This is a genomic window from Nonomuraea sp. NPDC049714, from assembly GCF_044465295.1.
Lineage (GTDB): Bacteria > Actinomycetota > Actinomycetes > Streptosporangiales > Streptosporangiaceae > Nonomuraea.
Genome location: NZ_JBITLM010000008.1, coordinates 339,803 through 394,571, shown reverse-complemented (window position 1 = coordinate 394,571; position 54,769 = coordinate 339,803). Strand labels below are relative to the sequence as shown.

Sequence of the window (54,769 nt, the reverse complement as noted above, 5' to 3'; positions counted from 1 at the left end):
CGCCGCGACCTGGCCGCCCTGGAGCGCGTCTGCGAGGAGAGCGCCCGGCTGTTCAGGGAGCTGGGCGACCGCTGGGGCCTGCTGCAGGCCACCGAGTGGCTGGCCGGACTGGCCGAGACGGTCGGCGACCTCGACCGCGCCAAGGAGCTGTTCGCGCAGGGCCTGCGCATGGCGCAGGAGCTCGGCCTCTGGGCGGACGCCGCCCGGCGCACGTTCTGGCTGGGCTGGGTCGCCATGCAGGCCGGCGACTACGACCAGGCCCTGGAGCTGTGCGGCAGCGCGCTGCGGCTGTCCGTCGACCAGGGCTACCGGGAAGATCAGATCATGTGCGAGATGGGCGTCGCCTTCTCGGCCCGCCGGGCGGGCGAGCTGGAGCTGGCGGACAAGCACCTGCGCCATCTGCTCGACGGGGTGCCGCGCGGCCCCGGCGTCGAGCCCGCCCTGCACGTGCCGAGCACCCTCGTCGAGCTGGGCCTGCTCACCGAGCGCCGCGGCGACCCGGCGGCGGCCCTGGAGCTGCACCGGGAGGCGCTCGACGCCTCGCAGCGGATCGGCGACCCACGGACCTCGGCGTTCGCCGTGGAAGGGGCGGCCAGCGCGTTCGCGGCCGAGGGATCGTACGACAGAGCCGCCCGTCTCCTCGGCCTCGCGGCGGCCGCCCGCGACCTCAACCAGACCCCCGCGGGCCCCTCGGAGCAGGAGGACCTGGACCGCATCACGAGCGCTGCCCGCGACGCCCTCGGCGAGAGGGCGTTCGCCGAGGCGTACGAGCAGGGCGGCACCGTGAAACTGGACGACGCCGCCGCGCTGTGAGGGTCGTCCGGATCACGCGGACGTGAGGTGGTCGTTCAGGCGGTCGAAGAACTCGAGCCAGCCCACCTTGGCCTCGTCGGCGTGCTCCTGGTCGGTGTTCACGCCCCACTGGTGGAAGCACATCGTGGTCCTGCCGCCGGTCTCGGTCAGCTCGACCGTCGCCACGGAGGCGGGGCCGTCGCCGGGGTTGTCGGGGTCGCCGGTGGTGAAGACGAGGCGACCCGGCGCCGCCACCTCGCGGTACGCGCCGTCCAGAGTGACCTCGAAGTCCTCCTCGCCGCAGAGCGTCGCCTGCCACCTGCCGCCGGGGCGCACGTCCATGGCGACCCGGTCCACGGGGGTGGTCAGGCCGTGCGGCCCGAACCAGGCGGAGAAGTGCTCGGGCTCGGTCCACGCCTGGAAGACCCGCTGGCGGGGGGCGTCGAAGACGCGGGTGATCTCGTACTCGGCGGTCTGGATCATGGTGTGGCCCTTCGGGAGAGGCGGTGCGGCTTGATGACCATCACGATGCCGGGCCGCGCTTACGATCCCCTTCATGCCGCCTTCAGGCTTCGGGGTAAGGGCGCGTCACTTGAAGGTCCTTTCCTGGTGGTGAGCGTGCCGCGAGGGTGGGGGCCGGTTCACCGATAGTCTGCGCGGGTGGACAGCGCAGAACTGAAGGACCGCGTACGCGAGCTGAGAGCCGAGGGCCGCTCGCCGAAGGAGATCGCCCGCACGCTCAAGGTGCCGCCGTCGGCCGTGGCGCCGCTGGTGCGCGCCATCGCGGCCGAGAGCGCCGACCCGGAGCGCGAGCCCGAGCTGGTCGGTTGCTGGGTCAACGTCGGCTGGAGTGTCGGCCTCGGCGTCGACCCCGCCCACGGCTGGACCGACGAGGCGCCCGACGCCGGCGAGGGCGGCATGGTGTCGGTGCTGGTCGCCAGGCGCCACGGCTGGGACAAGCTGTCGGTCGCCGGCTTCCTGGCCGACGTCTACTGCACCGGCGTCAAGAACTACATGGGCCCCGAGGTGTTCGACGAGCGGGAGCTGCGCCGGTTCAGGGAGTTCTTCTTCGGCGAGTACAAGGGCTATCAGGAGGCGTCGATCGAGCTCGCCCGACACCTCGTCCTCGGCTCCACCGACTATGCCCGCACGCTCGGCTTCAAGTCCGACGAGGAGTTCGCGGCACCCGCCGCTCTGCTCGGCGCGTGGGAAGGGCCGTCGGCCATCACCTTCGGCAGGCAGGGCAGGCCGTTCTACGTGCCGGGACCGCACGACGACCCGGGCAAGATCGTCCGGATCCTGCGCCGCACGCTGTCCTACGACGACTTCGACTACGTCACGGACCAGTCACCCGCCTAGCGCTCCCGGTGGATCAGGTTGCGGCCCAGCCGCCAGACGCCGCCGTCCTCGTCCGCCCCGCGCATGCCTTCGAGCGTTCCCGGCTGGACCAGGGCGACGGCGCGGGCGGTGGAGGCGAAGCCGAACGTGCGCTCCGGTGCCCAGTCCGTGCTCTGCCGCAGGCGGGTGCTCATCCGGGCCCAGCCCAGGGGCGCTCCGGCGACGACCCACGCGTCGGGCGGCCCGGCGGCGAACCGCCTGGCCTGCCGCAGCCAGGACGCCGCCTCCTCCGGCCAGTCCACCACGGCCAGCACGGTGCCTCCCCACGCCCGCACGAACGCCTCGACCTGCGCGAACACCTCTGCTTGGGCGAACGCCCCCGTCTGGGCGGACGCCTCCGCTTGGGCGGACGCCTCCGTCTGGGCGGACGCCTCCGCTTGCGCGGCGGCGTTCCGCCCATGAACGGCCGGAACGGGGACGCCACGGCTGTGGTTGCCTGGGGCCTGGACATCCTGGCTGGGACGGGTGTGGCCGGCCAGGAGCGGGACGTCACGGCTGGGACGGGTGAGGCCGACCACGACCGCCTCTACTCGTGGCCGCGTCGAGGAGAGCAGCTCCATGAGTGTCTCCAGCTCCGGTGTCAAGCGGCGTCGTGGAAGACGAGGCCGAGCGTGTGGCGCCGGCCTGAGCGTACGGTGCTGACGCCGTGCCTGACCGGCGCGGCCGACCAGCCGCGCGCGGATCTGACCGGACGGTCACGCGTGGTGAAGATCAGCCCGTGGCCCTGCGGCAGCATGGTCACCGTGCCGCGCGACTGAGCCCGAGGTCGCTGCTCGACCAGCAGGAACTCGCCGCCCGCGTAATCCTCGCCCGGCCGGTCCAGCCCGATGACGACCTGGAGCGGGAACACCAGATCCCCGTAGAGGTCGCGGTGCAGCGCGTTCCAGTCGCCGGGCCCGTACCGCAGCAGGATGGGCGTCGGTTTCGGTTGCCCGGCCCGGTGGCACAGGTCCAGCCACTCGTCGAAGCTGTCGGGCCACGGCGCTGGCTTGCCGAGCCTGGCCGCCCAGTCACGGGCGATCGGCAGCAGCCTCGGGTAGAAGGCCGCCCGCAGCCGCGCGACCAGCGGCGGCAACGGGTGGGCGAAGTAGCGATACTGGCCCCGCCCGAACCTGTACCTCTCCATGTCGATCGTGGATCGGAACCGGGTGGCCTCGTCGTACAGGCCGGAGACGCTCGCGCACTCGGCCGGCGTGAGCACCGGCGGCGTCAGCGCGCACCCGTGCGCGTCCAATTCCCCGGCCAGGGCCGTCCAGTCGGCTGTGTTGATGGTCATACCTCTTACAACACCGGCGGCACGCGGAAAGTCGGCGGTTTTCGGACCTCGGAGCGGGTGGCCGCCTGGACGGCGGGGAGGCCACGTCGTACGCTCACCACGAAATCCGGACAGGGGGCCGAAGGATGGCGGAATCTCGGGAGTACGGCTTCGCCGGCACGCGGGGGCGGATCGTGGCTCGCGTGTGGCCGAACGAGCACCCGCGCTACGTCGCCATCCTGGTCCACGGCTATGGCGAGCACATCGGCCGCTACGAGCATGTGGCCGACACCCTCGTACGCCATGGCGCGGCCGTCTACGGCGCGGACCATCTCGGGCACGGCAGGTCCGACGGCGAGCGGGTGCTCATCGAGGACTACGAGGACGTGGTGACCGACGTCCGCACGGTGGACGAGCGGGCCAGGGCCGACCATCCGGACCTGCCCGTCGTCGTCATCGGCCACTCGATGGGCGGCCTCATCGCCGCCCGCTACGCCCAGCGTTACGGCGACACCCTCGCCGCGTTGGTGCTGTCAGGCCCCGTCCTGGGCGAATGGGAGGTGGTCGGCACGCTGCTGGCGCTCGACGAACTCCCCGACACCCCGCTCGACACCGCCACGCTCTCCCGCGACCCGTCGGTGGGCGAGACCTACGCTCACGACCCGCTCGTCTGGCACGGCCCCTTCAAACGCCTCACCCTGCGGGCACTGGACGCCACCATCAAGGCCATCGCCAAGGCGGGCCCCCTGGGCGCGCTGCCGACCCTCTGGATCCACGGCGCCGACGACCGCCTCGTCCCCCTCACCGGCACCCGCATCGGCATCGACGAGATCCGGGGCTCCGACCTCACCGAGCTGATCTACCCGGAGGCCAGGCACGAGGTGTTCAACGAGACGAACAAGGCCGAGGTCCTGGCCGACGTGACGACCTTCATCGACCGCGTACTGACAACCTGACCTTCACCGGCACCGCAGCCCGAAACCGACCTTCACCGGCACCGCAGCCCGATACCTGACGGCTCAGCCGGCGGGGCGTGCTGGGAAGCCGACCGCTCAGCCGGGTATGCGGGCTGATTTGCCGACCTGTAGCCAGACGTGGCCCGAGCCGTGGGTTCTGGACAGCTTCACCTTCCAACAGCCTGCCTTGGGGAACACCCAGCCGGTGCCCCACTCGTAGCCGGGGCGCTGCCAGCTCGACCCGCCGTGCTCCTCCAGCCAGACCAGCTTGGCCCGCTCGCCGCTGGGCAGCGAGGCCGACGCCTTGAGCGGGCCCTCGCCCGTCATCCGCCAGACGATCTTGACCTCCTTGCCCCGCTCGAACGGCACCTCGGCGAACAGCAGCCCCCACAACTCCGCGCCCTGCGAAGTCCCGCGCACCTCCGTAAGCCCGGCAGAGGTAAGCAGCGCTGTGCCACCACACGTCTCCCTGGCCACGACCGACCCAGGCGAGGCCCCGCCACCGGTAACCCGCCCGCCAGGGCTCCCCACCGCAGTCGGCCCACCTGGCGGGGGACCGCTCGTTACGGTCGGTTGGCCTGGTGAGGGACGGCCTGGCGTGGTCGGCCCGTTCGGCGAGGCGGTGACCGCCGTCGTCTGGGCGCACGCCGTGCAGCCGGCCGTCAGGACGAGCGCCGCGACCACCATCGTCAACCGCATGAGAACTCCATGCCTCTTCTACAACCGGCCGCCCCGGAAGGTTCCCAGCAGTCCCCGTGGGTGTGGCCGAGTCAGGGCCAGTCGGTCGTGGCACGTGCCTGCCCGATGGCTGGTTGTACCGCCTTCGCCCCACAACGCGCTGCAAGTCCACTGCAAGATCGTCTAACTAGGTTGCCGGCATGAGACGACTGTTGTTGGCCGGCATGCTGACGGTGACCCTGGGCGGTTGCGTGATCACGACAGGGGGACCGGTTCCGGTCAGCACGCAGGTGAGCGCGGAGCAGGGCAAAGGCACCCAGGAGGTCGAGGCGGGTCAGGACAAAGGCACGCTGGAGGTCGAGGCCGGCGTGCTGAAGGGCCGGGTCGTGGGGGCGGACGGCAGGCCGATCCAGGGCGCCGAGATCGCCGCCGACAACCAGCTCCTCTACAACAGCAATCTCATCGTGTCGACCGACGCCGACGGCTTCTACCGGGTGGACACCGACGTCGCGGCCACGTTCCACGTGACGGCCAGCATGAAGATCGACTTCAACGGCAAGAAGTACGCGATCGACCTCGCCCCCGAGGACGACACCTCCTTCGCCGGCCCGACCGGCGCGGTCAGGAACTTCACCTGGAAACTCACCGGGGAAAGGCCCGACGGCCTCGGCCACTACGGCAGCTCGGTGCTGTTCTACCTGGACAACGTCGACCCGCAGAATCCAGAGGTCTATCTGGAGGACGAGAACGTCGAGGTCACGCTCACCCCCGAAGGCCCGCTGGCCGACGGGTCGGCCGGACAGACCATCACCCGGAGGGCGATTCGGACCCCGGACGGGTCGGGCCTGGTGGACGTCCCTCTCGGCCGCTACCGGATCAGCGCGAACTATCAGGGGCGCCCGCTCCAGGTCGGCCCGCGTAACAGCGGGCAGTACGCCGCCGAGGTCGTCGCGGACTTCGCCCAGCACATCAACGCCGTCTACTGGATCGAGCTGGAGATGAAACTCTGACCGAGCGGCCGGCGGTCACGGCGCGGCGTCACCCGCCAGGGTCTCCAGCACCTGCTCGCCGTATTTGGCCAGTTTGTTCTCGCCCACGCCGTTGACCGTGCCCAGCGCGGACAGTGACGTCGGCGCCAGCGTGGCGATCTCGCGCAGGGTGGCGTCGTGGAAGATGACGTAGGCGGGGACGCCCTGCTCCTTGGCGGTGGCGGCCCGCCAGGAGCGCAGCCGCTCGAACACCGGCGCGGCCTCCGCCGGCAGGTCGACGGCGGGGCGGGCCTTGCCCCCGGCGGGTCTGGCGGCACGGGCGGGCCGCTGGGCGTCGCGGCGGAGCGGCACCTCCTGCCGGCCGCGCAGGACCTCGGCGCTCGCGTCGGTGAGGACGAGAGCGCCGTAGTCGGGCTCGACCGCCAGCAGGCCCTGGGCCAGCAGCTGCCGGACCACCCCGTGCCACTCGGAGTTGCCCAGCTCGGCGCCGACCCCGAACACGCTGAGCGAGTCGTGGCCGTGCTGGAGCACCTTGGCGGTCGTCTTGCCGAGCAGGATGTCGACGATCTGGCCGACGCCGAACTTCTGCCGCCGCTCGCGGGCCAGCCGCAGCACGGTCGAGAGCACCTTCTGCGCGGGCACCGTGCCGTCCCAGGACTCCGGGGGCGTCTGGCAGGTGTCGCAGTTGCCGCACGGCTGGGTGCCGCTCTGGCCGAAGTAGTCGAGCAGCATGACGCGGCGGCACGCCACCGTCTCGCAGAGCGCCAGCATCGCGTCGAGGTGGTGCGCCTGGCGACGGCGGTGCTGGTCGTCGCCTTCGAGGCTCATGCGGCGGTGTTGCACGACGTCCTGAAGGCCGTAGGCCATCCAGGCGGTGGCGGGCAGCCCGTCGCGCCCGGCCCGCCCGGTCTCCTGGTAGTAGCCCTCAAGGGACTTGGGCAGGTCGAGATGGGCGACGAAGCGTACGTCGGGCTTGTCGATGCCCATCCCGAACGCGATCGTCGCCACCACGATCAGCCCCTCCTCGCGCAGGAAGCGGGCCTGGTGGGCGGCGCGGGTGCGGGCGTCGAGGCCCGCGTGGTAGGGGACGGCGGCGATGCCGTTGTCGACGAGGAACTCGGAGATCTTCTCGACGGAGGAGCGCGACAGGCAGTAGACGATGCCGGCCTCGTCGGGGTGCTCGGCGCGCAGGAAGTCGAGGAGCTGGCGCTTGGGCTCGCTCTTGGTGGTGATGCGGTAGTGGATGTTGGGGCGGTCGAAGCCGGCCACGAAGTGCCGCGCCTGCTCCAGGCCGAGCCGCTCGGAGATCTCGGCGTGGGTGGCGGGGGTGGCGGTGGCGGTCAGCGCGATGCGCGGCACCTCGGGCCAGAGTGTGGGCAGCTCCGACAGCGCGAGGTAGTCGGGGCGGAAGTCGTGGCCCCACTGCGAGACGCAGTGCGCCTCGTCGATCGCGAACAGCGAGATCTCGCCCTTGGCCAGCAGCCGCACGGTGGCCTCGACCCGCAGCCGCTCGGGCGCGAGGTAGAGCAGGTCGAGCTCGCCCGCCAGGAACGCCGCCTCCACCCGCTGCCGCTCGCCGAAGTCCTGCGTCGAGTTGAGGAACCCCGCGCGCACGCCCAGCGCGGTGAGCGCGTCGACCTGGTCCTGCATCAGCGCGATCAGCGGCGAGACGACCACCCCGACCCCCGGCCGCACCAGGGCGGGGATCTGGTAGCAGAGCGACTTGCCGCCGCCGGTGGGCATGAGCACGAGCGCGTCGCCGCCCGAGACGACGTGCTCGATGATCTCCTGCTGACCGGTCCGGAACGAGTCGTAGCCGAACACTCGGTGCAGGACCTCAAGGGAGGTATCCATATGGCTACCTTACGTGTTCGGCGGTCGACGTCCGGCGAGGTTCGCCCACGGCGATCGTAGTCACCGGCGAGAGCGCTCCGAGACCGCATGCCGTATCCGATCAGCTGAGTGATCGCCGGTACGCGACCATCACTTTCCCGGAATGCCCGGAAATGCGGTGATTGCGGTCACGTCAGGGGGAAGGGCTGACCGATATGAGCCTGTCTTATGTGGTGACCGGTGGAGGACGAGGTATCGGGCGAGCCGTCGTGCAGCGGCTTTTGGGGGAGAAGGACACCGTGGTCGCCGTCGAACGCGACCCGGGCGCACTCGACTGGGCCGGTCCCCGGGTCGTCCCGGTGATCGGGGACGCTGCCGACGAGGCCGTCGCCGGCCGGGCCGCCGACCTCGCGGAGGAGGCGGGCATGCTCTCGGGCTGGGTCAACAACGCCGCCGTCTTCGGGGATGCCTCCGTCCACTCCGCCCCGATCGCCGAGGTCCGCGCGCTGATCACGGCCAACCTCGACCTGGCCGTCGTCGGCTGCGCCACCGCGGTGCGCCGCTTCCTGGCCTCGGGTACGGCGGGCGCCATCGTGAACGTCACCTCGCACCAGGCGCGCAGGGCGGTCCCGGGCAGCCTGCCGTACTCGACGGCCAAGGCCGCCGTCGAGGCCCTGACCAGAGCGCTGGCGGTCGAGTACGGCAAGAGCGGCATCCGGGTGAACGCGGTGGCGCCGGGCTCGGTGGCGACGGAGCGCTACGAGCGGTTCCTGGCCGGGCGGGGGGCGGAGGCGGCCGGGATCGAGGGGGAGATGGCCCGGCTGCACCCACTGGGCCGGGTCGCCACCACGGCCGAGATCGCCGCCGCGGTGGCGTACCTGCTCTCGCCCGAGGCCTCCTTCGTGAGCGGCGTGACCCTGCCCGTGGACGGCGGCCGCTCGGTCCTCGGACTGGATCCCGAAGCACGGGAATGAAAACCGTTGCCATCGAGTTGGAGGGGGCATGAAGAAGAACCTGCACCCGTCCTACCGGCCGGTCGTCTTCCGTGACCCCAGCGTCGGCTTCGCCATGCTGACCCGGTCCACCGTGTCCACCGACAAGACCGTCGAGTGGGAGGACGGCCGCACCTACCCGGTCGTCGACGTCGACGTCTCCTCCGCGAGCCACCCGTTCTACACCGGCCGTGGCCGCGTGCTGGACACCGCCGGCAGGGTCGAGCGCTTCAAGCAGCGCTACGGCAAGATGTGACGCGAGAGCTCGTAGCCCCCGTTCCGCCCGGCTTGTCCAAGCCCGGTGGGCGGGGGCTTCGACGTTCACTCCCTTTCCTCACCGAAGAGGCCGCATGTCCTAGTTACCAGCGGGTACAAGGGCTTTACCGGCGTGGGAGCGATGGTGATCGCACAATGAGTCTCTCTGGGAAGGAGCGCCGCATCCTCGCTGAAATCGAGCAGGCTCTGGAGCAGGATGACCCGGAGCTCGCCAAGAGGGTCGCGGCGATCAACGAGATCGAGTCGGACGGCGTGCCGGCCCGGCGCAAGGACGACGAGGTGCCCCGGGCCGACGAGCTGCCCCGGGCCAGGGACGCGATCCCGATCCCCGGCGACGAGCCCGCCCCGCGAGCCGATCCCGAGCGGCCGCGCGGCCACTCGCGCGGCCGGCAGCCCGGCCGGCTGTCCGGTCGCCAGTCCGGTCGACAGCCCGGTCGCGTGTGGCTCATCGTGGTGGTCGTGGTGCTGACCTTCCTACTGCTGGTGCTGGCCGTCGCGACGGCGTGAGCGGCGGTGCCTGAGCACCAGCAGGTCGACGGCCGCGATGACGGCCACAGCGGCCGCGATCGCCGCCTCCCAGACCCAGACCTCCTCGCCGGTGCTCAGCGCCCGCGAGACGAAGAAGACGGCCGCCACGGTGGCGAGCACGAGCGCTGCCAGGGACAGGATCCTGCGGACGCACACGGGGCTGCGTGCGGTCGTGGGCTCGGTGCCCGCGCGGTTGCGTAGCCACATCATGAGTCAGGCCAGACAGCGCAGGGCCGAGACGAGCCGCGGATCCAGCGGGTGGCCTTCGGGCAGGCGGCCCACCGTCGCCTCGACGAACTCCGGCGGCGACAGCGACGCGCTCACCCCGCCGGCCGACACCCAGATCTGCTCGGCGGTCTGCTCCACCTGCGCCTTGGACTCGCTCTCGGCCAGCGCGAACCGCCCGATCGCGGTCCGCCAGCGCGTACGGTCCTCAGCCTCTTCGTCGGAGACGGGAGCGCCCACGTCGTCGGCGTGGGTGGCGTACTCGGAGTCGTAGTGAAAGGCCTGCCTGCCCACCGGGTAGGGGCCGGCCATGGTCTCCAGCGACGCGTCCGGGCCGAGCTCGCGCATGCGGCGGCGGGTGTCGCCGTTCTTGGCGCGCCACTCCCGCAGGACCTCCTCGACCGGCACGTCGCGACGCTGCCGTACGCACCACTCGTTGAAGTCGTTGTAGCCGCTGATGCCCTCCCGCTCCATCAGGGAGAACAGGTCCGGCAGGGTGCCGTCGAGGCAGGCCTGGTTGTAGAGCTCCTCGCCCGCCAGGTGGCCGAGCACGTCGCGGACCGACCAGCCGGCGGCCCGGGAAGGACGCTGCCAGCCGTCGGCGTCGAGGCCGGCGAAGAAGCGGTCGAGCCTGGCCGCCTCGGCGTCGAAGATGTCGAACGGGTCGAACCGGTCGAGTTCGTGCAGCACGTCGTCACCCATGGTGCGGACGCTACCCCCGGGACGCCGCCTCTCACGGAGAAGCCTCTGGAGAACCCTCCGGAGTTGCCTCCGGAGACGGCGAAGGCCCGGCCGACGGCCGGGCCCTCACTCAGGGTTGACTAGCGGCGCCAGCTGTAGACGCGCACGTAGTCGCTGCGGCTGGACGTGTCGTCCGTCCGCCAGCTGCCCTTGTACACGGCCTTGTAGCTGCCGCTCTTCCACGCGCGGGTCTGGGCGTAGAACTTGCCACGACGGTCGGTCCTGTCGGAGTCGACCCACTTCCAGCCACTGGAGCCGTTGGCCCGGTAGTAGATGGAGACGTTGGCGTGGCTCAGGGTGTCCCAGCGCCTGCCGTCCTCGACCAGGAGGCGGCCGGAGAAGCGGACCGTCCGGCCCTTGAAGGTCTTGGACGGCGACGCCTCGAAGCCGATGATCCGCGTGTCGTCCTTGGACCTGCGCTTCTGGACGTCCACGGAGAAGAACGACGAGTCCTCGGCGACCCGCTTGCCGTCCTTGTCGAAGGCGACGGCGGTGGCCCGCCACTTGCCCTCGTAGTCGCGGTAGTTGAACGGCACCGAGAAGCGCCAGTCCTCCAGCGGCTTGACTTCCTTGGCCGCCATGGTCCGCGCGTTGCGGGTGGCCGGTGAGACGGTGAGCTCGACCTTCTCGACGTCCGAGGTCGCGTTGACCTTGAAGTTGGCGGTCGTCTCACCGCGCCACTCGACCTCGACCGGGTTCGGCGAGATGTCGACGATCTCGACCTCAGGGTCGGCCGTGGTGGTGGTGCTGGCGGTGGCGACGCCACCGGACATCAACATTGTTCCGCCGGCCAGGGCGGAGATGATTCCTACAGCGAGCTTACGCATGAGGGTGCTGATTCCTCTCCCCGTATCGCTTTGGAGTCGGCCCGGGATGGCCGAACCCTTTACTGCTTAGAGCCACAGTATGGGGAAAAGGTTGTCTAAAGTTGTGGGAAAGATTGGATCACGGCCGTTACCTGCACTGTCGCCGCAAAAAAATTTTGATGTGACCTTGACCGACTACAGTCTGTGTCCATGATCGACGTCTACACCCTGGGCGAGGCGCTCGGGGTCGTGTCCAGCGGCCGTGTCCGGCACGAACATGAGGCCAGACTCGACGTCTGCGGCCCCGAATTCACCCTCGCCGTCGCCCTGGCCAGACTCGGCCATACCTGTGCCTACCTGGGCAAAGTAGGGGCCGACGAGCTGGGCGCGCGGGTGCTGACCGTGCTGCGGGGCGAGGGCGTCGACGTGGCCGACATGCGGGTGACGCAGGGTGGTCGTACCGGCCTGGTGTTGCGTGACACGCGGGTGGGTCTGGACCCGCGCACCACCCATTTCCGCGCCGGCTCGGCCGGGTCGGCGCTGACTCCCGGGAACGTGCCGATCGACCGGATCGGGGCGTCGAAGATGCTGCATGTCTCCGGCGTCACGGCGGCGCTCGGCCGGGACCCGCTGGAGGCGGTGCGGTCGGCGGTGAGCGCGGCCAGGAACGCCGAGGTGATGATCTCCTTCGCCGTCGACTACCGGCCCGAGCTGTGGGAATCGGTCCGCGAGGCCGAGGAGGCGCTGACCGAGCTGGCCTGCGACTCCCACCTGCTCTTCGTCCACCAGGACGAGCTGGACCTGGTCAAGCCCGCGCTCACGCCCGAGCGCGAGGTCGTGGTGGACCGCGGCGCGAAGGGCGCGAGCGTACGGTCGGACCGCATGCGCTACGACGCGCCGGGCCCGCAGGTGCCGGTGGTGGACACCTCCGGTTCGGCGGAGGCGTTCGTGGCCGGGTACATCAGCGCGGCCCTGGACGGGCTGACCCCGCCCGAGCGCCTGCACCGCGGGACGCTGCTGAGCGCCGCCGCGGTGACCAGCGCGAGTGACTGGCAGGGGCTGCCCACCAGGGCCGAGCTCTAGTCGCGTTTCAGGCGAGCTCTAGTCGATGTCGAGCGTGAAGGTCGAGGTGGTGTTCCTGATGTCCTGCGCGTTGCCGCTGAACCGCAGGCCGGTGAAGGTGGCCGAGCCGACCGCCGGGCCCTGGCCGGTCTCGGGCATCTCGTTGACCCAGATGCCGAAGCCGGACTTGGCGTCGAAGGCGTCGCCGCTCTTGCGCGCCCCGCTGATGGAGACGTTGTCGAAGACGGTGTCCGTCACCGGGTTCAGCGGCCGGCCGCCGGTGTCGTATCCCGTCTGGAACATGATCCCCGAGTACGTCGGGTCCACGATGTCCAGGTCGCTGACCCGGATGCCCTGGAACACCTTCGACGCCGAGAACACCCACAGCGCCGGGAAGGTCTGCGCCCCCCAGAAGTGCCCGCCGGCCCTGACGAGGGAGATGTTCTCGAACCGGGTGGGCGGGTCGGCGCCGAAGCCGTGCATCGGGATCCCGAAGTCCAGCGAGCTGATCGTGATGCCGGAGTAGACCAGCGTGTCGGCTACGTAGATGTTCCTGAAGACGTTGTCGTAGCCGCCGTAGACGGCCACGCCCGCGGCTCGCCAGGTGAGCAGCGAGGTGAGGTTCTCGTAGACGTTGCCGTGCTGCTCGCCCTGGTTGTTGTCGATGGCGGAGAACAGCGCGAAGCTGTCGTCGCCGGTCGATCTGGTCTCGATGTCGGAGACCAGGTTGCCGGTGCTGCCGTTGGTCATGTTGAGCCCGTCGGCGAACACGTTCCGGATCCGCGAGTTCTTGATGACCATGTCGTCGGTGTTGGTGCCCCAGTACATGCAGACCTGGTGCTCCACCCACAGGTCGTCGATCGTGATGTCCGACACGTTGCTGAAGTCGAAGACCTTGCCCGGCCCGTTGATGCGCGAGGTGTAGTTGCCGAAGTAGGCGAAGCTCGCATAGGTAGAGCCGTTGGCCGACGCCTCGGTACGGAACCCCACGTCGGTGTTGGCCTGCCCGGCGGGCGCGCGGAAGCGGGTGTACCACGGGCCGGCCCCGACGATCCTGACGGCCTTGCCGTACACCTGGAACTTGTTCGCCGTCTGATAGTCGCCCGGGGGCAGGTAGACGCCGGTGAGCGCGCTGTCCTGGCGCGCACGGTCGAGCGCCTCCTGTACGTCCTGGTGGGTGAATCCGTCCGGTACGGCATAGCGTGCCGGGTCCGGGTTGGCCAGCGGCGCGACCTGCTCGAAGTTGACGAAGTCGATGGTGTAGGTGGAGGTGTTGGCCGCGTCCTTCTGCAACTTGATCCTGCTGCCCGCCGGGACGGTGGCGTTCAGCATGATGTTGGCCTCGTCGTAGATGGCCCGGGGCGGGCCGGAGGAGGGATCGTTGTTCGGCTCCGCCTCCGGGCCGTACAGCCAGGCGTGGCGCGAGGTCAGGGGTATGGCCTTGTGGAAGACGCCGTCGACGTAGACGTTCAGGGTGGAGTCGATGCCGCCGCCGCCCGGCGCGTCCGGGATGGAGAATCTGGTGACCAGCGTGTTCGTGCTGGCGCGGGTGGTGAACTCGACGTAGGAGCCGGTGCCGCCGAGCGTCACCGCACGGCGTCCGGACGCCTCGCCCGCCAGGTCGCCGACGGTCCGGTTCGGGCCGAGGCGGGTGGCGCCGCCGCCGACCGTGGCGTCCTCGGCCTCGTACATGTCGTACGGCATGCTCGCGCCGCGGCCGACGAAGAGCGGCTGCGTGCTGGTGTTGTTGTCCCGTTTGACCGGCAGTTCCTCAGGGTCGGCGGCGAGCACCACCTTGACCGTGTGCCGGCCGTCGGCGGCGGTCCAGGTGCCGAGATCGACCGGTGCGCTGGTGGCGCCGGTGGCGAGCACGCCGCCGGTGGCGCCGGTGAGGGTCCGCACGACGTCGCCGGACTGGTTCGTCACGGTGAGCGTGATGCCGTGGGAGCCGCCGCTGCTGGCCCGCGTGCCCTGGTTCCTGACGGCCACGGAGAAGGTCACGGTGTCGCCCCGGGCGGGGTTGCTCGGGGTCCAGGCCACGGGGGCGGCGACCAGGTCGGCGGTGTCGACGGGCCGTACGCTCAGGGTGCCGGAGGCGGTGTTGTTGGTCTCGTCCTGCTCGAAGATCTCCTCGTCCTCGTCCACCTTGGCGCTGACCGCGTAGGCGGCGGCGTCCCGCGTGCCGACGTCGGCGGAGACGGTGGCCGAGGCGCCGGGGGCCAGTGCGCCGACGTCCGCGCTGCCGGCCTGGTCGTCGCCCAGGTAGAAGGCGACGGAGGTGGCGGCCGAGGCGGCGGTGCCGGTGTTCCTGACCGTGGCCGACAGCTCGATCTCGTCGGTCTCGGTGGGTGCGGCCGGGGTCGAGGCCAGCCCGGTGACGGTCAGGTCCGGGTTGTCCGCCGGGGCGCCGAAGACCTGGAACTCGGCCACCTGCCCGCCCGGCGCGCCGGAGTTGGCGGTGATTCGCAGCCGCACGTCGGCGGCCGTGGCGGTGACCGGGATGGTCACGGTGTTCCCGGAGGCGGGGTCGAAGGTGTACGTGGCCTGCGGGACGAGGGTGGTGAAGTCGCTGTCGCCCTGGTCGCGGCCGAGCACCTGGACGGTCTGCGTGCGCCTGGCCCAGGCGGGGGCCGGGTTCAGCTTGAGTACCACCGAGGTGAGGTCGGCGTTGGCGCCGAGTCGCACGGTCAGCGTGTTCGGGTAGGCGGCGCCTTCCCAGTAGGTGTCCAGGTCGTTGTCGTTGGCCTGGGCCGCCACGTAGGTGTGGGTGTGGGAGGAGGCGTCGATCTGCTTGCCGATCGCCAGGTTCGCCCCCGGTTCCGGATTCGTGCCGCTGTCGCCGTACACCTCGAACTCCGAGAGCTGGCCGGCGGGCCAGCCGGTGTTGGCGGTGAACCGCAGGCGGACGTAGCGGGCGCTCGCGCTCACGGCGATCGTGGCGGTGGGGGCGAAGGTGTAGGTGGCCGAGGGCTTGATCGTGGTGAAGGCCGTGCCGTCGGTGCTGCCCTCGACGCTCAGTGTCTGCGTCCTGCCGGGCCAGCCGGTGGGCAGTCTGAGGGTGAGGCCGTCGATGGTGGCGGTGGCGCCCAGGTCCACCTGGACCCATTGGGGGAAGGCGTTGTTCGGAGACTCCCAGTAGGTGGCCTGGTCGCCGTCGGTGACGTTGGCGGCCCGGTAGACGTCGGCGTGGCCGCTGGCGATGGCGGTCCGGCCCGCCGCGAGGTTGCTGTCGGCCGCGGCGGGGGCGGCGAGGACGGAGATGACCAAGGTGAGGGCGGCTAAGAGTGCTCTCATGGGGGGGTTGCCCTTCGAAGAAGTGCGGTTGGGCGCACCATAAGATGTCCAGCAGAACTCAGCAATATTTGGACGATATTGCGCAAGTAATTGACTGACAGCTGCGGCCATTCGGTCGTCTTCGGTCCTGGTCAAGGACCATGCCGTACATCTCCCGCCCCGCGCAACGCCTGCTGTCGAATCAACGTAAGCGGTTGCAAGCGTTTGCGCATTCTGTCGTATAGTTTGCGCATGACGCGACGACTCGCAGACGTGGCCAAGAAGGTCGGGGTGAGCGAGGCGACCGTGAGCCGCGTGCTCAACGCCAAGCCAGGGGTGTCCGACGCCACCCGTGAGGCCGTGCTGACGGCGCTCGACGTGCTCGGCTACGAGCGCCCCACCCAGTTGCGCGGCGACCGTGCCCGCCTGGTCGGCCTGGTGCTGCCCGAGCTGCAGAACCCGATCTTCCCCGCCTTCGCCGAGGTGGTCGGCGGCGCCCTGGCCCAGCAGGGGTTCACCTCCGTGCTCTGCACCAGGACCGTCGGCGGCGTGTCCGAGGCCGACTACGTGGACCTGCTGCTGCAGCAGCAGGTCAGCGGCGTGGTGTTCGCCGGCGGCCTGTACGCCCAGGCGGACGCCGCGCACGGGCACTACGAGCTGCTGCACGAGCGCAAGCTGCCGGCGGTGCTGGTCAACGCCGCAGTGGAGCGCCTGGAGTTCCCGCAGGTGTCGTGCGATGACGTGGTGGCCGCCGAGATGGCGCTGGGCCACCTCCGGGCGCTGGGCCACGAGCGCGTCGGCATGGTGCTGGGCCCCAAGGACCACATGCCGTCACGGCGCAAGCTGGCGACCTTCCTGGCCGAGGGGGGTGACCCCGAGCTGGTCGAGCACACCATGTTCGCGCTCGAAGGCGGGCACGCCGCGGCGACCCGGCTGCTCAGGCGCGGCGTGACCGCGGTGATCTGCGCCAGCGACCTGCTCGCGCTCGGCACGATACGGGCCACCCGCCGCGCGGGGCTGAGCGTGCCCGGCGACGTGTCGGTGATCGGCTTCGACGACTCCGCCCTGATGAACTGCACGGACCCGCCGCTGACCACGGTCCGCCAGCCGATCGACGCGATGGGCCGGGCCGCGGTCGACCTGCTGGTGGCCCAGATCGACAAGGCCGCGGTGTCGGCGGACGAGCTGCTCTTCGAGCCGGAGCTGGTCGTCCGGGCCTCCACCGCGAGGGTCCGCGCCTCGTAACTCAGTCGTTATCTTGCAATAGTCCGTCCAAATCTTGCGGACTTCCGTTGGCGATCCTATGGTGTGGGCACCTCGCATCAGAAGGGTCAGATCAATGAAGAGATCCACAGGACTCTTAGTCGTCACCGCGCTCGGCCTGTCCGCCTGTGGGTCGGGAGAGCCCGCCACGCCCTCGGCCGGTGAGGCCGAGCAGGTGACGATCACGGTCGCCTGCCAGCCCGCCAAGTCGGCGCCCAAGGAGCGCCAGGCGTGGGACGACGACGTGGCGACCTTCATGAAGGCGCATCCCGGCGTGACCGTGAAGAGCACCGACCAGCAGCCGTGCTTCGACCCCAAGACGTTCGGGCCGAAGCTGGCCGGCGGCCAGATGGAGACCGTCTTCGTGGTGCCCGTCACCAACTACGCCGACGTGATCGCCAAGGGCCAGGCCCTGGACATCACGGCGTACACCGGCGAGATCAAGAACTGGAACGACCTCCGCTCCGACGTGCGCGAGCTGGTCACCAAGGACGGCAAGATCTACGGCGTCCCGAACGTGCACTACGGCGTCGGCCTGGTCTACAACCGCAAGCTCTTCACCGAGGCCGGCCTCGACCCCAACACACCCCCCACGACCTGGGCCGAGATCCGCGAGGCCGCCAAGAAGATCGCCGGGCTCGGCGCCGGCCACGTCGGCTACGGCGAGTACTCCGGCGGCAACACCGGCGGCTGGCACTTCACCCAGGCCATCTACGGCCGCGGCGGCAGCATCCTGACCCCCGACGACAAGCAGGCCGCCTTCAACTCACCCGAAGGCAAGGCCGTCCTGCAGACCCTGCACGACATGCGCTGGACCGACAACAGCATGGGCAACAAACTCCTGGTCGGCTGGGAGTCGCTGATGATGGCCATGGGCAGCGGCAAGGTCGGCATGATGCTCGGCGCCCCCGACGTGGTCACCGACGTGGTCAACAAGTTCAAGGGCAACGTCGCCGACTACGGCATCACCGGCTTCCCCGAGGCCAAGGCGTCGCTCAGCGGCGGTGAGGCGTTCATGGTCAACCCGAAGGCCACGCCCGCCGAGGCGAAGGCCGGGCTCCAGTGGCTCGACTTCCGCTACAACACCGTCGGCAAGGGCCGCTTCGACTTCGCCCGCGGCAAGACCATCGGCAACCCCGTCGGCGTGCCCGACAACGACGTCTACGGCGACTCGGCCACCGGCAAGGCCATCCAGGCCGACCGCAAGGCCAACGCCTCGCTCCCGGTCGAGAACTACGAGCCGTACGTCCAGGCCGCCGCCACCATCCCGCCGAAGGCCGAGCCGCCGCACGCGCAGGAGCTCTACGCCATCCTCGACGTGGTCATGTCGGGCGTGCTCAGCCGTAAGGACGCCGACATCGACAAGCTGCTCGCCGACGCCGAGACCAAGGCGAACGCCGTGCTGGCCGCCAAGGGCTGACCTGTATGCCGGTTCTGAGGCGCAATCTGACGGCCTACGGGTTCCTGTGCGCGGCGCTGCTCTGCTTCGCGGTGTTCGCCTGGTACCCGATGGCCAGGGAGTTCATCCTGAGCTTCCAGTCGACCAACCTGATCGACCCGCCCACCTGGGTGGGGCTGGACAACTTCGGCTACGCCGTCAGCGACCCGGCCTTCGCCGACGCCTGGCTGGCCACCCTGCAGTTCACGTTCCTCGCGCTGGTCTGCGGCTACGTCGTGCCGTTCGCCGTCGCCCTCGTGCTGAACGAGTTGCGCCACGCCCGGGCGTACCTCAGGTTCGTGGTCTACCTTCCGGTCATGCTGCCGCCGATCGTCGCGGTGCTGCTGTTCAGGTGGTTCTTCGACCCTGGGCCCGGGCTGTTCAACCAGATCCTGGGCTTCTTCCAGCTGCCCGGCCTGGCCTGGCTGGACTCCCCGACCACCGCCCTGATCTCCCTGGTCATCGTCTCGACCTGGATGAACATGGGCAGTGCCACGCTCATCTACCTCGCCGCCCTGCAGAACATCCCGCCGGAGCTGTACGAGGCCGCCGAGCTGGACGGGGCCGGCATCTGGAAACGGATCAGGCACGTCACGATCCCGCAGACCCGGCTCATCCTGCTGCTCATGCTGATGCTCCAGATCGTGGCCACCATGCAGGTCTTCATCGAGCCGTACATGCTCACCGGCGGCGGCCCGGAGAACTCCACCGTCACCGTCGCCTACCTGCTGTTCCAGTACGCCTTCACGTACCAGAACTACGGCGCCGCGGGCGCGCTCGGCATGATGCTCATGATCGTGCTGCTCGCCTTCGCCGCCTTTCAGCTCCGGCTCACCCGGGAGGACAAGACATGATCTCCGTCGGTGCCCGGGCCGGCACCCGGCACGGCAGGGCCAGGCGGAGGCGTGGCAGGCCGATCGAGTCACAGTTCCGTACGATCATCTCCCCGCTCCAGCTGAACAGCCGGTGGGGCAGGCGGATCTACTGGGCCGTGCTGGTCACGGTCGTGGTGAGCTTCACGCTGGTCTTCCTCTTCCCGCTCTATTGGATGATCACCGGCGCCATGAAGACGGGCGAGGAGATCGCCCAGATGCCGCCGACGCTCTTCCCGGCCGAGCCCACCCTGGACGCCTACGTCGAGGCGTGGGACCTGTTCGACCTCGGCACGCTGCTGTGGAACACCGCCTACTACTCCTTCGGCGGCTGGCTGTTCTGCATGGCGGTCGACGTGTCGGCGGCCTACGCGCTGTCGAAGCTGCGGCCGATGTTCGGCGGCGTGATCCTCGGCGCGATGCTGGCCACGCTGATGATCCCGGCCATGGTCGTGCTGATCCCGCTCTACGTCACGGTGGTGGACCTGGGCCTGCTGAACAACCCGTGGGGGCTGTGGTTCCCCGCGGCGGCCAACGGGTTCAACATCTTCCTGCTCAAGCGCTTCTTCGACTCGATCCCCAGGGAGCTGATCGAGGCGGCGCAGATCGACGGCGCCGGCTCGCTGCGGGTGCTGTGGTCGGTGGTGCTGCCGATCTCCCGGCCGATCCTCGGCGTGGTGTCCATCTTCACCATCGTCACCTCCTTCAAGGACTTCGTCTGGCCGCTGCTCGTCATGACCGACAGCGACATGATGACGCTCAGCGTCGGCCTGTCGCAGACCGCGGGCATGGTCACGCAGAACGCCATCATGGGCGGCCTGGTCGTCGCGAGCATTCCGACGATCATCGTTTTCTTCATCTTCCAACGTCACATCATGGCGGGCCTGACCGCCGGATCCATCAAAGGATGAGCATGCCGAACACGTGGTGGCGGGGGGCCGCGATCTACCAGGTCTACCTGCGCAGTTTCGCCGACGGCAACGGCGACGGCGTCGGCGACCTGGCCGGGCTCCGATCCCGCCTGCCCTACCTGAAAGACCTCGGCGCCGACGCCATCTGGCTGAACCCGTGGTATCCGTCGCCGATGGCCGACGGCGGCTACGACGTGGCCGACTACCGCGACATCGAGCCGGTCTTCGGCACTCTCGCCGAGGCGGAATCGTTCATCACCGAGGCCCACGATCTGGACATCAAGGTCATCATCGACGTGGTGCCGAACCACAGCTCCACGGCCAGCGCCTGGTTCCAGGAGGCCCTGACCGACCCGTCGACCCGGGATCGCTTCTGGTTCCGTGACCAGCCGAACGACTGGCAGTCCATCTTCGGCGGCCCCGCCTGGACCCAGGTGCCGGACGGCCAGTGGTACCTGCACCTGTTCGCGCCGGAACAGCCGGACTTCAACTGGGACAATCCGGAGGTGCACGCCGAGTTCGAGGACGTGCTCCGGTTCTGGTTCGAACGCGGCGTCGACGGCGTCCGCATCGACTCGGCGGCCCTGCTGTTGAAGTCGGACACCGCCTACGAGGACCTCGACGGCGTGCACGACGTCTACCGCCGCTGGCGGCAGGTCGCCGACTCCTACGACGAGCGCGTCCTGATCGGCGAGGTATGGCTGCCGGACCAGGAGCGCTTCGCCCGCTACCTGCGCCCCGACGAGCTGCACACCGCCTTCAACTTCGACTTCCTGTCCTGCCCGTGGGACCCCGCCGAGCTGCGCCGGGTCATCGACCTCACCCTCACCACGCACGCCCCCGTCGGCGCCCCGCCGACGTGGGTGCTGTCCAACCACGACGTCACCCGACCGGTGACCAGGTACGGCCGCGCCGACACCAGCTTCGCCCACGGCGGCGCCCTGCACGGCACCCCCTCCGACGCCGAGCTGGGTTACCGCCGCGCTCGGGCCGCCGCCCTGCTGGCGATGGCCCTGCCCGGCGGCCTGTACGTGTACCAGGGGGAGGAGCTGGGTCTGCCGGAGGTCGAGGACCTGCCGGACGACCTGCGCCAGGACCCGATGTACGCTCGCTCCGGCGGCACGAACCCCGGCCGGGACGGCTGCCGGGTGCCGTTGCCCTGGTCGGGTGACGAACCCCCGTTCGGCTTCAGCCCCGGAGCCGCCCAGCCATGGCTGCCCCAGCCGGAGCGCTGGCGCAAACTCTCGGCCGAGGCCCAGCTCGCCGACCTGGACTCCATGCTCAACCTCTACCGAGCCGGGCTGCGACTGCGGCGGGAACTGCTGGGTGACGGGACCTTGCACTGGCTCCCGTACGACCCGGCCGTGCTGGCCTTCACCCGCGACTCCGGCCTGACCTGCGTGACCAACCTGGGACCGGAGGCCGTCCGGCTACCGGCGGGGAAGGTGCTGCTGACCAGCGGTCCGCTGGAGGACGGCGCCCTGCCCCCCGACACCACCGCCTGGCTGGCCGGTTGAGCCAACGGCACGGCCTCGGTCGGGCACGCTACGCGCGTCTCCACCTCGGACCGTGCTGCGCGGGGGAGCCGAGCTCCCCCGCACCCCCTTGTGCCTAGTTCTTCGCGGGGTTGACCGCGTTGAACGACGTGCCCACGGCGACGTTGTCGTGAAAGATCACTCGGTTCTTGACGAGGGTCGGTGCGGTGTTCCATGCGGGCTTGTAGAGCCCCCACTTCAGATAGCCCTTGGTCGTGGCGTCGTCGTTGAAGGTGTTGGCCCCGGTGGCGCTCACCACCTTTTTCCAGCCAGGCGTCTTGTGGGTCTGATGCCAGCCGGTGAGGGCGCCGTCGCTGCCGTGGCTCCACTTGATGTGGAACACGAAGTCGTGCCACCGCCCCACCTGCACGTCGGCCAGGTTGTAGCTGGTCTTCTTGAGGGACGCGGACGTCGAGCAGCGGTTGCCGTCCGAGTTGACGCGCAGTTGGAATGTGCCGGTGGGCTGCACGGTGAGGAACGCGCTGGGCCACTTCTGCGCCTCGCACTTGTCGCGCCACGGCTTCCACTGGAAGACGATCTCCTCCCTGGAGTCCTTCTCCCACGTGCTCGGGATGTAGATGCTGAACCCGTAGTAGGCCGTGGTGCCCGACCTGAAGTGGCCGGCCGTGTTGCGGAGCGTGTGCGATTCCGCCCTGATTCCACCCTCGACCTGCGGATCGCCGTATTTCAGCTGGCTCATGACCGCGTGCTCACCGGTCCGCCCGAGGGAACTGATCCCGAGCGAGTGACTGCAGCATGCGTTGACCTCGAGTGCGGTACCCGAGGAGATCTCGCCGTTCTCGTAGGTGAACCTCAGAGTGTCCGCCGCGGCGCTCGTCGCAGTCGCGGTGCCCGCCGCCGTGGCAGACAGCGTGGCGCAGCCGGCAACCAGTGCCACGCAGGCAGCGCCGAGCCGGTGGTTCCGAGGTCTCACTTAAGCCGCCTTCCGTCGCGTACGTAATGAAGCGTGATCGTAACGACGGGTGGTATGTCCCGGGTATGCCGACCGAGCATGCAGGATGTAGAGATCATCGCCGAACACCGCCGAAATCTGGATCTGCCCGTCCAGGGACTGCACGCAGGCGGCATCGTCACGTCCATCCGCTTGTAGGCGTACCCCAGAAAGGACTGCTCAGGAACGCTCATCAGATCGGCTGAGTTCGTGGTGGGCCCGGAAGTCGAAGAAACGAAGACCGTCGATCACTGTCCCGGACTCGATCTCCCGCAGGGTCCAGGGGTGGGCGGAGTAGTCGTCCATTGCCACGCCTCCGTGTTCGAGCAGGAGCGCGACCACGTGGTGGACCTCCGCGGTGCCGTCGATCCGTCCGGAGACGTCGATCTGCACGGCCCAGGTGGGGTGGTGTCCGACGGCCGCTTCGAGGGCTGCCACGTCCTGGGGATCCCAGTCGGAGAAGAGGTAGCCGGTCCGCTCGTCGTCGATGTCGATGTTGAGGCCGCGCTGTCGGGACAGGTGCCGATCGATGGAGGCGACGGTCTCAGCGCGCTCACCGGCGGGGAACACGAACACGGTGCGCATGGGTCGGAGCGTAGGCCATGCAGCTTCGCGGCGGCCGCATCGGCGATCCTCGTCGAGCAGTTCTTCCAGGACGTTGTCCCGCGAGTGGTGGTTCCGGAGCGGGGGTTAGGCGGGATGGCGCTGTCAGTGGTGAAATCTGGAGTCATGGATGATCCGTTCGTGCTCGACACGCGTCTCCGCCTTGACCGGATCCGCGCGGCTCGCCAGGCGATCGACCCGACATTCCTCGACACACCGCTGTACGAGTGCGACGCGCTGGGCGGCCGGCTCGGCTGCACGGTGAGCATCAAGCTGGAAACGGCGAACCCGGTGCGCAGCTTCAAGGGCCGGGGCACCGAACTCGTCGCGAGCCTGCTGACCGGCCAGGGCCGGGCAGCCGTGGTGTGCGCCAGCGCCGGCAACCTCGGCCAGGCGCTCGCTTGGTCGGGTCGCCGCCGTGGCCTCGACGTGACGGTCGTGGCATCGCGCCGGGCGCCCACCGCCAAGCTTGATCGGATCCGTGCGCTGGGCGCGGAGCTGGAGTTGGTGGAGGGCGACTTCGACACGGCCCGCGAGCGGGCGGCGAGCATCGCGCGACAGCGCGACATCCGCTTGGTCGAGGACAGCCTGGACATCGAGACCTGCGAGGGCGCGGCGACCATCGGCCTGGAACTGGCCAGCGGGGCGCCCTCCTTCGACACCGTCCTGATCGCCCTGGGCGGTGGCGCCATGGCCACCGGCGTGGGTCATGTCCTGAAGACGCTGCTGCCGGCGGTCGAGGTGATCTGCGTACAGCCCCTCGGCGCACCCGCGATGACCCGCTCGTGGCACGAGCGCCGGGTCATCACCACCGACTCCACCGACACCATCGCCGACGGCGTCGCCGGCCGGTGCCCCATCCCGGTGGTCCTGGACGACCTCCTCAAGGTGGCTGACGACGCCGTCCTGGTCCAGGAGGCGTCGATCATCGCCGGCATGCGGATGCTCCTGGAGCACGCGGGGCTCGTCGCCGAACCCTCGGCGGCCCTCGGCGTCGCCGCCGTCCTGGAAGACCCTGACCGGTTCGCCGGACGCCACGTGGTCACCATCGTCTGCGGCAGCAACGTCGACCTGGACGCCTATCAGCGCTGGGTCCGCAGGTAGGTCACCGGCCGCTTACGGGACAGGGCCGGAGCCGTGCGGGTCGAGCAGGATGATGAGCGTCAACAGGGCGATCCAGGCGATGACCGCGGCGAGCAGGAGCTTGCCCGCGGAAGGCCGGTGACGGAAGAAGCCGGGGGTTCTCACAGCCATCCGCTCTTGCGCAGCAGCCGGTGGACGATGAGCGCGGCCACGACCATGACGCCCAGGCTGAAGGGGTAGCCGAGCAGCCAGTGCAGTTCGGGCATGTAGTCGAAGTTCATCCCGTAGATTCCGGCGATCATGGTGGGTACGGCGACGAGGGCGGCCCACGAGGAGATCTTGCGCATGTCGGCGTTCTGCTGCATGGCCGCCGCGCTTTGCTCGCGGCCCACCAGGGCGAGGTGGGCGTTCAGGACGCTGGTGAGCAGTTCGTTGTACTCATCGATCCGGGCGTCCACGCGCAGCAGGTGGTCCAGGACGTCGCGGAACTGCTCCCGGTTGGCCGTGCACAGCTCGACCCGCCCTTTGACGATCTCCTCCAGCACCGGGATCAACGGATCCTGGGCGGTGCGGAACTCCAGCACCTCCCGTTTGAGCGAGTAGATGTCAGCGGTGACGTCGTCGTGTTCGCCGCTGAAGACGCGATGCTCCAGGCCGATGAGGTCGCCCTCGATCTCGTGGGAGAGGCGCGAGTAGGTGTCGACGACCTCGTCGCAGATCGCGTACAGCACCCCCGCCGGGCCGGCGGCCATGAGGTCGGCCTCGGACTCGATGCGGCGGCGCACCCCGCCCAGCGGGTTGGCCTGGCCGTGGCGGACGCTGATGACGAAGTCACGACCCAGGAACAGGTTGATCTCGCCGACCTCGATGTCGGAGGTCTCCTCCACGTACAGCAGCGGCTTGAGCACGATGAACAGGGTGTCGCCGTAACGCTCCAGCTTGGGCCGCTGGTGGGCATGGATGGCGTCCTCCACCGCCAGGGGATGGAGGCTCACCTCGCTGGTGATCAGGTCGAACTCCTCCTGTGTCGGCTCGTGCAGGCCGATCCACAGAAAGCAGTCGCCCCGGTGACGGGCGTCGGTGAACGCGTCACTGATGTCGCCGTCGATGGCCTGGCGCACTCCATCGCAGTAGATCGCCTTGTTCACAATCACATCCGGCATTCTCGCGTACGCAAAAGCCCGCACATGCCCGTAACTGGGGTGAACAGGGCAGGGGGTGCTGGGGATACCTCGGTCGGGCCGTCGTGACGCAATCGGGTTTGCGCGGTGGTAGGGCTGCCCCTACCACCGTGCGGGGGCCGGCTTCATGGAGTCCTCCGCCGTGCGCGGCCAAACTGATCAAGAAAGTTGGCCAAGCGCCCGATTTACTGGAGGATCCCCATGCGTGTTCAGGTGAACGGCACATCCCTGTACGTGGACGTCGAAGGCGCCGCCCTGGAGCCCGATGGCTACACGATGCGGGACAAGCCGACCCTCCTGCTGCTGCACGGCGGCCCCGGGCACGATCACTCGATCTTCAAGCCCGCCTACGGTCAGCTCGCCGATCTGGTCCAGATCGTCTACGTCGACCAGCGCGGCAATGGCCGCAGCCAGGACTCCGACCCGGCCACCTGGAACCTCGACCAGTGGGGCGACGACGTGCGCGCCCTGTGCGACACGCTCGGCATCGTCAAGCCGATCGTCCTGGGCTGGTCCTGGGGCGGTGCCGTGGCCATGAACTACGCCTCTCGCCACCCTGACCACCCGGCCAAGCTGATCCTGCAGAGCACCGTCGCCCGCTGGGACCTGGACCGGATCGTCGAAGGTTTCCGCGTCGAGGCCGGGGAGGAGGCCGCCACGGCCGCCAAGGCGTTCCTCACCGAAGGGACCCCGGAGACGTTCGCCGCTTTCGGGCAGCTCTGCGCCCCCGCCTACAGCCCTGACCCGAACTTTCCGAGTGAATCCGACATACAGGCCATGGCCCGTATCATCCCGAATCCCGGGCTCACCATGAGCTTCATGTCCACCGCCCGGTTCGACCTGACCGCGCTCCTGGCCGCCATCCAGTGCCCGGCCCTCGTCATGGCCGGTACCCGCGACCCCATTACGCCGCTTTCCACGGCGCGGGAGATCGTGGATGGCCTGCCCGGGGCACGCCTGGAGGCGTTCGAACGCTCCGGCCATTTCATTCCCGACACCGAGGGCGAGCGATTCTTCGCCCTGCTGCGCTCCTTCATCGAAGACTGACCCGGCGCCATGACGTACTTGCCGGTCGACGAGCGGCGGCGCGCCATCATCGACGCCGCCATCGAGGTGATCGCGGAGGAGGGACTCGCCCGCGCGACCACTCGCCGCATCGCCGAACGGGCCGGCACCCCGCGGGCGACCATCCACTACTGCTTCCGTGACAAGGACGAGCTGACCCTTCTCATCCTGGCTCGGGCCCGCTCCACCATGCATGCCGCCTTCGCCCGTCTGTCACCCGGCTCCGGATTCGAGGCGACCGTCCGGGCCGTCGTCGTCGCCTACTGGCAGTGGATCCGCGACGCCCCCGGCCTGCACCTGGCGCTCCTGGAGCTGACCCTGTGGGTGATCCGCAACCGGCAGACCGTGGCGCCGGACGGCGACGTCTGGGCCGCGGTGAACGCCTCCTTCGGCGGTGATCTCATCGAGGACGCCTTCACCGCCGCCGCCCGGGCCGACGACCTCCACCCCGCCGTCCCCGTACCCGACCTGGCCCGCTTCCTCATCCACCGCATGGACGGCCTCGTCCTGGAACTCGCCGAGACCCGTGACGAGGTGGCTTGCGAGCACCAGGCACACCTGCTCGCCAACGCCCTCATCGCTCTCGCCACCCCGTGACTCAGCCGAGGTCCGGCATTCCTGCCCGCTCGATGATCACGATCGGGATCTGCCTCGACGTCGCCCGCTGGTAGCCGATGTAGCGCGGCCATATCCCGGTCATCGTGTCCCAGAGGCGGAGCAGCTCGTCGCCGGCCGCCGGGCGGGCCACCGCGTCGAAGACCTCCGCCCCGACCTGCACCTTGACCTGTGGCTGAGCGAGCAGGTTGTGGAACCAGAGCGGATGGTCGGCGGCGCCGCCGTTGGAGGCGACCACGAGGTAACGGTCGCCGTCGCGGCCGTAGATGAGGGCGGTGCGGCGGGGGAGCCCTGAGCGGCGGCCGATCGTGGTGATCAGCAGGGTGGGCGCGCCGTGGAAGAGGTGGCCGCGAGTGCCGCCGGACTCGGCGTAGCTCTTGACATGCCTGGCCACCCACCCGGTGGGGCTGTCGATCGGCTCCCGGCTCATCGGGCCGCTCCGCCCACGTTGAGCACGTGTCCGGTGCCGGGGACCAGGACGGTCTCCAGCTGGGCGCGGGCACTGGAGAAGGTGGCCCACAGGCCGGACCGGGTGATGGGCATAGAGCTCCTTCGAGTTAGCCAAATTTGCATCCGCCCGTCGGGTCCGGCCTCACCGCCGGCCCCGGTGGCGACCCCCTCCTCAGGAGTCTGCGATGACCTGGTCGTCGGCTCGTCCTCCGACTCCTGGGGCGTCGGCTCCTCGTCCGTTTCGTCCTCGTCCGCGGTGGGTGTTGTGCTGCCAGTGCCGCCGATGGTGAGCGGATACGTCTTCAGCGTGGCCGAGTTGGTGGGCTCGCAGTCGATGAGCGGGTTCTGCGGGGTCAAGCCGAAGTTGACCGAGGCGGGTTTCACGCTCGCTGTGCCGGGAGGAGATTTTGGTGGCAGACACTGTCCATCCCCCTGTCGGAGCGGAAGTCGCGGCGACCCAACGATGCCACTCCTTGGTCACGTTCCAGTGGAGGTGGTCCGGGGGATCCGTCCGGGAACGTCGCCTTCCTCGACTTCGGAATGAGTCAAGACGTCAAAGCCCGATCACCTTGACCGTCTTCCCGCAAAGCCTGCTCATGTCGTCCTCGTCCGAGGTGAGAACGATCACCGGTCGGACGGCTCGCAGAGCGGTGGCCGCCACCACCGCGTCGATGGCGTACTTGTGACCGTGCAGGCGGGTCTCATGGAGCAGGTCGATCGCCCGTCGGCTGATGTCTTCGGTCACCGGCTCGATCTTCAGCCGGGGCAGGTGCCACCTGAGCCGATCAGCCCTCACACGGATGTCCTGAGCCTCGATCGGCGTCATCGCGCTGACGATGAGGCGGAAATCGTTGTCCTGCGCTTCGCGGATGATGGCGGTCACGCGATGGTCGGCCTCGCACCACTTGACGAGGCCTTCGCAGTCCAGGACCACAGTGCCGGCGCTCATTCTGCTCTGTGCGCGGGCCATCCGTCCCCTTCCTGGAGCTCAGGCGCGGACTTCACGGTGCGGAACAGCTCTGCCGCCTCATCGCGAAACTCCTGAGGGATCGGTCCGGCGGCGGCCTCATTCGCTTGGAGTGCTTCCTCCAGGAGATCTCGCTCGATCTGACGCTCGATCGCGGAGTCGACGTAGGCGGAGAAACCGCGCGCTCCGACGCGTTCCTTGACCGCCCTGATATTCCCGCTACGCAAGGAGACGCTCACTTTGGCAGCGGGTCCGTCCCCTGGCGCGAACTCTCGCTCAGGCATGCTCATGCGGTCAGTTTACTACTTGAAGTAGCAAGACACATCGAGAGGCGACACGACCATCGGTGCCAGGCTGAGGATCCTGAGGCGCTGGGGGCATGACGCTTCTGGAACTCGGCGGGCAGGCCGGGCTGAGCAAGAGCTTCCTGTCGATGGCCGAACGTCAGCGGGGTCAGGCCGACTCACGGACGATCAACTCCGTGGGGAGGATCACGGGGACGGCGGGGCCTTCGCCGAACAGGCGCAGGAGCAGGCCGACCATGGCCGCCGTCTGCTCGGCGATCGGGTGGCGCATCGTCGTCAGCGGCGGCTCGGTGTAGCGGGCGGCCTCGATGTCGTCGAAGCCCACCACCGCGACATCGTCAGGCACCCGGCGGCCCGCCTGGCGCAGCGACTGCAGGGCGCCGACCGCCATCAGGTCGTTGGCCACGAAGACGGCGTCCAGGGCGGGGTCGTCACGCAGGAGTTGGCGCATGGCCACCGCGCCGGACTCGCGGGTGAAGTCGCCCACCGCGACGATCGAGCGGCGGTCGGAGTCGCGCAGCACGTTGCGGTAGCCGGTGAGCCGGTCCTGGCCGCCGATCATGTCCTGCGGCCCGGCGATCGTGGCGATCCGGCGGCGGCCGAGCTCCACGAGGTGGCGCACCGCCGTCTCCGCCCCGCCCACGTTGTCGTTGTCGACGTACGGGATCTCGACGGGGACGGCGGGCCGGCCGTAGGAGACGACCGGCACCTGCAGGCGGGACAGCGCGGACGGCAGCGGGTCGGCGCCGTGCATGGAGATGAGCATGACGCCGTCGACGTGCCCGCCCGCGATGTAGCGCTCCACCCGGGCGTGGCTCTCGGCCGAGGACGCGAGCATCAACACGACCTGCTTGTTGACCGCCTCCAGCTCGTAGCTGGCCGAGCGGATCACCGTGGAGAACAGCGGATCTTCGGAGAAGACCCTGGTCGGAGGCTCGGAGACGACCAGGGCGATCGAGTCGGTCCGCTGTGTGACGAGGCTGCGCGCCGCCGAGTTGGGCACGTAGCCCAGCTCGTCGATCGCGCGCTGCACCGCGTCGCGGATCTGCGGCGCCACGGTCGTCTGGCCGTTGACGACGCGCGAGGCGGTGGCCCGTGAGACGCCCGCTCGGGCGGCGACCGCCTCCAGGGTCGGACGTCTCATGACTGCATCAAACAGGAGAGCACGGAAGGAATCTACAGGTGGTTGGCGGCGATCACGTCGCGGTACCACAGCGCGCTGTCCTTGAGCACCCTGGTCTGGGTCGCGTAGTCCACGTGCACGATGCCGAACCTGCGCCGGTAGCCCTCCGCCCACTCGAAGTTGTCCAGCAGCGACCAGACGAGGTATCCCCGCAGGTCGGCGCCCTGCTCGATGGCCCTGCCCACCTCGCGCAGGTGCCCCTGGAGGAAGGACACGCGGTCTGCGTCGTGCACCCGGCCGTCCTCCACGACGTCGTCGAAGGCCGCGCCGTTCTCCGTGACCATGAGGCCCACCTGCGGGTAGTCCTGCGAGAGCCGTACCAGCAGCCTGGACAGGCCGTCGGGGACGATCGGCCAGCCCATCGCGGTCGTCGGCGCGTCCGCCGCGGCGAACTCGACGTCCTCCGAGCCCGGCCAGGCCGCGTCGGCGGGCCGGCCGGGACCGGCCTGCACCACGCACGGGTTGTAGTAGTTGATCCCGACCAGGTCGATCGGCGCATTGATGATCTTGAGGTCGCCGTCCTGGATGTGCCCGGTGCCGCCGTTGCGCGCCGCGGCGGCCAGCACCTCCTCGGGATACCGGCCGTAGAGGGCCGGGTCGAGGAACTGCCTGGTCAGCAGCGCGTGAATGCGGTCGACGGCCGCCGCGTCGGCCTCGCTCGCGACCGCCTGCGGGTCGTTGACCTGGGCCGGGGTCAGCACCGGGGCGGAGTTGACGACCAGCATGATGCTCTGCGCGCCCAGCTCCCGCAGCCGGGACGCGGCCAGGCCGTGGCCCAGCAGCAGGTGGTGGGCCGAGCGCATGGCGTGGGCGGGGTTCTTACGGCCGGGAGCGTGCACGCCGTTGCCATAGCCGAGGAAGGCCGCGACCCACGGCTCGTTCAGCGTCGCCCAGTCGCGGACCCGGTCGCCCAGCCGCTCGTGGACGAGTGCGGCGTAGTCGGCGAAGCGGTAGGCGGTGTCGCGGTCCACCCAGCCGCCGCGCTCTTCGAGGGCCTGGGGAAGGTCCCAGTGGTAGAGGGTGACGTACGGCGCGATGCCGGCTTCGAGGAGTTCGTCCACGAGCCGGTCGTAGAACGCGAGCCCGGCCGGGTTGGCGGGGCCGCTCCCGTCCGGCTGGATCCGCGGCCAGGCCACGGAGAACCTGTAGGCCGCCAGCCGCAGCTCGCGCATGAGCCCGACGTCGTCCTGGTAGCGGTGGTAGTGGTCGCAGGCGACGTCCCCTGTGTCGCCGTCGGCTACCTTGCCGGGGGTATGGGAGAAGGTGTCCCAGATCGACTGGCCTCGCCCGTCCTCCTTGACCGCCCCCTCGATCTGATAGGAAGCCGTTGCGGCACCCCAGACGAAGTTTTCCGGGAAAATCATCCCTTGACCGCTCCTTGCATGATTCCGCCGATGATTTGCTTGCCGAACAGGGCGAAGACGAGGACGAGCGGCAGTGTGCCGATCGCGGTCCCGGCCAGCCCCAGCACGTAGTCGTTGACGTACCCGCTGGCGAGTGTCGACAGCGCCACCTGGACCGTCGGATTGTCCGGGGTGAGCACGACGAGCGGCCAGAAGTAGTCGTTCCAGGCTGACATGAAGGTCAGCATGCCGAGCACGGCCGCCGCCGGTCGCGCGGCGGGCAGCACGACGTGCCAGAAGAGCCCCCAGGTCGTGCACCCGTCGACCCGCCCCGCCTCCAGCAGCTCGTTCGGCAGCGCCCTGGACAGATACTGCGTCATGAAGAACACGCCGAAGGCGTTGACCAGCGCCGGCACGACCAGCGCGTAGTTGGTGCCGGTCCACTCCAGCTTGATCATGAGCATGTAGAGCGGGATGATGCCGAGCTGGGCGGGCACCATCATGGTCGCGACCGTGATGACGAGCATCGCGTTCTTGCCCCGGAAGCGGAGCTTGGCGAAGGCGAACCCGGCCAGCGTCGAGAAGAACATCACCGCCAGCGAGATCGACCCCGCCACGATGATCGAGTTCAGCAGCGCGAGCCCGAAGGGCACGGTGTCGAAGACACGGGCCACGTTGGCGAAGAAGTTGCCGCCGGGCAGCAGCGGCGGCGGCACCTCGGCCAGCGCCGAGTTGTGCCGGGAGGCCACGACGACGCTGTAGTAGAGCGGGAAGGCCGAGAAGAAGGCCACCGCGGTCAGCGTCAGATAGCGCAGTCTCACAGGAGTCCGCCCTTCACTCGCCTGCTCAGCAGGAAGTTCACGCCGGCGACCAGCACCACGATGAGGAACATCACCCACGACGCGGCGGAGGCGTAGCCGAAGTCGAACACGGTGAAGGCCTGCTCGTAGACGTACAGCGCCAGCGTCTGGAACTGCCGGTCCGGCCCGCCGCTGACGAGGCCGCCACCGCCGCCGCTGCTCGTGCCGAACAGCATGGGCTCGGCGATGACCTGCATGGCGCCGATGGTGGAGACGATCACCACGAAGATGATCGTCGGCCGGATCATCGGGATGGTGATCCTGCGCAGCTGGGTGGCGCCGCTCGCCCCGTCGAGGGTCGCGGCCTCGTACAGTTCGCGTGGTACGGCCTGCATCGCGGCCAGGAAGATGAGCGCGTTGTAGCCGGTCCACCGCCACATGATCATCACCGAGAGCGCGATGTGCGAGGTCGCGGTGCCCGCCGCCCAGTCGATCTGGCCGACGCCGACCAGCGACAGCATCCAGTTGATCAGGCCGAAGTCCCGGCCGAACAGCTGGCTGAAGATCACCACCACGGCCACCACGCTGGTGACGTTCGGCAGCAGCAACGAGATCCGGAACAGCGTCTGGAAGCGCAGCCGCCGGTTGAGCAGGTGCGCGAGCCAGATGGACAGCACCAGCTGCGGCACGGTCGACAGCACGCCGATCGACAGGGTGTTGAACGTGGCGTTCCAGAAGTAGCCGTCGGCGAGCAGCGTCTCGTAGTTCTTCAGGCCGATGAACGTCTGCTCCTCGTCCAGCAGCGTCCACTCGTGCAGGCTGACCCAGGCCGTGTAGAAGAGCGGGAAGAGGCCGAACGCGCCGAACAGCAGGAAGAAGGGGGCGACGTAGGCGTACGGCGACACCCTCGTGTCGAGGGTGTGCCGCATGCTCCGCCTACGTGGTCGGGTGACCGCGAGGGGAAGGGTGCTCATTTGATCTTCTTGACGTCCTCGAGCACCTGCGCCCACGCCTCGTCCGGGGTCTGCTTGCCCTGCTCGACCCGGCCCAGGCCGTTGCCGATGGCCGTGCGGACGTCGGCCTCCTTCGGGCCGAGGTGCTGCGGCTTGAGCGCCTTGGCGGCCTCGGAGTAGATCTTCCCGATGGGGGTGTCACCGAAGAACGGCTTGGTGAAGCTCTGGATCGACGGGTCGTCGTAGAGCGCCGGGATCGACGGGAAGATGCCCTCCTCCTTGAAGATCTGGGCCTGGGCGTCCTTGGTGGTGAGGAAGTCGATCAGCTCGGCGGCCTCCTTCGGGTGCTTGCTCTGCTTGGGCACCATCAGGTGGGAGCCGCCGCTGTTGCCCGATCCGCCGGGGACGGTGGCGATGTCCCACTTGCCGGTCGCGTCCTTGGCCTGCTCCTGGATGAAGCCGGTCATCCAGGCCGGGCAGATGATCGTGGCGAACGACCCCTTGGCGAAGCCGGTGTTCCACGGCGGCGTGAAGGCGGCGAGCTTGGCGGTCAGCCCCTCGGCGGTGATCTGGTTGGACAGGTCCCAGGCCTTCTTGACCTCCGGGTTGGAGTCCACGACGAGGTTGTCCTGCGGGTCGTACAGGCCGGTCGGGGCCTGGTTCACGATCGCGCGGAAGATCTCACCGGGGGAGTCCACGAACTTGGCGCCGGCCACGTCCGCCGCGGCGAACTTCTTGCCCGTGGCGATGTAGTCCTCCCACGTCGGCCAGAGCGCGGCGACCTTCTCGCGGTCCTCGGGCAGCCCGGCCTTCTTGAACAGGTCCTTGCGATAGCACATGGCCAGTCCGCCGACGTCGGTGCCGAGCCCGAGCACCTGCCCGCCGTCCTTGCTCAGGCCCTGCTGCCACTTCCAGTCGAGGTAGTCGCTCTGCCGCTTGTCGAGGCCGTACTGCTTGAGGTCGTGGAACTTCTGTGGCTGGGCGGTGAAGGTGCTGATGTAGCCGACCTCGACCGCCTCGATGTCGCCCGCGCCCGCGTTGGTGGCCAGCCGCTTGACGAGGTTGTTGTGGTGATCGTTGAACTGCGTGATGTTCTCGACGATCTCCACGTTGGGGTGGGTCTTCTTGAACTCCTCGTACAGCGGCTTGAAGCCGAGGTCGCCGAAGAGCCCGACCTTCAGCTGGATCTTCTCCGTGGGCGCGGCCTCGGGGCCCGACGCGGTGTCGCTGCCGCCGCAGGCGGCGGTCGCGAGCGCGAGGGCCGACGCGGTGATCAGTGGTACGGCGAGGCGCCGGAAACGAGAGGTCATGGAACTCTCCTGCAATTCGTGCTCAGGGGGTGAGTGAGAGAGCGCTCTCTCGCCAGATTCGCGGGCATAACCTGGGCCTGTCAACGATTGTGCGATAACGATCGCTGTTATCGAGAGAGCGATCTCTCAGCTGGTTCGGGGCATGGCCTGGTGCGGGAACGCTCCCACGGCATCCGCTCTACGAGCTGAGAACCCGCCCGACCATGCGGGCGTACATGCGTCCCGGGCTCGGCGCCTGGGTGAGGAATCCCGGCAGCATCGGCAGCGACACCGCGAGGGGCTCCAGCCGCCGGTAGAGCTCGTTGGCGTCCGACGGCCGGTCGTCCGGCTTCTTCTCCAGCAACTGTGCCAGCAGCGTGTCCAGCTCGCGTGGAAGCCCCGGGATGGCGGGCGGGCGCTGCTTCACCTGCCTCTCGAACACCACGTAGTCCGTGGGCCCGGTGAACAGCTGCCGCCCGGTCAGCATCTCGTGCAGCACGCAACCGAGCGCGTACAGATCGCTGCGGGGCTCGGCGACGCCGTGCTGGATCTGCTCGGGCGCCATGTAGGCGGGCGTCCCCAGGATCTGCCCGATCCTGGTGAACGTCGTCACGTCGGCGTCGCGCAGCATGGCCAGGCCGAAGTCCAGCACCTTGACGCTGCCGTCGGGGCAGAGCATGAGGTTGGTCGGCTTGAGGTCGCGGTGGCAGATCGACAGCGCGTGCGCGGCCGACAGCACCGCGCACGCCTGCGCCGCGATGGCGGCGGCCCAGGACACCGGCAGCGGCCCGTGCTCGCTCACCACGTCGGCCACCGTGACGCCCTCGATGAACTGCATCACCTGGTAGAGCCGCTGATCGTGGGTGCCGAAGTCATACAGTACGGGTGCGCCCGGATGCTCCAGCCTGGCCAGGATGCGCGCCTCGCGGATGAACCTGCGCTCCAGCTCCTGGTCAGGGCCGCTGGGCAGCCGGAGCAGCTTGACCGCGACCCTGCGGTCCAGATGACGGTCATGGCCGGCGTACACCGCGCCCATGCCGCCCTGTCCGAGGGGAAGGGCGTCGAGCGCATAGCGGTCCCCGATGACCATAACCCCCCTCCCGCCGTCTTCCGGAAAAACTACACCGTCAGGACTGCGGGTGCAGGTGGCCGTCGGTCAGCCCGTCGAGCCCCAGCCGGATCAGTGTCTGGCCCAGCGCCGACGTCTCCCGCAGCGCGTCCTCCAGCACCGCCAGCCGCCTGAACGCCTCGCCGTACGCGCGCTGCTCCTTGAGCGAGAGCCTCGGCAGGCGGGTACGGCGTACGTCGAACCTGCTGGAGCCGGTGGACGCGCGGCTGCCCGCGGCCCGCAGGAACCCCGCGAGGAAGTCCGGGTCGAGCCTGCGCGCGTCGACCCGGTAGAGCGTCAGATGCGGGCCGAGCGCGTAACCGCCGTCGGTCATCACCCGCACGCTGGAGTAGGAGGCCACCACATCTCCCGGCTGGACCATGACCAGGCCCTTGAACATGGAGACACGGCCGGACGCCGGCGTGCCGGTGGCCACGTCGTCGACCGTGAGCACGGGGACGTCGCCGTCGCCGACGGCCATCCTGGGCGGCGCCTGCGCCACCGTCACCAGGCCCTCCTTGATCAAGTCGCCGACCGTGGTGACGGGCTGGTCGAGCGGCTGGTCGAGCACCTTGAGGTCGGGCGGCACGGCGGTGGCGGCCAGGAAGCGCTCGCGGGTCTCGGTGAACACCCGGCCCAGGTCGTCGCGGCGCTGGTGGCGGGCCGGCGTCATGTCGACCTCGTCGGCCAGCAGGTCGATGATCCGTACGGCCTGTCCGGAACCGTCCTCCAGGTAGGCCCGCCAGGCCGGCTCGACGGCCGACTGGTCGGCCGCCGCGTCCAGGATCAGCACGTCGGACGGCGGGCGCTCGCCGGCGGCCGGACGGCGCAGCAGCCACAGGTCGGAGCCCGGCAGCGCCACCACCGCCCGCAGCGCCCCGGCCCGCAGCAGGTTGGCGCGGATGCGGCGGCCCGCCTTACGGCTGGCGGCGGCGGGCGGCATCAGGATCGCCACCAGGCCGCCGGGGCTGACGTGCGTCAGGCAGTGCTGCACCCAGGCCAGCTCGGGCTCACCGCGCGGCGGCAGGCCGTACTCCCAGCGAGGATCGCCGACCAGCTCCTCGTAACCCCACGCCCGCTCGTTGAACGGCGGGTCACAGACCACGGCGTCGGCCTTCTGCCCGGCGAAGCCGTCATGCCGCATGGCGTCGCCCGTCACGATCGCGGCCTCGACACCGCGCAGCCGCAGCCGCGCCGCGGCGATCCCCGCCGACGCCTCGCTGAGCTCCTGCCCGAGCACCCGCGCCGACCCGGCCGCGAGCAGCAGCGTCCCCACCCCGCAGGCGGGGTCGAGGATCACCCGGGCTCGTGGGCCGGCGCTGCCGGGGGCCGGTGGAGGGCTGTTGGCGGGGGCGATCTCCGCCGGTGCACGCCCCGGCGGACTGCTCGCCTGCCCGACACTGTCCTCCCCGCTGAGGCCGGGGGTCGGGCCGCTTGCTTGTGTGATGTTCTCGTCCCCGGGGCCCGTGACCGGGGTGCTCGCCTGTCCTGCGAGATCTGTGACCGGGGCGCTCGCCTGTCCGGTGAGGTCCGTGACCGGGGTGCTCGCCTGGCCGCTGTCGGCGGGCCGGTCGGTGGTCGGGGGAGGGCCGCTTTCGGCGCCGACCAGGCGGAGCATCAGCTCGGCGATGTCGTCGCGGGTGACGGAGAGCTGCCTGGAGTGGGCTTCGAGATAGCGCTCGACGAGGAACTCGTACGCGGTCAGCGCGCCGTGCCGCTCGGCCAGCTCCGACACGAGCGCCGCGAGCTCGGGCTCCAGGTTGCTCGCGCCGGTGGTCAGGAGCGCCCCTGCCTGAGCGACCGCCTCGCCGAGGCGCAAATCGCCTGCGGCTTTCAGGCGCTGCCAGGCCCGATCCGCCAGGGATACCTGGTAGGACTTCCCATAGCGTCTCAGCCACGCCTCGACTTGCGGCAGCGAGAAGAGCGGCTGGTTGGCGGTACCGCCGACAGGCGGCGGGAAGTCGTCGTGGCGGCGGCGCCAGTTGCTCACCGCCGCACGCCCGACACCGGCGAGCCGGGCGATGTCCCCGGCGTTCAGGGTCGGGTCGTGGCTCATGAAGGCCACAGTAGTTCAACCGAGTCTTCAGCGCATCTGCTTGTGAAGTCTTTCAACCAGTGATTTACTGCGGGGTATGAAGCAGAACATCCGCTATGCCGCCGGATCAGACGTGGGCCGCCGCAGGGAGCAGAACGAGGATTCTGGCTACGCGTCCGGCCGGTTGCTCGTGGTGGCTGACGGGATGGGCGGGCATGCGGCCGGTGAGCTGGCGAGCTCGGCGGCCATCGCGGTGATGCGCGAGCTGGACGCCACGCTTCCCGAGACGGGCACCGACCTTGAGACCGCGCTCGAAGGCGCCGTGCACGAGGCCGCGCGCAGGCTGGTCGAGCTGGCGGAGATCGACCCCGCGCGCAGGGGGATGGGGACCACGGTGACCGCCATGCTCTGGGACGGTTACCGGTTCGCCCTTGCTCATCTCGGCGACTCCCGCGGATATCTGCTTCGTGATGGTGCGCTCTATCAGATGACCAAGGATCACACACTCGTGCAGTCGATGGTGGACGAAGGCCGCATCACCGAGGACCAGGCCGCCGTGCACCCGCGCCGCTCGATGGTGCTGCGGGTGCTGGGCAGCGAGGGCAGGGCGGAGCCTGACATGGCGCTGCGCGAGGCCGAGCCGGATGATCGCTACCTCCTCTGCTCCGACGGGCTCACCACCGTGCTCGGGCCCGAGGTCCTGCACGAGGTGCTGACCACGGTGGCAGACCCGGCCCTGGCCGTCCAGAGGCTCATCGACCTGGCCAACGAGGGCGGCTCGCCGGACAACGTGACGGTGATCGTCGCCGACGTGGTCACGCCGGGCGCGGGCGACACGAACATCTTCCGAGTGGGCGCCGGCTGCTGAGTTAACCACCCGCCTCACCAGTATCAACAGCCACAAGACCGATATTTCGGCTCATAGCTTGACACTTTCCGAGTGTCCCGCGCACGTTTGCGATGCCGCTATTACAGTCCATCGTGATCTGCCACATTCTGGGGGGAGTCAAGCTGGACCCGATCGCTGAAGAGTTATTGAAAACGGTCCGCAAGGAACTCGGCTACCGGGAGAAGAAGGGCGAACATACCAAGTTCGGCCACTGGTACGCGGACCGCCTCCAGGACCCGCAGTATCGGGACGCGCCCTGGTGTGACATGTTCATCGCCTGGGCCGCCGACAAGGCCGGCGTCAGCGACTACGTCGGCCAGTTCGCCTGGACCCCCTCGCACGCGGTCTGGTTCATCAAGAAGGACGCCTGGACGCAGCGGCCGGAGCCCGGAGCGCTGGTCTTCTTCGACTGGAAGGGCGGCAAGAGCTACAAGGGCGTCGACCACGTGGGGATCGTGGAGCGGGTCGAGGGCAAGAAGATCCACACCATCGAGGCCAACGTGGACCGCGTCTGGCTCAAGCGCAAGGTCCGCGAGACGGACAAGGTCGTCGGGTACGGCCTGCCGCGCGTGGTCAAGGCCAACGCCTCCCCGGACGAGATCCGTGCCACCGACCAGCCGTTCCCGTCAGGCGAGCGCTCCGACGCGCGGGAGGGCTCACCCCTCGACGTCCTGGGGTCGCCGCTGGCCCTGCTGGTGCTCATGGTGGCCACCACCGTCCTGGTCTCGCTCCGGCTGGCGGGTCGTCGCCGTGGTCACCACCGCCGCTTCCGTTGGCCCTGGAACGCGCCATCGTCCACGCCGTCGTCGTCCACCCCGCCGTCGCGCAGGGCCGCTGAGCCGCTCCCACCGGAGATCCCGCGCATCAGGACCCGCGCCGCCCGCCCCGAGACCGGCGCGTCGAGGACCACCCCCACGGTTACCGAGCCGCGTCCCGGCCCGGTGGCCACCAAGACCCGTCCCCCGGCGGCCCGTACCCCCACGAGACGCAGACCGTACGAACCGAGGGAATGAGCGGTCCGCGTGGTCAGGATTCCAGGTTGATGACCACCTTGACGTGGTCGCCGGGTTCGAAGGCCGCTGGGGCCTGGTCGAGCGGCAGGCGGCGGGTGATGAGCCTGGACAGCCAGTCGTGGTCCGCCTTCGTCAGCGCGGCGGCGGCGGCGCGGTAGTGGCGCAGGTTGGCGTTGACGCTGCCGAAGACCACGTCGTTCTCCAGGACGATGTCCCGGTTGATCTGGCCCGCGTCCATCCGGATGAGCCGTCCGCCGCTGGAGACGCCGGTGAGGCAGACGATGCCGGCGGCCGCGTTGTTCAGCATGGCCTCCACGACGAGCTGCGCCGCCCCGGTGGCCTCGACGATGATGTCCGGTTTGAAGCCGACGGACTCGATGCCGTCCCCCGCGTGGTAGGTGCCGCCCAGGTCGGCCACCAGGGCGGGTTTGACCCCGTCGGTGGCGCGGTCGAGGACGTGCACATCGAGTCCGCGCTGCTTGGCGAGCAGGGCGGCCAGTAGCCCGATCGGCCCTGCCCCGGTGACGAGCACGTTCTGCGGCCCGAACCAGGCGCGCGCGCCGATGGCCTCGATGTGCTCCCAGGCCTTGGCCACCACGGAGGCGGGCTCGACGAGGACGCCGAGCTCGCCCAGGGCGGGATCGATCTTGACCGCGTACCCGGCCTCCACGACCCACCGTTCGCTGCCGTAGCCGTCCAGCTCCTTGATGCCGCGCTCGGTGTACCCGCCGTTGCGGCACATGTCGAACTCGCCCCTGGCGCACGCGGGGCACGGCTCGGGGTCGGGCCGGCGGACCACGCCCACCACGAGGTCGCCGGGGGAGTAGGCGGAGCCCTCCGGCGCCCGCAGCACCCGCCCGAGTGACTCGTGGCCGAGGATCATGGGCTCTGCTCGCGGCCAGCCGTACTCCCCCGAGTTCAGCTCCCTGTCGGTCCCGCAGATGCCCAGGGCCAGACCCTGGACGAGCAACTGGCCCGCCTTCGGCTCCGGCTCCGGAACCTCTGTCACCCCGAGCGTGCCCTGCTTGCCGGGAATCAGCGTGATCGCACGCATGGCCTCACCTCCGAGGGCACTACTACCCATCCAGAGGCCCTGGGAAATAGTAGGACGTCCTAGTATCTTCGGTTGTAAGCCCACAAAGGAGTGATCAGGCGTGCACGTTCCCGTCCACCCGGTCCGTTTCGTCACGGCGGCAGCGCTGTTCGACGGCCACGACGCGGCGATCAACATCATGCGGCGGATCCTGCAGACCCAGGGCGCCGAGGTGATCCACCTCGGGCACAACCGGTCGGTGGACGACATCGTCACCGCCGCCATCCAGGAGGACGTCCAAGGCGTGGCGATCAGCTCCTACCAGGGCGGGCATGTGGAGTTCTTCTCCTACCTGGTGGATCTGCTGCGCGAGCGCGGCGCCGGCCATGTCAAGGTGTACGGCGGCGGAGGCGGCGTCATCGTGCGCGAGGAGATCGACCTCCTGCACTCCCGGGGCGTGACCCGGATCTTCTCGCCCGAGGACGGCCAGCGTCTCGGCCTGCCCGGGATGATCAACAAGCTGATCGAGGAGTGCGACGTCGAGCCGGCGGGCGCGCCCACGGTGGAGGCGGTGGTCTCGGGCGACCAGACGGCCCTGGCCCGCGCGATCACCCTCCTTGAGTCGGGGCGGGCCCCCGCCGAGCTGGTCGACGGGCTGCGGGCGGCAGGCCGGTCCGCGCCGGTGCTGGGCATCACGGGCACCGGCGGCTCCGGCAAGTCCTCGCTCACCGACGAGCTGGTGCGCCGGCTGCGCGTGGACAACGACGACAAGCTGCGCATCGCCATCATCGCGATCGACCCCACCCGCAGGCGCGGCGGCGGCGCGCTGCTGGGCGACCGGATCAGGATGAACAGCCTGAGTCCCCAGACCTACTTCCGCTCCCTGGCCACCCGGGGCGCCGCCAGCGAGGTGCCCGCCTGCCTGGACGACGTCATCACCGCCTGCCGCGCCGCTGGGCACGACCTGGTCGTGGTGGAGACGCCCGGCATCGGGCAGGGCGACGCCGGCATCGTGCCGCACGTGGACGTGCCCATCTACGTGATGACGCCCGAGTTCGGCGCGGCCTCCCAGCTGGAGAAGATCGACATGCTGGACTTCGCCGAGGCGGTCGTGATCAACAAGTACGAGCGGCGTGGCGCCGAGGACGCCCTGCGTGACGTGCGCCGCCAGCTCGTGCGCAACCGCGAGGCGTTCGGCGTCCCGCCGGAGGAGATGCCGGTCTTCGGCACGATCGCGGCCCGCTACAACGACGGCGGCGTCACCGCGCTCTACCACCACCTCAAGGACTTGCTGGTGGACAAGGGCATGCCGGCCGGGCCGGGATTGCTGGCGGCGGTGGCTGGGCGTACCTCTCAGGCGTCGGCCGCGATCGTGCCGCCGGCGCGGGTGCGCTATCTGGCGGAGATCGCCGAGACGGTGCGCGGCTACCACGCCGAGACGCGGGCTCAGGCGGAGATCGCCCGCCGCCGCCAGCAGCTCACCGACGTGCGCGCACTGCTGGCGAGTGACAGTGCCGGTGCCAGCGCTCGTGCCAGCGCTAGTGCCGGTGACAGCGCCGGCGTCGGTGACGGCGCGGCGGACGCCCGGCTGGCCCGGCTGAGCGAGCGGGCCGAGCGGGAGCTGAGCGAGGAGAGCAGGGCCCTGCTGGACTCCTGGCCCGCGACGAAGGAGCAGTACACCGCCGACGAGCTGGTCGTGAAGGTGCGCGATCGGGAGATCCACACGCCGCTGTGGCGCGAGACGCTCTCCGGCAACCGCATCCCCCGGGTGGCCCTGCCCCGCTACACCGACCACGGGGAGCTGCTCAGGTTCCTGCGGGCGGAGAACCTGCCGGGCAGGTTCCCGTTCACCGCCGGGGTGTTCCCGTTCAAGCGGGACGACGAGGACCCGACCAGGATGTTCGCCGGCGAGGGCGATCCGTTCCGCACCAACAGGCGCTTCAAGCTGCTGTCGGAGGGGCAGCCCGCGACCCGGCTGTCCACCGCCTTCGACTCGGTGACGCTGTACGGGAACGACCCCGACCTGCGCCCCGATATTTACGGAAAAGTCGGCACTTCGGGGGTGTCGATCGCGACGCTCGACGACATGAAGGCGCTCTACGACGGCTTCGACCTGGCCGCGCCCAGTACGTCGGTGTCCATGACGATCAACGGCCCGGCCCCCACGATCCTCGCCTTCTTCCTCAACGCCGCCATCGACCAGGCGATGGACCGCTTCCAGGCCGAGCACGGGCGGGCCCCGTACGAAGAAGAGGCCCGTGACCTGCGGGCCAGGACGCTCGCCACCGTCAGGGGCACCGTGCAGGCGGACATCCTCAAGGAGGACCAAGGCCAGAACACCTGCATCTTCTCCACCGAGTTCTCGCTCAGGATGATGGCCGACATCCAGGAGTGGTTCATTCACAACAGCGTGCGCAACTTCTACTCCGTGTCGATCTCCGGCTACCACATCGCCGAAGCAGGCGCCAACCCCATCAGCCAGCTCGCCTTCACCCTGGCCAACGGCCTGACCTACGTGGAGGCGTACCTGGCGCGCGGCATGAACGTCGACGACTTCGCGCCCAACCTGTCGTTCTTCTTCTCCAACGGCATGGACCCCGAGTACAGCGTGCTCGGCCGGGTCGCCCGCCGCATCTGGGCCGTCACCATGCGGGAGAGGTACGGCGCGGCCGAGCGGTCGCAGAAGCTCAAGTACCACGTCCAGACCTCGGGCCGCTCGCTGCACGCCCAGGAGATGAACTTCAACGACATCCGCACCACGTTGCAGGCCCTGATCGCCATTTACGACAACTGCAACAGCCTGCACACCAACGCCTTCGACGAGGCGGTCACCACCCCGTCCGCCGACTCGGTGCGCCGGGCCATGGCGATCCAGCTCATCATCAACCGCGAGTGGGGCCTGGCCCGCAACGAGAACCCGCTGCAGGGCTCGTTCATCATCGACGAGCTCACCGACCTGGTCGAGGAGGCGGTGCTGCGCGAGTTCGAGCGGCTGTCGGACCGGGGCGGCGTGCTGGGCGCGATGGAGACCGGCTACCAGCGCGGCCGCATCCAGGACGAGTCCATGCTGTACGAGACCCGCAAGCACGACGGTTCGCTGCCCATCGTCGGCGTGAACACCTTCCGCGCCCCGGACGGCGACGACCAGCAGGGGTCGCGGCACCTGGAACTGGCCAGGGGGACCGAGGAGGAGAAGCGCTCCCAGCTGGACCGGCTGCACGCCTTCCACGAGCGCCACCGCGACGAGGCGCCCGCCGCGCTGGCCCGGCTGCGGGAGACGGCCATGTCCGAGGGCAACGCCTTCGAGGTGCTGATGGAGGCGGCCCGGGTGTGCTCGCTGGGGCAGATCACCGAGGCGCTGTTCGAGGCGGGAGGCCAGTACCGGCGCAACGTCTGACGCCCCCTGGAGGAGCGGTCAGGTGAGGTGGGACCTGAACTCGCCGGCCAGCTTGAGCAGGTGCTGGTCGTCGGTGGCGGTGAGCTGGAGGTCCAGGAAGATCTCGTGGACCCCGGCCGCCGCCGCCTCGTTCAGGTAGCCGGCGATCTGCGCGACGGTGCCGCTCACGGGCGGCGTCCCCCGGCCCTTCCCGGTGATCTTCGGGTTGGCCCGCATCACCATGCGCAGCGCCTCCGGGTCGCGGCCGGCCGACTCCGCGCTGCGCCGTACGGAGTCCCACATCGGGACGAGCATGGACAGCGGCATGGCGGCGGTGAGCCAGCCGTCGGCCCGGCGTCCGATGCGCTGGAGCGCGCCGGGCGAGAAGCCGGCGAGGTAGAGCGGCGGGCGGCCGACGGGCTTGGGCTGGATGCGGCTGGGCGCCACGGTCCACAACTCGTTGGAGTAGGCCACCGGGTCGCTGTGCCAGATGGCCTCCAGCGCGTCCAGCGTGGCCTCGTACCGGGCGGCCCTGGACCGCCACGGCACGCCGACGGCCGCGTACTCGTCGGAGGACCAGCCCAGGCCGAGGCCGACGTCGAGCCGGCCGTCGCTGAGCCGGTCGATGGTGGTGAGCGAGCGGGCCAGCAGCGGGGGAGGGTACCAGCAGGCGTTCAGCGCGCTGGAGCCCAGCCGGACCCGGGAGGTGACGGAGGCGGCGACCGACAGCACCGCGAACGGGTCCAGGAAGACGCCGTGCTCCTCCGGGATCGCGCCGTCGCCGCCCGGATAGCGGTCCTTCGGCTCCAGCGGTGTCATCAGCCGGTCGCCCACCCACAGGGAGTCGAGGCCCATGGCCTCGGCCTCCTGCGCGACCAGGCGCAGGCTGCTGGGGGAGGCGAACCTGCCGTACTGCGGCACCGCCAGGCCGATCCGCACGCGTCAGCTCCTTCTGGCCACGCCGCACAGGACGAGCGACGATTCCGGCCGGTCGATGAAGTCGATCCTGTCAGCCTCGTCGGGCCGCCATTCCGGCAGCCAGACCACCCCGGGGTCCAGCAGCTCGAAGCCCTCGAACAGGGCCTCGATCCGCTTGCGGTCGCGCAGGAAGAGCCGCGAGGTGGCGTTCCGGTAGACCTCGGTGCCCTTGCTGACGGCCTCGGCGCGGGCGTCGCTGGTGCCGTGGGACATCACCAGATAGCTGCCCGGTGCCATCACCTCGCGCAAGGTACGGATGATCTGCTCGGGGTCGTCGGCCTCGTCGATGAAGTGCATGACGGCGACCAGCAGGATCCCGACCGGCTTGGTGAAGTCGATGATCTCGGTGACATCCGGATTTCTCAGGATTTCCTGAGGCTTTCTGAGGTCGCCTTCCACCGCTCTGGTGTCGTGGGCCGATTCGAGCAGCGCCCTGGCGTGGACCAGGACCACCGGGTCCACGTCCACGTAGACGACCTTGCTGGTTCCCAGGACCTCGTTGGCGACCTCGTGCACGGCGCCCTGCGTGGGCAGCCCGGTGCCGATGTCCAGGAACTGATGGATCCCGGCGCCCGCCAGGAACCGCACGGCTCGTCCCAGGAACGCCCGGTTGGCGCGTGCGGCGGCTCGCAGCTCGGGGGCCACTTCAAGGATCTTCTCGGCGGCTTCGCGATCGGCCGGGAAGTGGTCCTTGCCCCCGAGGTAGTAGTCGTACAGGCGGGCGACGTTGGGCGTGTTCGGATCAAAGCCCAGCGAGTCTCGCTCCAAACCGACGATCCCCCGATTCAGTCAATATGGTGTTTTTTAGGATTGTAAGGTTCTCTAACCTCACTTGTAGCGCAATTCCCGGCGATCTCCCAGTCCATGGTCACGACGCATAGAGTTCTTCTGTGCCAGGTGAACAGGTCGACGACACCGGGGCGGTCGTGCCGGTCCCCGAGACGGTGACGCGCGTCGTGTCCCTCGTGCCGTCGCTGACGGAGTCGGTGGCCGCGACGCTCCCCGGCGCTCTCGTGGGCGTCACCGACTGGTGCTCGCACCCCGCCGACCTGGACGTCACCCGGGTCAAGGGCACCAAGAACCCCGATCTCGACCTGATCAGGCGGCTGCGCCCGGACGTCGTCCTGGCCAACGCCGAGGAGAACCGCGCCCCCGACATCGAGGCGCTGCGCGCGGCGGGCGTCCCCGTCTGGGTGACCAGGATCGAGACCCTGGACCAGGCCTTCGCCTCCCTGGCCCGGATGTTCGCCGTGGCCTGCCGCGCCGGCCGTCCCGGCTGGCTCGACCGGGCCGAGGAGAGCTGGCGGGCGCCGTACGATGGGCCGAGAAGGAGCGCGGTCATCCCCATCTGGCGGCGTCCGTGGATGGTGGCAGGCCGCGACACCTTCACCGGTGACGTGCTCGCCAGGCTGGGCGTGGACAACCTTTACGCCGGCCACCCCGACCGCTACCCGAAGATCCCGCTGCCGGAGCTGGTGGCGGCCCGCCCGGACCTGGTGGTGCTGCCCGACGAGCCCTACGCCTTCACCGCCACCGACGGCCCGGAGTCGTTCCCCGGCCTGCCCTGCGCGCTGGTGAGCGGGCGGCTGCTCACGTGGTACGGCCCCTCGCTCACCACCGCCAGGGCCGGGCTGGAGGCCGCGCTGTCAGCCGGCCGCGCCGGTCCTGGCCCTTCCTCGTGACGGGGCGAGCTCGGCCAGGGCCGCGTCGACGGCCGCCGGCGACAGGACGTGCTCCATGACGGCGACGGCCGTCCCCACGATGCCCGCCCGGTCGCCCAGCGAGCTCGGGACGATCTCCAGGTTGCGGGTGGTGTACGGCAGGCTCCGGCGGTAGACGCTCTCCCTGATGCCCGTCAGATAGTGCTCTCCCGTCGCCGCCATGTCACCGGCCAGCACCAGCACGCCCGGGTTGAGCAGGCTGACCGCCGTGGCCAGCACGATGCCCAGGGTGCGGCCGCCCTCCTGGGTGCGCGCGATGGCGGCGGGGTCTCCGGCGTGCACCAGGCGGACCACGTCGCGGCTGCTGCTCCGGCCCAGGTCCGCGGCCATGGCGGAGCCGCTCGCCAGCGAGGCCACGCAGCCGCGCGAGCCGCAGGTGCACACGCGGTCGTCGGCCTCGTGCAGGCGGACGTGGCCGATGTTGCCCGCGGCCTCCTCCACACCCCGGTAGACGCGCCCGCCCAGCACGATGCCGGTGCCGATGCCGGTGGACACCTTGATCAGGATGAGCGACTCGCAGTGGCGCCAGCCGGACCACCACTCGCCCAGCGCCATCGCGTTGGCGTCGTTCTCCACCAGGATCGGCACGTCGAACCGCTCCCGCAGCAGCTCCCGGATCGGGTGGTCGTCCCACCCGGGCATCAGGAACGACCGGATGACCCGGCCCGTGGTGTGGTCCACCGAGCCGGGCAGGTCGAGGCCGATGCCGCACACCTGGCCGGCGGTCCGGCCGGCGCGGTCGAGCAGCCGCTGGAAGGCCTGGCCCACCCAGGACAGGACGGCCTCCGGGCCGAGCTCGATGCGCATCTCGGTGTGCTCCTCGGCCATCGGCCGGGCCGCGAGGTCGGTGAGCGCCACCCGGGCGTGGCTGGCCCCCAGATCGGCCACCAGCACCAGGCGGCTGGTGGCGTCGATGTCGAGCACCGAGGGGGGCCGCCCGCCGCCGGAGGTCCCGACGCCGGACTCGTGGATGAACCCGGCCTCGATCAGCCGGTCCACCCGGTCGGTGATGGTCGACCGGGACAGACCGGTGTACTCGATCAGTTCTCTGCGTGTCGGGCAGGAGCCGTCGCGGATGAGCTGGAGGACCTGCCCTGCCGTCAGCATGGTCTATCCCTTCTCCGCCCCTGCGGTGAGGCCCTCCGTCAGCAGTCTCTCGCCGGCGAAGAACACGATCACGATGGGCAGTGTCAGTACCACGGATCCCGCCATGAGAACCGTTGTCGGGATCTCGATGCTGCCTGCCAGCTGTGAGAGTCCCAGGGAAACGGTCCAGCTGTCCCGCTTTTCCACCAGGAAGAGCAGAGCGAACAGGAACTCGTTCCAAGCGATCATGAACGCGTACAGTCCGGTCGCCATGAGCGCGGGCTTGGACAGCGGCAGCACCACCCGCCAGATCGTCGACAGGCGGCTGCAACCGTCGATCGCGGCGGCCTCCTCCACGCTCTGCGGCACCGTTTCGAAGTAGTTGCGGAGCATGTATACCGTGACGGGCACGGTCTGCGCGATGTACACCAGGATCAGGCCGGTCAGCGACCCCCGCAGCCCCAGCATCGTGAACAGCACGAAGAGCGGGATGGCCAGCACGATGGCCGGGAACAGGTAGACGGCCAGGAACAGGAAGTGCACCTGCCGGCGGCCGAAGAAGCGCAGCCGCGCGACCGCGTACGCGCCGGGGATCGAGATCAGCAGCGTGACCGCGACCGAGACGACCGCGACGATCGCGCTGTTGCGCATGAAGGTCAGAAAGCCCTGCCGGCCCAGCACGTTCGTGTACGTGTCCAGGGTGAAGTTCCGCGGCCACAGCGAGCCGGGCTCCAGGATGAGCTCCTGGATGTCGCGGAAGGACAGCATCACCATGTAGTACAGGGGGAACGCGGTGATCAGGAAGAGGACGGCGATCACCAGCGGCCTGAGCGCCCGGAACAGAGCCCGCTCGAACCTATCCCTGGTCACGGTCGCCTCCAGCGAAGAACTTGAGATAGACGACCAGGAACACGACCAGCACGGCCGCGAGCACGATGGCCTGCGCGGCCGAGGCGCCGATGTCGTCGCGAGCGGTCAGGAAATTGAAGACGCGCACGCTGACCACCTCCGTGCCTGCGCCGCCGCCGGTCAGCAGATAGACGTCGTCGAACTTGGTGAAGGTGAACACGAACCGCAGCACCGCCAGCAGCGCGATGATCCGCCACAGCTGCGGCATGATCACGTAGCGGAAGCGCTGCGTCGGCGTCGCCCCGTCCACCACCGCGGCCTCGTCCAGCTCGGCGGGCAGCGCCTGGATCCTGGCCAGGATGAACAGGAAGGCGAAGGGGAAGTACCGCCACGCCTCGAACGCGATCACGGTGAGCAGCGCCACCGGCACCTCGACGCCGAGGAAGGTGCCCCTGGCCTGGGTGAGAAAGGCGATCGGCTCGCGCAGCCAGGTGTTCACGATGCCGTACTGGGGGCTCAGCATCGTCTCCCACAGGAACGTCACCGCCACCACCGGCGCCACGTACGGGATCAGGATCGAGGCCCTGACCAGGGTCCTGCCCCTGAACCTGTCCCGCAGGGCCAGCGCGGCGACCAGCCCGATCACGATCGACAGCCCGGTGCCCGCCACGGTGTAGATCAGGGTGTTGACCAGGGCCGTCCAGAATCCCGGCTCGGCCAGCACGTACGTGAAGTTCTCCAGCGTGTAGCCGCCGAAGAGCCCCACCTGGCGAATGTTGATCAGCCGTACGTCCTGGAACGCCAGCATGATCGCCCACAGGAGCGGCAGCACCACCACGACCAGCGTGATGGTCAGGGTCGGCGAGATCAGCGCCAGCCCGGCCCGGCCCTCCTGCTCGCGCAGGGTCTGCCCGCGCGGGGTCTGCCCGCGCTTCACTCGCGGATCCCGCGCTTGATGGTCTCCACCTCGGTCTTGGCCTGGGTGGCCGCGGCCTGGGCGGTGAGTGAGCCGTTCACGATGGCGCTCAGCGCCGTGGGCACCGGCAGCTCGCCCATGGTGGCGCCGACGAGCTTGCCCTGGCCCTGCGGGATGCCCCAGCGCCCGAACGTGTCGGGGCTGGTGCGCAGCGCGTCGAGCACCTCGGCCGGGTAGACGTCGGCCAGCGGCTTCTTCGTGTCGACGCCCGCCGGCAGCCGGTCCCACTTGTCCGCGTACCCCTTGCGGGTGGGGAACTTGCCCTCGGGCGCCATCCCGATCCACCGCTCGTAGCCCTCGTTCATCATGTAGGAGACGAACCGGGTGGCCGGGTCGGTGGCGGAGTCCCGCATGATCGCCCAGGAGACGATCTCGCCGTACTGCGCGGGCGCGCTGCCGTCAGGGCCCTTCAGCGCGGTGACGACTCCGGTGTTCTTGGCCAGCCATTCAGGATCATCCCGGCATTCGGGGCAGCTGGGTAGGGCGTCCTTGCGCAGCCCGGCCAGCTCGTCCAGGACGAACGACGACCAGATCATCATGGCGGCCTTGCCGGAGAAGTAGGTGGCCCTGGTGGAGTCGACGTCCTGCATGCCCTTGACCGAGTGGTCCCTGGCCAGGCCGGCGTAGAAGTCGAACGCCCTGACGCACGGGGGCGAGTCGAGGGTGACGTTGCCGGCGTCGTCCACCAGTTGGCAGCCGTTGGCCAGTGCGATGTGCTCGAAGCTCTGCGCGGTGAAGGCGTCCTTCGGCGCGACCGCCAGCGTGATGCCCGCGGTGCCGCCGGTGTTCAGCTTCGCGGCCGCGGCCTGCAGCGCTTCGTAGGTGTCGGGCGGCTGCAGCCCGGCCCGCTCGAACAGGTCCTTGCGGTAGAGGATGAGCTGCGCCCATCCGTCGCTGGGCACGGCCAGCAGCTTGCCTTCGGAGCTGTCGAGCTCCAGGGCCCGCGCCGAGAACGTGTCCCGGCCGAGCCGATCGACGATCCTGCCGGCGGTCTCGGTGTCGAGCAGGTCGTTGGCCTCCAGCTCACGGACCGAGGCGAGGGGAAGCGCCCCGATCACGTCGGGCAGGTCGCCCGCCGCGGCGGCGGAGGTGATCACCTGGCTGAACTGGTCCTCGGCCACTCCGACGAGGTCGACCTTGACCCCGGTCTGCTGGGTGAACTCGGCGATGATCTGTTTCTGGACGGCCATCCGGTCTTCGAGGTTCTCCTCGGTCCAGACGGTGATCCGGTCGGTGGCCTGCTCGCTGTCGTCGCCACAGGCCGCCAGGCAGGTCGCGGCGAGCAGTGCGGCGGAGAGGACGGCGGTTACCCGCTTCGGCATGGCACGCTCCTCTGTACGGGGATACGCCCGCACGTACCCCCGGACGAGACGGCTCAACGTGGAGTAAGTGAGACCAGCCTCGACGTGGTCACGCCGGCCACTGCTTTCACCCGCGCCTCATGCGCCGGGCGTGGAATGTTCAGGGGGCCGGGCGCGCAGGCAAAGCGGGGGTCTGCTGTTCGCGAAGGATGTCGCGTAAGGAATCTAAGCGTATGACCTGGTGTTGTATGCCGGGTAAGGTGCCTTTCCAGAAGACACACCGTCTGAACCCCCATTTTCGTCAGGAGACTCGACGGAAGTCGTAGACTTACGAGTGTTCCGGGCGCAACTATGGTTTGCCAACAACCCGTAATTGATCGACTTTTGTTTGATCAATAGGCATAAGTGTGGGAAATGCGCGTCATCACCTTTCAAGAGCCAGGCCTTGTCTCTGTCAGCCTGGAACAGCCCGCCGAGCTCGTCGCGGGCAGCGTGCGCGTGCGCACTCTGTTCTCGGGAGTCTCCGCGGGCACCGAGTTGACGGCCTATCGGGGGACCAATCCCTATCTCAACCGCAAGTGGGACACCGAGCAGCGCCTCTTCCTCGACGGCAACACCCACGCTTATCCGCTCAGCGGCTGGGGCTACCAAGAGGTCGGTGAGGTGGTGGAGGCGGCGCCCGACGTCGCCGACCCGCCTGTCGGCAGCCTCGTCTGGGGCATCTGGGGCCACCGGGCCGAAGCCGTCGTCCCGGCCGCCAAGCTCGTCGGTCATGTGCTGCCGCCGGGCGCCGACCCGATCACCGGCGTCTTCGCCCGCGTCGGCGCCATCGCGCTGAACGCCGTGCACGCCGCCGACATCCATCTCGGCGACCAGGTCGCCGTCTTCGGCCAGGGCGTCATCGGCCTGCTCGCCACCCGCCTGGCCGTGCTGAGCGGCGCCCGGGTGGTCGCCGCCGACGCCATCCCGGCCCGCCTGGAGCTCGCCAGGAAGTACGGCGCCGCCGAGACGTTCGACGTCCGGTCCGGCTCGGTCGCCGAGTTCACCCGCAAGCGGATCGAGGGCGCCGACACCGTCATCGAGCTGAGCGGCAGCAACCTCGGCCTGCACGAGGCCATCAGGACCGTCCGCAAAGGCGGCCGGGTCGTGGCCGCCGGCTTCTACCAGGGTGACGGCATCGGGCTGCGCCTCGGCGAGGAGTTCCACCACAACCAGGTGCAGCTCGTCTCCTCCCAGATCGGCGGCGTCGCCTCCTGGCTCGCCCACCGCTGGGACGTCGAGCGTCTGCAGCGCACCTTCATGGAGGTCGTGCACCGAGGTGACATCGACGTCACCGATCTGATCAGCCACGTCGTCCCCGTGGACGACGCCGCCGCCGCCTTCGAGTTGATCGACAAGCACCCGTCCGAGGTGCTCCAGCTCGTCTTCACCTTCGAGGAGTCACAGTGAAGCTCGCCGCCCAGGAGCAGCTCCTGCCCGGCCGGTCCCTGCAGGAGAAGTTCGCGTTCGCGGTCGAGGCCGGGTTCGACGCCATCGAGCTGCGCGGAAAGGGCGACTTCCACTTCGCGGGCCGCCTGACCGAGCTCAAGCGGGCGCTGGCCGACGGCGTCGTGATGCCGACCGTGTGCGTGGACATGCCGCACTTCATCGGCGACTTCGACCCGGCCAAGCGGACGGACGCGATCCAGCAGCTCAGGTCGCAACTCTCGGTCATCGGCGAGCTCGGCGGCGTCGGCGTGATGACCCCGGCCTCGTGGGGCCAGTTCTCCCTGCGGCTGCCGCCGTTCGTCCCGCCGCGCAGCGCCCAGGAGGACCGCGAGGTGCTGACCGAGGCGCTGGGCATCCTCGGCGAGCACGCGCAGCGCAACGGCGTGCTGATCATGCTGGAGCCGCTCAACCGCTACGAGAACCACATGGTCAACACCCTGGCCGACGCGGTCTCCTACTGCGCCATGGACTCGATCCGGATCGTCGGCGACACCTACCACATGAACATCGAGGAGGACGATCCCTGCCGCTCGCTGATCGAGGCCGCCCCCTACCTCGCGCACATGCAGATCAGCGAGTCCAACCGCAACCAGCCGGGCACCGGCCACCTCGACTGGGGCGCGCAGCTCGCCACCCTCGACGCCGTCGGCTACGAGGGCTACCTGGCGCTCGAATGCCGCCTGCGCGGCGAGCCCGAGATCGTTCTTCCCCAGACGGCCGCCTTCATCAGGAAGTTTCTATGATCCTCCGCGATGCGGTGCGTGTACTGATCGACAACTGGGACGGCGGACACACGGTCCCCTCGCGCAGGCTCTACCCCCATCAGTGGAGCTGGGACTCCGCCTTCATCGCCATCGGCAACGCCCACCTGTCGCCCAGGCGGGCCAGGACCGAGCTGCTGTCGCTGTTCGGGGCGCAGTGGAGCGACGGCAGGGTGCCGCACATCGTCTTCAATCCGCTGGTGCCCGAGGGGGCCTACTTCCCGGGGCCGGAGTTCTGGCAGGCGCGCTCGCCCTCCGGCGCGGCGACCTCCGGCATCGTGCAGCCGCCGGTGCACGCGCTGGCCGCGTGGCGGGCCCACCAGGCCGAGCCCGACCTGGCCTTCCTGCGCAGGATCTATCCCCGGCTGGTGGCGCAGCAGGAGTTCCTGCGCACCGCCAGGCGCTCGCCGGAGGGGCTGATCTCGATCGTGCACCCCTGGGAGTCGGGCATGGACAACAGCCCCGCCTGGGACCGGCCGCTCGCCGCCGTCGAGACGGGCGCCACCGGCTACCGCCGCAGGGACCTGACCCATGTCAGCGCCGAGGAGCGGCCCACCGACCGCGACTACGAGCGCTACACCGCGCTGGCCCGCGCCTACCGCGACTCCGGCTACCGCCAGGCGGGTGAGTTCCACGTCGAGGACCCGCTGTTCAACGCCGCCTACGGGGTGGCCGAGCTGGCGCTGGCCGACATCGCCGCCGCGTGCGGCCTGGATCCCGAGCCGCACCGCGCCGAAGCCGCCGCGATCACCGCCGCGATGGTCGAGCACCTCTACGACGACGGCCTCTTCCAGCCCCGCGACGTGCGCACCGGCAACCTGATCCGCTCCAGCAGCGCCGCCGGCCTGGTCCCGCTCATCCTGCCCGGCCTGCCGCGCGAGATCGCGCACGCGCTGATCGGCACCGGGCTCGACCGCTTCGCCCTCAAGGACGGGGTGCTGCCGAGCTTCGCTCCCGCCGCCCCGGAGTTCGACCCGGTCCGCTACTGGCGCGGGCCGAGCTGGATCAACCTCACCTGGCTGGTCTGGCAGGGGCTCAAGGACCGCCGCGCCGACCTGGCCGCCTCGCTCGCCGACAACATGATCAAGGCGGTGGTGCGGTCCGGGTTCCGCGAGTACTTCGACCCCATCACGCTGCAGGGGCACGGATCGCGCGACTTCAGCTGGTCAGCCGCCCTCATCCTCGACGTGGTGGCTGAGCACGGCCTGCACGGCGTGCCGTCGGCGGCTCGCGAGGTCGGCCAGCAGGCGGGGAGCTTCGGCAAAGCCGGCGACCTCGGTGATCACGTGCCGGCGTAGCAGGTCGCCACGCTGCCTGAGCAGGCCGATCGTCTCGTGGGACAGGCGTTCCCTGTCCCATGCGTGCGCCAGCCCGCGCGGCACCCGGCCGATCTGGGCGCAGCGCAGCGACAGCCCGTTGTGGTGAAACTCCTCGCCCAGCCGCACCTCGTCCGCGCCCTTCGTGTAGAAGGCCAGGTCGATGGCGGTGCCCTGCGGTCGCAGCAGCTTCAACGCCAGAGCCAGCGCCCGCGCCTGGCCCCGGC

The 54,769-nt window shown here is 69.6% G+C and carries 54 protein-coding genes and 1 pseudogene (2 of these 55 cut by a window edge); 23 read left to right on the top strand and 32 right to left on the bottom strand.

The genetic code is table 11. The annotated features are described in order from the left end of the window. Nucleotides 1–813, top strand: the end of a protein-coding gene (locus ACIBQX_RS30580; RefSeq protein WP_397010505.1) for a BTAD domain-containing putative transcriptional regulator. The gene continues 2,412 nt to the left of window position 1, outside the view; 813 of the gene's 3,225 nt are visible here — the last part of the coding sequence; its start codon lies off the left edge, out of view; the stop codon is at nt 811–813. A gap of 12 nt (nt 814–825) precedes the next feature. Here the strand turns inward: ACIBQX_RS30580 and ACIBQX_RS30575 are convergent, their stop codons facing one another. Continuing rightward, nucleotides 826–1,275 carry an SRPBCC domain-containing protein gene (locus ACIBQX_RS30575; protein WP_397010503.1) on the bottom strand — a complete coding sequence of 150 codons (450 nt, stop codon included), beginning with the start codon at nt 1,273–1,275 and terminating at the stop codon, nt 826–828. A 177-nt stretch (nt 1,276–1,452) separates the two neighbouring features. Here ACIBQX_RS30575 and ACIBQX_RS30570 point away from each other — a divergent pair, with 177 nt between their 5' ends. Beyond that, entirely contained in the window at nt 1,453–2,151 is a 699-nt protein-coding gene (locus ACIBQX_RS30570) for a helix-turn-helix domain-containing protein (protein WP_397010501.1), read from the top strand. On the opposite strand, the gene ACIBQX_RS30565 is transcribed toward ACIBQX_RS30570, so the two are convergent. Both ACIBQX_RS30565 and ACIBQX_RS30560 read right to left on the bottom strand, forming a co-directional pair. Beyond that, a complete protein-coding gene (locus ACIBQX_RS30565) occupies nt 2,148–2,750 on the bottom strand; it encodes a hypothetical protein (RefSeq protein WP_397010499.1) in 603 nt (200 codons plus the stop codon). The two genes, ACIBQX_RS30570 and ACIBQX_RS30565, sit on opposite strands and share 4 nt — an antisense overlap. Before the next feature lie 20 nt (nt 2,751–2,770). Further along, complete coding sequence (locus ACIBQX_RS30560) at nt 2,771–3,466, bottom strand: 2OG-Fe(II) oxygenase (RefSeq protein WP_397010497.1); 696 nt, start codon at nt 3,464–3,466, stop codon at nt 2,771–2,773. Between the two features lie 125 nt (nt 3,467–3,591). Here ACIBQX_RS30560 and ACIBQX_RS30555 point away from each other — a divergent pair, with 125 nt between their 5' ends. Continuing rightward, complete coding sequence (locus ACIBQX_RS30555; protein WP_397010495.1) at nt 3,592–4,401, top strand: lysophospholipase; 810 nt, start codon at nt 3,592–3,594, stop codon at nt 4,399–4,401. 96 nt (nt 4,402–4,497) lie between these two features. On the opposite strand, the gene ACIBQX_RS30550 is transcribed toward ACIBQX_RS30555, so the two are convergent. After that, on the bottom strand, nt 4,498–4,821 hold the full coding sequence (locus ACIBQX_RS30550; protein ID WP_397010493.1) for a hypothetical protein: 324 nt from the start codon (nt 4,819–4,821) through the stop codon (nt 4,498–4,500). A 458-nt stretch (nt 4,822–5,279) separates the two neighbouring features. On the opposite strand from ACIBQX_RS30550, the gene ACIBQX_RS30545 reads away from it, so the two are divergent. Continuing rightward, nucleotides 5,280–6,089 (top strand): carboxypeptidase-like regulatory domain-containing protein, encoded by an 810-nt coding sequence (locus ACIBQX_RS30545; RefSeq protein WP_397010491.1) that lies wholly within the window; start codon nt 5,280–5,282, stop codon nt 6,087–6,089. A 15-nt stretch (nt 6,090–6,104) separates the two neighbouring features. On the opposite strand, the gene recQ is transcribed toward ACIBQX_RS30545, so the two are convergent. Further along, entirely contained in the window at nt 6,105–7,922 is a 1,818-nt protein-coding gene (recQ, locus tag ACIBQX_RS30540; protein ID WP_397010489.1) for a DNA helicase RecQ, read from the bottom strand. 194 nt (nt 7,923–8,116) lie between these two features. Between recQ and ACIBQX_RS30535 the strand changes: the two genes are divergently transcribed. From ACIBQX_RS30535 to ACIBQX_RS30525, 3 genes are all read left to right on the top strand, one after another. Then, nucleotides 8,117–8,875, top strand: a complete 759-nt coding sequence (locus tag ACIBQX_RS30535; RefSeq protein ID WP_397010487.1) for an SDR family NAD(P)-dependent oxidoreductase — start codon at nt 8,117–8,119, stop codon at nt 8,873–8,875. Nucleotides 8,876–8,903: 28 nt separating this feature from the next. Next, nucleotides 8,904–9,149, top strand: a complete 246-nt coding sequence (locus ACIBQX_RS30530) for a type B 50S ribosomal protein L31 (protein WP_397010485.1) — start codon at nt 8,904–8,906, stop codon at nt 9,147–9,149. 155 nt (nt 9,150–9,304) lie between these two features. Beyond that, nucleotides 9,305–9,676 (top strand): DUF3040 domain-containing protein, encoded by a 372-nt coding sequence (locus tag ACIBQX_RS30525; RefSeq protein WP_397010483.1) that lies wholly within the window; start codon nt 9,305–9,307, stop codon nt 9,674–9,676. On the opposite strand, the gene ACIBQX_RS30520 is transcribed toward ACIBQX_RS30525, so the two are convergent. The 3 genes from ACIBQX_RS30520 to ACIBQX_RS30510 all read right to left on the bottom strand — a co-directional run bounded on the left by ACIBQX_RS30520 (nt 9,644) and on the right by ACIBQX_RS30510 (nt 11,490). Next, nucleotides 9,644–9,907, bottom strand: coding sequence for a DUF6343 family protein (locus ACIBQX_RS30520; RefSeq protein WP_397010481.1), 264 nt, complete (start codon nt 9,905–9,907; stop codon nt 9,644–9,646). The two genes, ACIBQX_RS30525 and ACIBQX_RS30520, sit on opposite strands and share 33 nt — an antisense overlap. Nucleotides 9,908–9,910: 3 nt before the next feature. Then, nucleotides 9,911–10,624 (bottom strand): maleylpyruvate isomerase family mycothiol-dependent enzyme, encoded by a 714-nt coding sequence (locus tag ACIBQX_RS30515; protein WP_397010479.1) that lies wholly within the window; start codon nt 10,622–10,624, stop codon nt 9,911–9,913. A gap of 119 nt (nt 10,625–10,743) precedes the next feature. Further along, entirely contained in the window at nt 10,744–11,490 is a 747-nt protein-coding gene (locus tag ACIBQX_RS30510) for a hypothetical protein (protein ID WP_397010477.1), read from the bottom strand. A 189-nt stretch (nt 11,491–11,679) separates the two neighbouring features. Here ACIBQX_RS30510 and ACIBQX_RS30505 point away from each other — a divergent pair, with 189 nt between their 5' ends. Continuing rightward, nucleotides 11,680–12,552, top strand: a complete 873-nt coding sequence (locus ACIBQX_RS30505; protein WP_397010475.1) for a sugar kinase — start codon at nt 11,680–11,682, stop codon at nt 12,550–12,552. Between the two features lie 18 nt (nt 12,553–12,570). Here ACIBQX_RS30505 and ACIBQX_RS30500 read toward each other — a convergent pair whose 3' ends face one another. Continuing rightward, entirely contained in the window at nt 12,571–15,825 is a 3,255-nt protein-coding gene (locus ACIBQX_RS30500; RefSeq protein ID WP_397010473.1) for a discoidin domain-containing protein, read from the bottom strand. Between the two features lie 231 nt (nt 15,826–16,056). Between ACIBQX_RS30500 and ACIBQX_RS30495 the strand changes: the two genes are divergently transcribed. The 5 genes from ACIBQX_RS30495 to ACIBQX_RS30475 all read left to right on the top strand — a co-directional run bounded on the left by ACIBQX_RS30495 (nt 16,057) and on the right by ACIBQX_RS30475 (nt 21,805). Then, entirely contained in the window at nt 16,057–17,049 is a 993-nt protein-coding gene (locus tag ACIBQX_RS30495) for a LacI family DNA-binding transcriptional regulator (protein ID WP_397010471.1), read from the top strand. A 94-nt stretch (nt 17,050–17,143) separates the two neighbouring features. After that, entirely contained in the window at nt 17,144–18,487 is a 1,344-nt protein-coding gene (locus ACIBQX_RS30490; RefSeq protein WP_397010469.1) for an ABC transporter substrate-binding protein, read from the top strand. Between the two features lie 5 nt (nt 18,488–18,492). Then, entirely contained in the window at nt 18,493–19,359 is an 867-nt protein-coding gene (locus tag ACIBQX_RS30485) for a carbohydrate ABC transporter permease (protein ID WP_397010467.1), read from the top strand. Continuing rightward, nucleotides 19,356–20,288 (top strand): carbohydrate ABC transporter permease, encoded by a 933-nt coding sequence (locus tag ACIBQX_RS30480; protein ID WP_397010465.1) that lies wholly within the window; start codon nt 19,356–19,358, stop codon nt 20,286–20,288. Before ACIBQX_RS30485 ends, ACIBQX_RS30480 begins: the two co-directional genes overlap by 4 nt. Nucleotides 20,289–20,290: 2 nt before the next feature. After that, nucleotides 20,291–21,805: a glycoside hydrolase family 13 protein gene (locus ACIBQX_RS30475; protein ID WP_397010463.1), complete on the top strand. Its 1,515-nt coding sequence runs from the start codon at nt 20,291–20,293 to the stop codon at nt 21,803–21,805. A 94-nt stretch (nt 21,806–21,899) separates the two neighbouring features. Here ACIBQX_RS30475 and ACIBQX_RS30470 read toward each other — a convergent pair whose 3' ends face one another. Both ACIBQX_RS30470 and ACIBQX_RS30465 read right to left on the bottom strand, forming a co-directional pair. Further along, on the bottom strand, nt 21,900–22,721 hold the full coding sequence (locus ACIBQX_RS30470) for a polysaccharide lyase (RefSeq protein ID WP_397010461.1): 822 nt from the start codon (nt 22,719–22,721) through the stop codon (nt 21,900–21,902). 234 nt (nt 22,722–22,955) lie between these two features. After that, nucleotides 22,956–23,360 (bottom strand): hypothetical protein, encoded by a 405-nt coding sequence (locus tag ACIBQX_RS30465; RefSeq protein WP_397010459.1) that lies wholly within the window; start codon nt 23,358–23,360, stop codon nt 22,956–22,958. Between the two features lie 144 nt (nt 23,361–23,504). Between ACIBQX_RS30465 and ACIBQX_RS30460 the strand changes: the two genes are divergently transcribed. Beyond that, complete coding sequence (locus ACIBQX_RS30460) at nt 23,505–24,482, top strand: threonine/serine dehydratase (RefSeq protein ID WP_397010457.1); 978 nt, start codon at nt 23,505–23,507, stop codon at nt 24,480–24,482. Between the two features lie 12 nt (nt 24,483–24,494). On the opposite strand, the gene ACIBQX_RS30455 is transcribed toward ACIBQX_RS30460, so the two are convergent. Both ACIBQX_RS30455 and ACIBQX_RS30450 read right to left on the bottom strand, forming a co-directional pair. Continuing rightward, nucleotides 24,495–24,632: a hypothetical protein gene (locus tag ACIBQX_RS30455; RefSeq protein ID WP_397010456.1), complete on the bottom strand. Its 138-nt coding sequence runs from the start codon at nt 24,630–24,632 to the stop codon at nt 24,495–24,497. Further along, on the bottom strand, nt 24,623–25,624 hold the full coding sequence (locus ACIBQX_RS30450; RefSeq protein WP_397010454.1) for a magnesium and cobalt transport protein CorA: 1,002 nt from the start codon (nt 25,622–25,624) through the stop codon (nt 24,623–24,625). The genes ACIBQX_RS30455 and ACIBQX_RS30450 overlap by 10 nt, the downstream gene beginning before the upstream one ends. A gap of 219 nt (nt 25,625–25,843) precedes the next feature. On the opposite strand from ACIBQX_RS30450, the gene ACIBQX_RS30445 reads away from it, so the two are divergent. Together ACIBQX_RS30445 and ACIBQX_RS30440 are read left to right on the top strand one after the other, a co-directional pair. Then, on the top strand, nt 25,844–26,689 hold the full coding sequence (locus ACIBQX_RS30445) for an alpha/beta fold hydrolase (protein ID WP_397010452.1): 846 nt from the start codon (nt 25,844–25,846) through the stop codon (nt 26,687–26,689). Between the two features lie 9 nt (nt 26,690–26,698). Beyond that, nucleotides 26,699–27,304, top strand: coding sequence for a TetR/AcrR family transcriptional regulator (locus tag ACIBQX_RS30440; protein WP_397010450.1), 606 nt, complete (start codon nt 26,699–26,701; stop codon nt 27,302–27,304). Between the two features lies 1 nt (nt 27,305). Here the strand turns inward: ACIBQX_RS30440 and ACIBQX_RS30435 are convergent, their stop codons facing one another. The 11 genes from ACIBQX_RS30435 to ACIBQX_RS30385 form a co-directional block, all read right to left on the bottom strand. After that, a complete protein-coding gene (locus tag ACIBQX_RS30435) occupies nt 27,306–27,752 on the bottom strand; it encodes a nitroreductase family deazaflavin-dependent oxidoreductase (RefSeq protein ID WP_397010448.1) in 447 nt (148 codons plus the stop codon). Further along, on the bottom strand, nt 27,749–28,156 hold the full coding sequence (locus ACIBQX_RS30430; protein ID WP_397010446.1) for a hypothetical protein: 408 nt from the start codon (nt 28,154–28,156) through the stop codon (nt 27,749–27,751). Before ACIBQX_RS30430 ends, ACIBQX_RS30435 begins: the two co-directional genes overlap by 4 nt. Before the next feature lie 169 nt (nt 28,157–28,325). Continuing rightward, nucleotides 28,326–28,742, bottom strand: a complete 417-nt coding sequence (locus ACIBQX_RS30425) for a PIN domain-containing protein (protein WP_397010444.1) — start codon at nt 28,740–28,742, stop codon at nt 28,326–28,328. Then, nucleotides 28,718–29,029, bottom strand: coding sequence for a hypothetical protein (locus ACIBQX_RS30420; protein ID WP_397010442.1), 312 nt, complete (start codon nt 29,027–29,029; stop codon nt 28,718–28,720). The genes ACIBQX_RS30425 and ACIBQX_RS30420 overlap by 25 nt, the downstream gene beginning before the upstream one ends. A gap of 163 nt (nt 29,030–29,192) precedes the next feature. Beyond that, nucleotides 29,193–30,188, bottom strand: a complete 996-nt coding sequence (locus ACIBQX_RS30415; protein ID WP_397010440.1) for a LacI family DNA-binding transcriptional regulator — start codon at nt 30,186–30,188, stop codon at nt 29,193–29,195. A gap of 32 nt (nt 30,189–30,220) precedes the next feature. After that, nucleotides 30,221–31,591, bottom strand: coding sequence for a GH1 family beta-glucosidase (locus ACIBQX_RS30410; protein ID WP_397010438.1), 1,371 nt, complete (start codon nt 31,589–31,591; stop codon nt 30,221–30,223). Then, a complete protein-coding gene (locus ACIBQX_RS30405; RefSeq protein WP_397010436.1) occupies nt 31,588–32,391 on the bottom strand; it encodes a carbohydrate ABC transporter permease in 804 nt (267 codons plus the stop codon). The genes ACIBQX_RS30410 and ACIBQX_RS30405 overlap by 4 nt, the downstream gene beginning before the upstream one ends. Next, nucleotides 32,388–33,344, bottom strand: coding sequence for a sugar ABC transporter permease (locus ACIBQX_RS30400; RefSeq protein ID WP_327109352.1), 957 nt, complete (start codon nt 33,342–33,344; stop codon nt 32,388–32,390). The genes ACIBQX_RS30405 and ACIBQX_RS30400 overlap by 4 nt, the downstream gene beginning before the upstream one ends. Continuing rightward, nucleotides 33,341–34,633 carry an extracellular solute-binding protein gene (locus tag ACIBQX_RS30395; RefSeq protein ID WP_397010434.1) on the bottom strand — a complete coding sequence of 431 codons (1,293 nt, stop codon included), beginning with the start codon at nt 34,631–34,633 and terminating at the stop codon, nt 33,341–33,343. The genes ACIBQX_RS30400 and ACIBQX_RS30395 overlap by 4 nt, the downstream gene beginning before the upstream one ends. A gap of 178 nt (nt 34,634–34,811) precedes the next feature. Beyond that, a complete protein-coding gene (locus ACIBQX_RS30390; protein WP_397010432.1) occupies nt 34,812–35,702 on the bottom strand; it encodes a serine/threonine-protein kinase in 891 nt (296 codons plus the stop codon). A gap of 37 nt (nt 35,703–35,739) precedes the next feature. Then, nucleotides 35,740–37,776, bottom strand: a complete 2,037-nt coding sequence (locus ACIBQX_RS30385) for an N-6 DNA methylase (RefSeq protein ID WP_397010430.1) — start codon at nt 37,774–37,776, stop codon at nt 35,740–35,742. Between the two features lie 76 nt (nt 37,777–37,852). Between ACIBQX_RS30385 and ACIBQX_RS30380 the strand changes: the two genes are divergently transcribed. After that, the gene (locus ACIBQX_RS30380) at nt 37,853–38,623 is read left to right on the top strand and encodes a PP2C family protein-serine/threonine phosphatase (RefSeq protein ID WP_397010428.1); all 771 of its coding nucleotides are present in this window, start codon (nt 37,853–37,855) and stop codon (nt 38,621–38,623) included. A gap of 113 nt (nt 38,624–38,736) precedes the next feature. Beyond that, nucleotides 38,737–39,657 carry a CHAP domain-containing protein gene (locus ACIBQX_RS30375; RefSeq protein ID WP_397010426.1) on the top strand — a complete coding sequence of 307 codons (921 nt, stop codon included), beginning with the start codon at nt 38,737–38,739 and terminating at the stop codon, nt 39,655–39,657. A gap of 13 nt (nt 39,658–39,670) precedes the next feature. Here ACIBQX_RS30375 and ACIBQX_RS30370 read toward each other — a convergent pair whose 3' ends face one another. Continuing rightward, nucleotides 39,671–40,711, bottom strand: coding sequence for a glucose 1-dehydrogenase (locus ACIBQX_RS30370; RefSeq protein WP_397010424.1), 1,041 nt, complete (start codon nt 40,709–40,711; stop codon nt 39,671–39,673). A gap of 100 nt (nt 40,712–40,811) precedes the next feature. Between ACIBQX_RS30370 and icmF the strand changes: the two genes are divergently transcribed. Beyond that, the gene (gene icmF / locus ACIBQX_RS30365; RefSeq protein ID WP_397010422.1) at nt 40,812–44,087 is read left to right on the top strand and encodes a fused isobutyryl-CoA mutase/GTPase IcmF; all 3,276 of its coding nucleotides are present in this window, start codon (nt 40,812–40,814) and stop codon (nt 44,085–44,087) included. Nucleotides 44,088–44,105: 18 nt separating this feature from the next. Here icmF and ACIBQX_RS30360 read toward each other — a convergent pair whose 3' ends face one another. Both ACIBQX_RS30360 and ACIBQX_RS30355 read right to left on the bottom strand, forming a co-directional pair. Then, nucleotides 44,106–45,005, bottom strand: coding sequence for a TIGR03619 family F420-dependent LLM class oxidoreductase (locus tag ACIBQX_RS30360; protein WP_397010420.1), 900 nt, complete (start codon nt 45,003–45,005; stop codon nt 44,106–44,108). Between the two features lie 3 nt (nt 45,006–45,008). Then, nucleotides 45,009–45,812 (bottom strand): SAM-dependent methyltransferase, encoded by an 804-nt coding sequence (locus ACIBQX_RS30355; RefSeq protein ID WP_397010418.1) that lies wholly within the window; start codon nt 45,810–45,812, stop codon nt 45,009–45,011. 122 nt (nt 45,813–45,934) lie between these two features. Here ACIBQX_RS30355 and ACIBQX_RS30350 point away from each other — a divergent pair, with 122 nt between their 5' ends. Next, on the top strand, nt 45,935–46,726 hold the full coding sequence (locus ACIBQX_RS30350; RefSeq protein ID WP_397010416.1) for a helical backbone metal receptor: 792 nt from the start codon (nt 45,935–45,937) through the stop codon (nt 46,724–46,726). Here the strand turns inward: ACIBQX_RS30350 and ACIBQX_RS30345 are convergent. From ACIBQX_RS30345 to ACIBQX_RS30330, 4 genes are read right to left on the bottom strand one after another with little or no spacing between them, the layout of a single operon-like run. Then, nucleotides 46,691–47,872, bottom strand: a complete 1,182-nt coding sequence (locus tag ACIBQX_RS30345; RefSeq protein WP_397010414.1) for an ROK family protein — start codon at nt 47,870–47,872, stop codon at nt 46,691–46,693. The genes ACIBQX_RS30350 and ACIBQX_RS30345 overlap by 36 nt on opposite strands. 3 nt (nt 47,873–47,875) lie before the next feature. Next, a complete protein-coding gene (locus ACIBQX_RS30340; protein ID WP_397010412.1) occupies nt 47,876–48,721 on the bottom strand; it encodes a carbohydrate ABC transporter permease in 846 nt (281 codons plus the stop codon). Next, nucleotides 48,708–49,637, bottom strand: a complete 930-nt coding sequence (locus ACIBQX_RS30335; RefSeq protein WP_397010410.1) for a carbohydrate ABC transporter permease — start codon at nt 49,635–49,637, stop codon at nt 48,708–48,710. The genes ACIBQX_RS30340 and ACIBQX_RS30335 overlap by 14 nt, the downstream gene beginning before the upstream one ends. Beyond that, nucleotides 49,634–50,998 (bottom strand): ABC transporter substrate-binding protein, encoded by a 1,365-nt coding sequence (locus ACIBQX_RS30330; RefSeq protein ID WP_397010408.1) that lies wholly within the window; start codon nt 50,996–50,998, stop codon nt 49,634–49,636. Before ACIBQX_RS30330 ends, ACIBQX_RS30335 begins: the two co-directional genes overlap by 4 nt. Before the next feature lie 393 nt (nt 50,999–51,391). On the opposite strand from ACIBQX_RS30330, the gene ACIBQX_RS30325 reads away from it, so the two are divergent. The 3 genes and pseudogenes from ACIBQX_RS30325 to ACIBQX_RS30315 all read left to right on the top strand — a co-directional run. Continuing rightward, entirely contained in the window at nt 51,392–52,426 is a 1,035-nt protein-coding gene (locus tag ACIBQX_RS30325) for a zinc-binding dehydrogenase (RefSeq protein ID WP_397010406.1), read from the top strand. Further along, complete coding sequence (locus tag ACIBQX_RS30320) at nt 52,423–53,208, top strand: sugar phosphate isomerase/epimerase family protein (RefSeq protein WP_397010404.1); 786 nt, start codon at nt 52,423–52,425, stop codon at nt 53,206–53,208. The genes ACIBQX_RS30325 and ACIBQX_RS30320 overlap by 4 nt, the downstream gene beginning before the upstream one ends. Beyond that, nucleotides 53,139–54,383: pseudogene (locus ACIBQX_RS30315) on the top strand (MGH1-like glycoside hydrolase domain-containing protein); the annotation flags it as partial. The gene ACIBQX_RS30320 and the pseudogene ACIBQX_RS30315, both read left to right, overlap by 70 nt. A gap of 9 nt (nt 54,384–54,392) precedes the next feature. On the opposite strand, the gene ACIBQX_RS30310 reads toward ACIBQX_RS30315, so the two are convergent. Further along, nucleotides 54,393–54,769, bottom strand: partial view of a zinc-binding alcohol dehydrogenase gene (locus ACIBQX_RS30310; RefSeq protein WP_397010402.1) — the end only. It continues 784 nt past the right edge of the window; 377 of the gene's 1,161 nt are visible here — the last part of the coding sequence; the start codon falls outside the window, past its right edge — the gene reads right to left on this strand; its stop codon occupies nt 54,393–54,395.

Excerpts from the sequence above, each read along its gene's own strand:
- ACIBQX_RS30575 (WP_397010503.1), bottom strand. The coding sequence starts at position 1,275 with ATGATCCAGACCGCCGAGTACGAGATCACCCGCGTCTTCGACGCCCCC.
- ACIBQX_RS30565 (WP_397010499.1), bottom strand. The coding sequence starts at position 2,750 with ATGGAGCTGCTCTCCTCGACGCGGCCACGAGTAGAGGCGGTCGTGGTC.
- ACIBQX_RS30560 (WP_397010497.1), bottom strand. The coding sequence starts at position 3,466 with ATGACCATCAACACAGCCGACTGGACGGCCCTGGCCGGGGAATTGGAC.
- ACIBQX_RS30555 (WP_397010495.1), top strand. The coding sequence starts at position 3,592 with ATGGCGGAATCTCGGGAGTACGGCTTCGCCGGCACGCGGGGGCGGATC.
- ACIBQX_RS30545 (WP_397010491.1), top strand. The coding sequence starts at position 5,280 with ATGAGACGACTGTTGTTGGCCGGCATGCTGACGGTGACCCTGGGCGGT.
- recQ (WP_397010489.1), bottom strand. The coding sequence starts at position 7,922 with ATGGATACCTCCCTTGAGGTCCTGCACCGAGTGTTCGGCTACGACTCG.
- ACIBQX_RS30535 (WP_397010487.1), top strand. The coding sequence starts at position 8,117 with ATGAGCCTGTCTTATGTGGTGACCGGTGGAGGACGAGGTATCGGGCGA.
- ACIBQX_RS30530 (WP_397010485.1), top strand. The coding sequence starts at position 8,904 with ATGAAGAAGAACCTGCACCCGTCCTACCGGCCGGTCGTCTTCCGTGAC.
- ACIBQX_RS30525 (WP_397010483.1), top strand. The coding sequence starts at position 9,305 with ATGAGTCTCTCTGGGAAGGAGCGCCGCATCCTCGCTGAAATCGAGCAG.
- ACIBQX_RS30520 (WP_397010481.1), bottom strand. The coding sequence starts at position 9,907 with ATGATGTGGCTACGCAACCGCGCGGGCACCGAGCCCACGACCGCACGC.
- ACIBQX_RS30515 (WP_397010479.1), bottom strand. The coding sequence starts at position 10,624 with ATGGGTGACGACGTGCTGCACGAACTCGACCGGTTCGACCCGTTCGAC.
- ACIBQX_RS30510 (WP_397010477.1), bottom strand. The coding sequence starts at position 11,490 with ATGCGTAAGCTCGCTGTAGGAATCATCTCCGCCCTGGCCGGCGGAACA.
- ACIBQX_RS30505 (WP_397010475.1), top strand. The coding sequence starts at position 11,680 with ATGATCGACGTCTACACCCTGGGCGAGGCGCTCGGGGTCGTGTCCAGC.
- ACIBQX_RS30500 (WP_397010473.1), bottom strand. The coding sequence starts at position 15,825 with ATGAGAGCACTCTTAGCCGCCCTCACCTTGGTCATCTCCGTCCTCGCC.
- ACIBQX_RS30495 (WP_397010471.1), top strand. The coding sequence starts at position 16,057 with ATGACGCGACGACTCGCAGACGTGGCCAAGAAGGTCGGGGTGAGCGAG.
- ACIBQX_RS30490 (WP_397010469.1), top strand. The coding sequence starts at position 17,144 with ATGAAGAGATCCACAGGACTCTTAGTCGTCACCGCGCTCGGCCTGTCC.
- ACIBQX_RS30485 (WP_397010467.1), top strand. The coding sequence starts at position 18,493 with ATGCCGGTTCTGAGGCGCAATCTGACGGCCTACGGGTTCCTGTGCGCG.
- ACIBQX_RS30480 (WP_397010465.1), top strand. The coding sequence starts at position 19,356 with ATGATCTCCGTCGGTGCCCGGGCCGGCACCCGGCACGGCAGGGCCAGG.
- ACIBQX_RS30475 (WP_397010463.1), top strand. The coding sequence starts at position 20,291 with ATGCCGAACACGTGGTGGCGGGGGGCCGCGATCTACCAGGTCTACCTG.
- ACIBQX_RS30465 (WP_397010459.1), bottom strand. The coding sequence starts at position 23,360 with ATGCGCACCGTGTTCGTGTTCCCCGCCGGTGAGCGCGCTGAGACCGTC.
- ACIBQX_RS30460 (WP_397010457.1), top strand. The coding sequence starts at position 23,505 with ATGGATGATCCGTTCGTGCTCGACACGCGTCTCCGCCTTGACCGGATC.
- ACIBQX_RS30455 (WP_397010456.1), bottom strand. The coding sequence starts at position 24,632 with ATGGCTGTGAGAACCCCCGGCTTCTTCCGTCACCGGCCTTCCGCGGGC.
- ACIBQX_RS30450 (WP_397010454.1), bottom strand. The coding sequence starts at position 25,624 with ATGCCGGATGTGATTGTGAACAAGGCGATCTACTGCGATGGAGTGCGC.
- ACIBQX_RS30445 (WP_397010452.1), top strand. The coding sequence starts at position 25,844 with ATGCGTGTTCAGGTGAACGGCACATCCCTGTACGTGGACGTCGAAGGC.
- ACIBQX_RS30440 (WP_397010450.1), top strand. The coding sequence starts at position 26,699 with ATGACGTACTTGCCGGTCGACGAGCGGCGGCGCGCCATCATCGACGCC.
- ACIBQX_RS30435 (WP_397010448.1), bottom strand. The coding sequence starts at position 27,752 with ATGAGCCGGGAGCCGATCGACAGCCCCACCGGGTGGGTGGCCAGGCAT.
- ACIBQX_RS30425 (WP_397010444.1), bottom strand. The coding sequence starts at position 28,742 with ATGGCCCGCGCACAGAGCAGAATGAGCGCCGGCACTGTGGTCCTGGAC.
- ACIBQX_RS30420 (WP_397010442.1), bottom strand. The coding sequence starts at position 29,029 with ATGAGCATGCCTGAGCGAGAGTTCGCGCCAGGGGACGGACCCGCTGCC.
- ACIBQX_RS30415 (WP_397010440.1), bottom strand. The coding sequence starts at position 30,188 with ATGAGACGTCCGACCCTGGAGGCGGTCGCCGCCCGAGCGGGCGTCTCA.
- ACIBQX_RS30410 (WP_397010438.1), bottom strand. The coding sequence starts at position 31,591 with ATGATTTTCCCGGAAAACTTCGTCTGGGGTGCCGCAACGGCTTCCTAT.
- ACIBQX_RS30400 (WP_327109352.1), bottom strand. The coding sequence starts at position 33,344 with ATGAGCACCCTTCCCCTCGCGGTCACCCGACCACGTAGGCGGAGCATG.
- ACIBQX_RS30395 (WP_397010434.1), bottom strand. The coding sequence starts at position 34,633 with ATGACCTCTCGTTTCCGGCGCCTCGCCGTACCACTGATCACCGCGTCG.
- ACIBQX_RS30390 (WP_397010432.1), bottom strand. The coding sequence starts at position 35,702 with ATGGTCATCGGGGACCGCTATGCGCTCGACGCCCTTCCCCTCGGACAG.
- ACIBQX_RS30385 (WP_397010430.1), bottom strand. The coding sequence starts at position 37,776 with ATGAGCCACGACCCGACCCTGAACGCCGGGGACATCGCCCGGCTCGCC.
- ACIBQX_RS30380 (WP_397010428.1), top strand. The coding sequence starts at position 37,853 with ATGAAGCAGAACATCCGCTATGCCGCCGGATCAGACGTGGGCCGCCGC.
- ACIBQX_RS30370 (WP_397010424.1), bottom strand. The coding sequence starts at position 40,711 with ATGCGTGCGATCACGCTGATTCCCGGCAAGCAGGGCACGCTCGGGGTG.
- ACIBQX_RS30345 (WP_397010414.1), bottom strand. The coding sequence starts at position 47,872 with ATGCTGACGGCAGGGCAGGTCCTCCAGCTCATCCGCGACGGCTCCTGC.
- ACIBQX_RS30330 (WP_397010408.1), bottom strand. The coding sequence starts at position 50,998 with ATGCCGAAGCGGGTAACCGCCGTCCTCTCCGCCGCACTGCTCGCCGCG.
- ACIBQX_RS30325 (WP_397010406.1), top strand. The coding sequence starts at position 51,392 with ATGCGCGTCATCACCTTTCAAGAGCCAGGCCTTGTCTCTGTCAGCCTG.